The sequence below is a fragment of the Streptomyces sp. NPDC001220 genome (assembly GCF_053597895.1).
Window position 1 is genome coordinate 335,803 of record NZ_JBSFJE010000008.1, and the last position, 57,671, is coordinate 393,473.

A 57,671-nucleotide genomic window follows, 5' to 3' on the forward strand; every position below is an offset into this window, starting at 1 on the left:
ATCGGGCTGTGCACGTGGGCGGCGTCGCCGACGAGGAAGCAACGGCCGGAGCGCAGCGCGCCGGCCACCCGCTCGTCGCTGGCGAACAGGGTCACGGTGCGCACCTCGGTGAAGCGGAGCCCGCCGGGCCCGCGTTCGTCCAGCAGTGCCTGGGCCTGCTCGGCGGTGGCCTCGGTGCCGTCCGGGACCGCGCCGGAGATGCGGAACTCCCCGCCGGGCAGCGGGGCGATCAGCGCGACCCCGGTGTCGGCGAGGAAGTAGTGGATCTCCTCGGTGCTGATCCCGCCGCTGCCGTGTTCGCCGGCGATACGTCCTTCGGCGAGCAGGAAGGTGGCCGGGAACCGGGCCCCGGAGAAGTCGATGCCCAGCTGGGCGCGGACCTGGCTGTGCAGCCCGTCGGCGCCCACCACCCAGTCGGCCTCGATCTCGGTGGTGGTGCCGTCCGCGCGGCTCGCGGTGACGGTGACCGTGTGCGTGTCCGGGGCGACCTTGGTGACCCGGGTGCCCCACTCGACGTCGACGCCCCGGTCGGCCAGCGCCTGGGCGAGCAGCCGGCCGGTGCGCTCCTGGGGCAGCACCAGTGGGGCGTTGGCCTCGCTGAGCGGTACGCGCACGCTGCCGCCCGAGCCCAGGTGGTAGTGGAGTGCGGCGGGCTGGACGCTGTCGTGGACGGCCCGCTCGGCGAGCCCCAGTTCGCCGAGGACCTCCCGTACCGGCGGCCACAGCAGGATCGCCCGGGAGCCGGTGTGCGGGTGGTCGGCCGCGTCGACCACGGTGACCGCCACGCCGAGCCGGCTGAGCTGTGCGGCCATGGCCAGGCCGCACGGGCCCGCGCCGACGACCAGAACGGTGGTACGTCGTTGTGTCACTGTTTCTCCAGCCACTCGTGCACCGCCTGGGCAGTACGGTCGGCGTGCTCTTCGAGGACGGTGAAGTGGTCGCCGGCCAGCTCCACCACGTCGTGCGGGCAGGCCCAGGAGGCCGGCGGGCGGGCGAACCCGGTGAGCGGCTCGGTGGCGCGGGCCACCAGGACCGGCGTGCCGGAGTCGGCGGGTTCCCAGTCGGTGAGCAGCCGCAGGTAGCCGCCCATGGCGGTGAGCCGGGCGTCGGTGACCGCGCCGTTGTCGGCCAGCCGGGTGAGCATCTGCTCGAACAGGGCGGCGCCGTCGGTGGTGAGTTCGGGGCCGAAGACGAAGGTGTCGACGAGGACCAGGCCGGCGGCCGGCCGGCCCCGTGCGGCCAGCGCGGCGGCGACGCCGTCGGCCAGCAGTCCGCCCGAGGAGTAGCCGACCAGCACCACCGGCCGCTCCCCCGCCGCCGTCTCCACCTGCCGGGTGACGGCCGCGATGGCGGCGGGCCGGTCGGCGGGCAGCGGTTCGCCTTCGAGATAGCCGGGCAGGGCGAGTGCCGAGACCGCGCGCCGGCCGCGCAGTCCGGCGGCGAACCGGGCGTACTGGTGCGGGCCGGAGGTGGCCAGCACGGTGGGCAGGCAGACCAGGAGCGGGCCCTCGTCATGGGCGGTCAGCTCCACCGGTGCGGGCAGCGGGGCGGCCTCGTCGCCGGAGCCGAAGGTGGTACGCAACTTGGCGGCGGCGCCCAGCAGTTCGATGAACTCGCCGGTCTTCCCGGCCTCGGTCGCCGCGCGGTACAGGCCCGTGAACACCCCGGCCTCGGGGGTGGCGGCCGGGTCCGGGCCGAGTTCGCCCCCCAGGTACCGGGCGAGCGCCTCGGGGGTGTCGTGCTCGAACAGGGTGGCCGCGGTCAGTCGTAACCCGGTGGCCGCCGACAGCCGGTTGCGCAGCTCCAGGGTGGTCAGCGAGTCGAAGCCGTGTTCGAGGAAGCGGCGTCCTGGGTCGATCGCGGAGCCGTCGGCGAAGCCCAGGACGGCGGCGGCCTGCCCGGTGATCGCGGCCAGCAGCGCGCCGTACCGCTCGGCGGCGGGCAGGGCGGCCAGCCGGCCGGCGTCCGGGGTGTCCGGGCCGGTGGGCTCGCGGCGGCCGCGGCCGGGGGTGAAGTCGGCGATGAGCGGGCGCGGTCCGGTGAAGGTGTACGCGGCCCGGAACCGCGGCCAGTCCACGTCGGCGAGCAGCAGCCGGGTGTCCCCGGCGGTGAGCGCGGCGCCGAGCGCGGCCAGGGCACGGTGCTCGTCGAGGACCGCGATGCCCCGGCCGGCCAGCCGTTCCCGGCGGGTGGCCGCCACGCCGGTGGTGTCGGCCGGGTCGTCCCAGGGCGCCCAGGCCACCGAGAGGGCGGGCAGCCCGGCAGCGGCACGGTGTTCGGCCAGCGCGTCCAGTGCGGCGGCGGCCGCGGCGTAGCCGGCCTGGCCGACGCCGCCGAAGGTGCCGGACACGGAGGAGAACAGCACGAACGCCGTGAGCGGGGTGTCGCGGGTGAGGTCGTGCAGGTGCCGGGCGGCGGTGACCCCAGGGTGGGGCGCGGCGGTGCCGTCGAGGGCGGTCAGGGGCGCCTCGGTCAGCGGTACGGCGGTGTGCAGCACGGCGGTGACCGGCTGCCCGGCGAGCAGTTCGGCGACGGACTCACGGTCCGTCAGGTCGCAGGCCACGGTGTGGACTTCGGCGCCCAGGTCGCGCAGTCCGGTGACGACGTCGGCGGCCACGGTGGCGTCCGGGTCGGTGGCCAGCAGCAGCGCGGGGGCGCCGACTGCGGCCAGCCAGCGGGCCGTGGCCGCGCCGACGGCGGTGTCCGCGCCGGTGACCAGGGTGGTACCGGTGGGGCGCCAGACGGCGCCGGTCGGGGCGGTCAGTGGGCTGCGCACCAGGCGGCGGGCGAACAACCCGGCCGGGCGGACGGCGAGTTGTTCCTCGCCGGTCCGCCCGGACAGCGCCGCGCACCAGCGGGTCAGCGCCCGTTCGTCGGCCTGGGCGGGCAGGTCGACGATGCCGCCGGTGAGGGCGGGGTGTTCCAGGGACACGGTGGGGGCCAGGCCCCACAGGCCGGCCCGGTCCGGGTCGCCGTCCGGCTCGGCGTCCAGGGCCACCGCTCTTGTGGTGGTGAACCACAGCGGGGCCGCCACGCCCGCTTCGACGAGGGCACGGACCAGGGACACGGCGGCCGGCCAGGCCAACAGGGCGAGCACCCCGGCGGGTTGCGCGCCGGCCAGCGCGGTGCGCAGGGCTTCCGGGTCCGGCGGACCGGCGGCGACCTCGACCCGGATCACCCGGGCGCCGTGCCGGGCCAGCGCGTCGGGTTCCGGACCGGTGTGCCCCGGGGGTACGGCGACCAGCCAGTCCCCGGAGAGCCGGGCGCTCGCCGGGTCGGGCACCGGCCGCCAGTCCAGGGTGTGGCGCCAGGAGTCCACGACGGACTGCTCCCGCCGCTGCCGCCGCCACGCCGACAGCGCGGGCAGTACGGCGGCCAGCGGCGCGGTGTCCAGTTCCAGGGCGTCGCTGAGGCCGGCCAGGTCGGCGTTCTCGACCGCCTCCCAGAAACCGGACTCCATCGGATCGGAGGTCGCCGTCGCGGCGGTGGGGTCGGGCTCCGGCCAGTAGCGCTGCCGTTGGAAGGGGTAGGTGGGCAGGTCCACCCAGGCGGCGTCCCGGCCCGCCAGGGCGGCGCCGAGGTCGACCGGGGCGCCGCGGGTGTGGGCGTCGGCCACCGAGCGCAGGAAGCGGTCCAGGCCGCCCTGGTCCCGGCGCAGCGAACCGACCGCGGCGGCCTCGGCCCCGGCGTCCTCGGCGATCTCCTGGACGGCGGTGACCAGGACCGGGTGCGGACTGACCTCGACGAAGTGCCGGAACCCGGCGGCCAGCAGGGTGCGCACGGCCGGGTCGAAGGCCACCGGCCGGCGGGCGTTGTCGAACCAGTACTCCGCGCCCAGGGTGCCGGTGCCGGTGAAGGCGCCGGTGACGGTGGAGCAGAACGGCACCTCGGCGGCGGTGGGCCGTACGTCCGCGAACATGTCCACGATGCGGTCGTGCAGCGGGTCCACCTGGTCGCAGTGCGAGGCGACGGTGGAGGCGACCAGGCGGGCGCGCAGCCCGTCGGCGGTGGCCTCGGCGACGAACCGATCGAGGCCGGCCGGCTCGCCGACCACCGTGACCGCGTTCGGGCCGTTGACCCCGCCGATGTGCAGCGCGTCGCCCTGCGCGGCCAGCCGGGCGCGGACCTGCTCCTCGGGCGCGGCCACCGACACCACCGCGCCGTTGCCGCGCAGTTCGTCGGCGAACAACTGGCTGCGCAGCACCACGATCTTCAGCGCGTCGTGCAGGGACAGCGCCCCGGCCGTGTAGGCGGCGGCGATCTCGCCCTGGCTGCTGCCGACCACCGCGGCCGGGGTGAGGCCGTAGGAACGCCACAGTTCGGCCAGCGACACCATCACCGCGAACAGCACCGGTTGCAGGATCTCGATGCGCTCCATGTCGGGCGCGCCGGGCGCCCCGCGCAGCACGTCGGTGAGGGACCAGTCCACGAAGGCGCGGGCCGCGGTGTCGCACTCGGCGAGGTGCGCGGCGAACACCGGTGCGGAGTCGAGGAGTTCGGCGGCCATGCCGGTCCACTGGGAGCCCTGGCCGGGGAACACGAACACCACCCGGTCGTCCGGTGCGGCGGTGGCACCGACCAGGGTGTCGTGCGACCGGCCCGCGGCCAGGGCGGCCAGGCCCTCGGCGGCGGTGTCCGGGTCGGCGGCGACGACCACGGCACGGTGTTCGAGGGCGGCACGGGAGTGCAGCAGGGCCGCGGCGAGGTCGGGCAGCGGGGTAGCGCTCCGCACCAGGGGCAGCAGGCGCTCGGCCTGGGCCTGCAGGGCCTCGCGGGAGCGGGCGGAGACCACCAGGGGTACCGGCGCGGGCCTGCCGATCGCCTCGGCCGCCACGGCCGTTCCCGGCTCCGGCGCCTCGAACTCGTCGGCCTGTTCCAGCAGTACGTGTGCGTTGGTGCCGCTGATGCCGAACGCGGAGACGCCGGCGCGGCGCGGTCGGCCGGTCTCCGGCCAGGGCTGCTCCTCGGTGAGCAGCGCCACCGCGCCGGAGGTGAAGTCCGCCTCGGAGGTGGGCGCGTCCACGTGCAGGGTGCGCGGCAGCCGGTCGCCGCGCAGTGCCATCACCGTCTTGATGATGCCGCCGACCCCGGCCGCCGCGCCGGCGTGGCCCAGGTTGGACTTGAGCGAGCCCAGCCACAGCGGCCGGTCGGCGGGCCGGTTGCGGCCGTACGTGGCGAGCAGCGCGTTGGCCTCGATGGGGTCGCCCAGCGCGGTTCCGGTGCCGTGTGCCTCGACGGCGTCGATGTCGGCGGCGGCCAGGCCCGCGTCGGCGAGCGCGGCGCGGATGACCCGTTCCTGGGAGGGCCCGTTGGGTGCGGTCAGCCCGTTGGAGGCGCCGTCCTGGTTGACGGCCGAGCCGCGTACCACGGCGAGCACGCGGTGGCGGTTGCGGCGCGCGTCGGAGAGCCGTTCCAGCACCAGGATCCCGGCGCCCTCGGCCCAGGCGGTGCCGTCGGCGGCCTCGGCGAACGCCTTGGCGCGGCCGTCCGGGGCCAGGCCGCGCTGCCGGGACAGTTCCACGAACCCGGCCGGGGTGGACAGCACCGACGCCCCGCCGGCCAGCGCCAGCGAGCACTCACCGCGGGCCAGCGACTGGCGGGCCAGGTGCAGGGCGACCAGGGAGGCCGAGCAGGCGGTGTCCACGGACAGCGCGGGGCCCTCCAGGCCGAGGGTGTAGGACAGCCGTCCGGAGAGCACGCTGATCGCGTTGCCGGTCAGCAGGTACCCCTCCAGGTCCTCGGCGGCCTGCGCGGCGAGCATCCCGTAGTCCTGGGCGCCGCTGCCGACGAACACTCCGGTGCGGCTGCCGCGCAGCGACAGCGGGTCGATGCCGGCCCGCTCCAGCGCCTCCCAGGAGGTCTCCAGGAGCAGCCGCTGCTGCGGGTCCATGGCGAGGGCCTCGCGCGGTGAGATCCCGAAGAACGTGGCGTCGAAGTCGGCCACGTCGTACAGGAACCCGCCCTCCTTGACGTAGGTGGTGCCGGGCCGGTCCGGGTCGGGGTCGAAGAGGCGGTCCAGGGGCCAGCCCCGGTCGGTGGGGAAGGCCGACATCACGTCCCGTCCCGCGGCCACCACCTCCCACAGGTCCTCGGGCGAGGCGATGCCGCCGGGGAAGCGGCAGGCCATGCCGACGACTGCCACCGGCTCGGTGTCGCGCTGCTCGTAGTCCCGCAACCGCTGCCGGGTCTCGTGCAGGTCGACGGTGACCTTGCGCAGGTAGTCGCGGAGACGGTCGACATCACTCATGATCAGCTCAACTCCGAGTCGATGAACCGGAAGATCTCTTCGTCGCTGGCGGTCCCGAGCTGCTCGGTGACCGACTCGCGGCCGCCGTCGGCGCGCGGGGTCAGCCGCCCGACCAGTCCTTGCAGCCGGATCAGCGCCCGCCGCCGGTCGTCCTCGCCGGACACCTCGGCCAGCACTCCGGCCAGCCGGTCGAGTTCCTCGTCGAGGGAACCGACGGCGGTCGCGGCGGGCACCACCAGCTGCCGGCGCAGGTGGTCGGCGAGTCCGGCGGGGGTCGGATGGTCGAACACGGCGCTGGCCGACAGTCGTACGCCGGTGGCCGCGCCGAGTCGGTTGCGCAGGTTGACCGCGGCCAGCGAGTCGAAGCCGAGGTCGGTGAACGGCCGTCCGGTGGGCAGCGCGTCCGGGTCGCCGTGCCCGAGGACGACGGCCACCTCCCGTCGTACCACCTCGACGAGTTCGCGCTGCTGGTCGGCCTCGGGCAGCGCGGCCAGCCGGTCGGCGAGCCGGGACTCGGCGGCGTCCGGTTCACCGGTCACGGTGGTGAGCGCGTCCCGTACCTCGGGCAGGTCGCCCAGCAGCGGGCTGGGCCGGGCGGCGGTGAACGCGGGTGCGAAACCGGCCCAGTCCACGTCGGCGACGGTCACGGTGGTGTCGGCGTGCCGCACCGCGTCGGCCAGCGCGGCGAGCGCCTCCTGCGGGGGCAGCGCCAGCACGCCCCGGCGGCGCAGTTCCTCCCGGCGCCGGGCCTCGGTGCCGGCGTCCGCCGCCCCGAACCCGGCGCCTTCCCACGGGCCCCAGGCGATGGAGGTGGCGGGCAGCCCGCGGGCGTGCCGATGCTGCGCCAGCGCGTCGAGGTAGGCGTTGGCCGCGGCGAAGGCGCCCTGTTCGCTGCCGCCCCAGGTGGCCGCGACGGAGGAGAAGAGCACGAAGGCGTCCAAGTCACCGGTGAGCCGGTGCAGGTTGGCCGCGCCGCGCACCTTCGCGTCGAGGGTGGCGGCGACCTCGGCGAGGTCCGTGCCGGCCAGCGGGCCGGAGCGCAGGGTGCCCGCGGTGTGCACGACGGCGGTCAGCGGGGTGTCCGCCGGGACGGCGGCGAGCAGTCCGGCGAGCGCGGTCCCGTCGGCCGGGTCGCAGGTGCTGACGGTGACCGGGACGCCGAGGTCGTCCGGTGCGGTGACGGCCGGGTCGTCGGTGGTGAGGACCAGCGCCTGTGCGCCGTTGGCGGCCAGCCAGCGGGCCACCGGCAGCCCCATCGGGCCGAGGCCGTCGGTGACCAGCACGGTGCCGGTGGGCTGCCATGGCCGGGCCGGGGTGCGTCCGCCCAGCGGGGCGTGCGCGAGGCGCGGCACCAGCAGCCCGGTGTCGCGTACGGCGGCCTGGTCCTCGGTGCCGGCCAGCAGCGCGGCCAGCCGGTCGAGTCCCCGGCCCGGGTCCTCGGGCAGGTCGACGATGCCGCCGAACAGCTTCGGCTGCTCCAGCGCGAGGGTGCGGCCCAGGCCCCAGAGCATGGCCTGCTCGGGGTGGCGCAGCCGGTCGGCCGGGGTGGCGGCGACCGCGCCGGAGGTGACCAGCCACAGCGCGGTGCCGGTGTCGGCCAGGGCGTGCACCAGGTCGAGGGTGGTGGCCAGTCCGGCGGGTACGGCGGGGTGGTCCGGGTGCGGGCCTTCGGCCAGGCCGAGCAGCGAGACCACCCCGGTGGCCGTGCCGGCCTCGGCCGCGACGGTGTCCTGGTCGACCACGCGGGCCTCGGCCCCGGCACGGCCGAGTGCGGCGGCGCACTCCTCGGCCAGGGCCGGTGTGTCCGGGCCGAGGACCAGCCAGGTGCCGCTCAGTACCACGTCGGTGGCCTCGGCGGGCCGCCAGCCCACGGTGTAGCGCCGGCTGTCGGTGGTGGCGGTCGTCTCCTGGGTGGCGCGCCAGGCGGCCAGTGCGGGCAGGACCTCGGCGAGCGGTTCGGCCGGCACGCCGAGCAGGTCGGCCAGTGCCTTGGGGTCGGCCGGGTCGACGGCCGCCCAGAACGTGCCGTCCGCCGCGTCGGGGCCGGTGTGCTCCGGGGCGGCCAGCCAGTAGCGCTGTCGTTGGAAGGCGTAGGTGGGCAGGTCCGGCGGGGCGGGACGGGTGCCGTCGAAGGCGGCGGCCAGCCGTACCGGGAACCCCGCGACCTGTGCCTCGGCCACGGAGAGCAGGAACCGGTCGAGGCCGCCCTCGTCACGGCGCAGCGAGCCCACGACGGTCGCCTCGTCCAGCGTCTGGTCGATGCCGGGCGTCAGCACGGGGTGCGGGCCGACCTCGACGAAGCCACGGTGACCCTGCTCGGCCAAGGCGCGCACGGCTGCTTCGAAACGAACGGTCTGCCGGAGGTTGCGGTACCAGTACTCCGCGTCCAGCGTGGCCGGGTCGGCCCAGTCGCCGGTGACCGTGGAGAACATCGGCACGTCGGCCGCCCTCGGCCGCACCTCCGCTAGGGCCTCGACCAGTCGTGTCTCGATCCGCTCGACCTGCGGGGAGTGGGAGGCGTAGTCCACCGCGATACGACGGGCACGGGTGCCCCGCGCCTCGCAGTCGGCCAGCAGCCGGTCCAGGGCCGCCGGGTCGCCGGAGACCACCGTGGCGGCGGAGCCGTTGACCGCGGCGACCGTCACGCCCGCGGGCAGCAGGGCGGTCACCTCGTCGGCGGGCAGCGTCACGGAGGCCATCCCGCCGTGTCCGGCCAGTTCCCCGGCGATCAGCCCGCTCCGCACGCAGACCACCAGCGCGGCGTCGCGCAGGGACAGCGCCCCCGCCACACAGGCGGCGGCGATCTCCCCCTGGGAGTGCCCCACCACCGCGTCCGGTTCGACGCCGAACGACCGCCACAGCGCGGCGAGCGACACCATCACCGCGAACGACACCGGCTGTACGACGTCCACCCGCTCCAGGGACGGCTGACCGGCCTCCCCCCGCAGTACACCCGGCAGCGACCAGTCCACGAACTCACCGAGCGCCGAGGCGCATTCGGCCATCCGCTCCGCGAACACCGGTGAGGAGTCCAGCAGTTCCACCGCCATGCCCGCCCACTGCGCCCCCTGCCCCGGGAACACGAACACCGTGCGGCCGGTGGCCCCGGCGGTTCCGGTGGCGATGTGCGCTGCGGTGTCCCCGGCGGCCAGCGCGGTCAGTCCGGTGAGGAGTTCCTCGCGGTCGGCCGCGACCACCACGGCGCGGTGGGTCAGCGCGGAGCGCCCCGTGGTCAGTGCGGCGGCCGACTCGGCGACTCCGGCGTCCGGTTCGGCGGCCAGCCAGGTGCGCAGCCGGCCGGCCTGGGCGCGCAGTGCGGCCTCGGTGTCGCCGGACAGCGGCACCGGCACGGGCCGCCGGGGGGCCGGCTGCGGGGCCGGAACCTCCGGGCCCTGTTCGATGATCACGTGGGCGTTGGTGCCGCTGATCCCGAACGAGGACACCGCCGCCCGCCGCGGCCCCTCCCGTTCCGGCCAGGGCCGTGCCTCGGTGAGCAGCCGTACCGCGCCGGCCGACCAGTCCACGTGCGAGGTCGGTTCGCCGATGTGCAGGGTGCGCGGCAGCACCCCGTGGTGCATCGCCTGGACGACCTTGATCACACCGGCGACGCCGGCGGCGGCCTGGGTGTGCCCGATGTTCGACTTCACCGACCCGAGCCACAGGGGCTGTTCGCGGTCGGCTCCGTAGGTCTCCAGCAGCGCCTGGGCCTCGATGGGGTCGCCCAGGGCGGTGCCGGTACCGTGCGCCTCGACCAGGTCCACGTCCGCGGGGGACAGCCGGGCCGCGGCGAGCGCGGTGCGGATGACCCGTTCCTGGGAAGGGCCGTTGGGGGCGGTGAGCCCGTTGGACGCGCCGTCCTGGTTGACCGCCGAGCCGCGCAGCACACCGAGGACGCGGTGGCCGTTGCGGCGGGCGTCGGAGAGCCGTTCCACCACCAGCAGGCCGACGCCCTCGGACCAGACGGTGCCGTCCGCGTCGGCGGCGAACGCCTTCACCCGGCCGTCGGCGGCCAGTCCGCGCTGCCGGGAGAACTCGATGAAGGTGCCGGGGGTGGACATCACGGTCGCGCCGCCGGCCAGCGCCAGGGAACACTCCCCCGCACGCAGCGCCTGCGCCGCCAGGTGCAGGGTGACCAGCGAGGAGGAGCAGGCGGTGTCGACGGTGACCGCGGGGCCCTGCAGGCCGAAGGTGTAGGCGACCCGGCCGGAGGCGACGCTGCCCGCGGTGCCCGCGCCGAGGTAGCCCTCGACGTCCTGCGGGGTGCTGGGAAGCCGGGTGGCGTAGTCGTGGTACATCACGCCGACGAACACGCCGGTGTCGGTGTCCCGCAGGGACATCGGGTCGATGCCGGTGCGTTCCAGCGCCTCCCAGGAGGTCTCCAGGAGCAGCCGCTGCTGGGGGTCCATGGCGAGGGCCTCGCGCGGGGAGATCCCGAACAGGCCGGCGTCGAACTCGGCCGCGTCGTGCAGGAATCCGCCCTTGGTGAGATAGGTGCGCCCGGCGCGGTCGGGGTCGGGGTCGTAGAGCTGTTCGGTGTGCCAGCCGCGGTCGGTGGGGAACGGCGAGATGCCGTCGCCGTCCGCGGTCACCAGTCGCCACAGGTCCTCCGGGGAGCGCACTCCGCCGGGGTAGCGGCAGGCCATGCCGATGATGGCGATCGGTTCGTCGGCCGGCCCGGTGCGGCGGGGTGCGGTGGGCGCCGGGGCGGCGGCCGCGGTGAGCCTGTGCAGCAGGTAGGCGGCGGTGGCCGCGATGCTCGGGTGGTCGAAGGCGAGGGTGGCGGGCAGCGTGAGGCCGGTGCCGGTGGCCAGCCGGTTGCGCAGTTCCACCGAGGTCAGCGAGTCGAAGCCGAGGTCGGTGAAGGCGCGCCGGTCGCCCAGTTCGGCCGCGTTGGCGTGGCCGAGGGTGGCGGCGACCGCGCTGCGTACGGTGTCGTGCACCAGCCGGCCGCGGGCGGCCTCGTCGAGGCCGGCGAACGCCGCCCGGAGCGCGCCGGTGCCGGTGGCACGGCGGGCCGGGACCCGGACCAGGGCGCGCAGCACCGGGGCCGGCGGGACGGTGCGGGCCTGCTCGCGGAGTGCGGCCAGGTTCAGCCGGACGGGGACGGCCAGGGCGTTCGCGCCGGGTACTGCGGCGTCGAACAGCCGCATGCCCTCGGCCGGTTCGAGCGGCACCACCCCGAGGCGTTCGATGCGCTGCCGGGCGGTGCCGTCCGCCGTGTCGCCCATGCCTCCGGCCCACAGGCCCCAGGCCAGCGAGACGGCGGGCAGGCCGGCCGCGCGGCGGCGGGCGGCGAGGCCGTCCAGGACGGCGTTGGCGGCGGCGTAGTTGCTCTGCCCGGGGCTGCCCAGGATCCCGGCGGCCGAGGAGAACAGCACGAACGCGGCCAGGTCCAGGTCGCGGGTCAGCTCGTCCAGGTGCAGTGCGGCGGCCGCCTTGGGCCGCAGCACCCGGTCGATGCGCTCCGGGGTCTGCGCGGCGAGCATCCCGTCGTCCAGCACACCGGCGGCGTGCACCACGGCGGTCAGCGGGTGCGCGTCGGGGACACCGGCCAGCAGCGCGGCCAGCGCGTCCCGGTCGCCGACGTCGCAGGCCACCACCTGGGCGGTGGCGCCGAGCTCGGCGAGATCGGCGGCCAGTTCGGCGGCGCCCGGGGCGTCGGGGCCACGGCGGCCGGTGAGCAGCAGGTGCCGTACGCCGTGCTCGGCGGCCAGGTGCCGGGCCAGCACCGAGCCGAGGGCGCCGGTGCCGCCGGTGATCAGCACCGTGCCCTCCGGGTGCCATACGGCGGACTCGCCGGCGTCGGCGCGGACCAGCCGGGGCACCCGCAATGCGCCGTCCCGGACGGCCACTTGGGGCTCGCCGGTGGCCAGGGCGACGGGGTCGGGCAGGCTGCCGTCGCTGTCGAGGAGCACGATCCGGCCCGGGTTCTCCGACTGGGCGGAGCGGGCCAGGCCCCAGACGGCGGCGGCGCCCAGGTCGGTGCCGTCGACGGCTCCGGTGGTGCGCAGGGCGAGCGTGGTACCGGCGAACCGTTCCTCGGTCAGGAACGTGCGCAACAGGGCCAGGACGCGGTGGGTGGCGGTGGCGAGGCCGGCCGGGTCGTCCGTGGCGGCGGGCAGCGCGGCGAGCAGCCACTCTCCGGGCTCGGTCACCGCGGTGAGGTCGAGGTCCGCGCCGAGCCGGACGGGCGCGGGGTCCTCGGTGCCGGTGCTCGGTCCGGTCGGTGAGGGGTCCTCCGTGGGGATGGGCACGGGCGTCCAGTCGACCCTGTGCAGTGCCTCGGTCCCGCGGTCCGGGGCGGTCGGTCCCTCGGGTATCGGGCGCAGCGCGAGGCTGTCCACGGTGAGGACCGGGGCGCCGTGGCCGTCGTACGCGGCGATGGCGAAGCCGCCGTCGGCCGGGGTGAGCCGCACCCGCAGCGTGTCGGCGCCGGGCTGCCGCACGGTCACCCCGGTCCAGGCGAACGGCAGGGCGGCCGAGGACGCCTGCGGGTCGGTGGCCAGCGCGTGCAACGCGGCGTCCAGCAGCGCCGGGTGCACCCCGAAGCCGGCGGGCTCGGCCTGCGCGGGCAGGGCCACCTCGGCGTACAGCTCCTCGCCGTGCCGCCAGACCCGGCGCAGGCCCTGGAACACCGGTCCGTAGGCCAGGCCCCGGTCGGCCAGCAGCTCGTACAGCCCGCCGGGCTCGTCCCACTCGGACTCGGCCGGGGGCCACTCGCCCAACGGTGGCGCGCCGTCGTCCGCCGGTTCGACGGTGCCGGAGGCGTGTCGGGTCCACGGCTCGTCGGCGGTGCCGGCCTCGGCCCGCGAGTACAGGTTCACCGTACGGCGGCCCCGCTCGTCGGGCGTGCCGAGCACCAGCTGGAGTGCGACGCCGCCCCGCTCGGGCAGGACCAGTGGTGCCTCCAGGGTGAGTTCGGTGATCCGGCCGCAGCCGACTTCGTCCCCGGCACGGGCGACGAGGTCGACGTACGCGGTGCCGGGCAGCACGATCCGGCCGGCCACCACATGGTCGGCGAGCCAGGGCTGGGCGGTGGTGGAGAGCCGCCCGGTGAACAGCGTCCCGGCCCCGTCCGCGAGCGTGACGGCCGCGCCGAGCAGCGGGTGCCCGATCGTGCCGAGACCGGCCGCGCGGGCGTCGGCGGCCGTCTCACCGGTCATCCAGAACCGGCGGTGCTGGAACGGGTAGGTGGGCAGCGCAACCGGCGCCGGCGCGCGGTCCTCGGTGACCGCGGCCCAGTCGGCGGAGATGCCGTGCACGTGCAGCCGGGTCAACGCGTCCAGCAGCGCCGGGATCTCGTCCCGGCCGTCGCGCAGGGTGGGCAGCACGACCGTCCCGGCGGCGGGCTCGTCGGCAGACCCCGCGGCGCGCTCGTCGGTGGACCCGGCGTCGGACTCGTCGACGGACCCTGCGGCGGGCTCGGTCGCGGTCAGGCAGTCGCGGGTCATGGCGGTCAGCGCGGCGGCCGGGCCGATCTCCATGAACGCGGTGGCCCCCGCCTCGGCCAGGGCGCGTACCGCGGGCAGGAACCGCACGCTGTCCCGGACGTTGGCCACCCAGTGCTCCGGGTCGGTGATCTCCCGCTCGGACAGCGGTGCCCCGGTCACCGTGGACACGACCGGCAGCCGTGGCGCGCTGAACGGGATGCCGGCGACGATCTCCCGGTACTCGGCCAGGATGCCGTCCACGTGCGGTGAGTGCGGGGCCATGCCGACCCGCAACTGCCGGGTACGGCGGCCGCGTTCACGCCAGTGCGCGCCGATCCCGGCGACCGCGTCGGCGTCGCCGGACACCACCACCGCATGCGGGCCGTTGACGGCGGCCAGCCGTACCAGCCCGGCGTACCGGGCCAGCAGCGGGGCGAGTTCGGCCTCGGTGGCCTGGACGGCGACCATCGCGCCGCCCGTCGTGGCCGCCGCCATCAGCCTGCCGCGCGCGGTGACCAACCTGGCGGCGTCCGGGAGGGTGAGCGCCCCGGCGATGTGTGCGGCGACGATCTCACCGACGGAGTGGCCGGCCACCAGGTCCGGGCGCAGCCCCCAGCTCTCCGTGAGCCGGACCAGGGCGACCTCCACGGCGAACAGCGCGGCCTGGGTGAAGTCGGTGCGGTCGAGCAGGGCGGCCTCGGGACTGCCCTCGGCGGCGAACAGCACCTCGCGCAGCGGCCGGGGCAGGTGCCGGTCGAGTTCGGCGCACACCGCGTCGAACGCCTCGGCGTAGGCGGGGAACCCGGCGGCCAGTTCACGGCCGGCCCCGAGGCGCTGGGAGCCCTGGCCGGGGAACAGGAAGGCCAGTTTCCCGGCGTCCGCGGCGAAGCCGGTGACCACGTCGGCGTCGGGGGTGCCGTCGGCGAGGGCGGTCAGCCCGGGGCGGGGATCGGCCGGTCCCGGGTGCCGATCCCCGGCGTGGGGACCGGTCAGCACCGCCGCCCGGTACGGGTGCGCGGCGCGGGTGGTCAGCAGCGAGTGCGCCAACGCGGCCGGTTCGGCATCCGGGTGGTCGCGGAGGTGGGTCAGCAGCCCGGCCGCCTGTGCGCGCAGGGCCGCCCCGGTGCGGGCGGACAGCACGACCGGCAGCGGCAGCGGGGCGCGGGCCGGCGGCCGCGGCGGTGCCTCGGCCGGCGCCTGTTCGACGACGATGTGCGCGTTGGTGCCGCTGACGCCGAACGAGGAGACCGCGGCGCGGCGGGGCCGGCCGGTCTCCGGCCAGGGCCGTGCCTCGGTGAGCAGGGAGACCGCGCCGGAGGCCCAGTCCACGTGCGGACTGGGTGCGCCGACGTGCAGGGTGCGGGGCAGCAGCCCTTCCCGCAGGGCCAGGACCATCTTGATGATCCCGGCGACACCGGAGGCGGCCTGGGTGTGCCCGATGTTGGACTTGACCGACCCGAGCCACAGCGGCTCGCCGTCCCGGCCCTGGCCGTAGGTGGCCAGCAGGGCCTGCGCCTCGATGGGGTCGCCCAGGGTGGTGCCGGTGCCGTGCGCCTCCACCGCGTCGACGTCCCCGGTGGACAGTCCGGCCGTGGCCAGCGCGGCGTGGATCACCCGCTGCTGGGACGGGCCGTTGGGTGCGGTGAGCCCGTTGGAGGCGCCGTCGGAGTTGACCGCGGAGCCGCGCACCACGGCCAGCACCGGGTGCCCGGCGGCGCGGGCGTCGGAGAGCCGCTCCACGAGCAGCATCCCGGCGCCCTCCGACCACGAGGTGCCGTCGGCGTCGGCCGCGAACGACTTGCAGCGGCCGTCGGCGGCCAGGCCGCGCTGCCGGGAGAACTCCACGAACAGCCCGGGGGTGGCCATCACCGTGGCACCGCCGGCCAGCGCCAGGTCGCACTCGCCGCGGCGCAGCGCCTGGGCGGCCAGGTGCAGTGCCACCAGCGAGGACGAGCAGGCGGTGTCCACGGTCAGGGTGGGGCCTTCCAGACCGAACGCGTAGGCGAGCCGGCCGGAGGCGACACTGGCCGCGCTGCCGGTGAGCCGGTAGCCCTCCACGCCCTCGGCGGCGTGGTGCAGCATCGGGCCGTAGTCCTGGCGCATCACGCCCACGTACACCCCGGTCCGGCTGCCGCGCACGGCGGCCGGGTCGATCCCGGCGTGTTCGAAGGTCTCCCAGGAGGTCTCCAGGAGCAGCCGCTGCTGCGGGTCGGTGGCGAGCGCCTCGCGCGGGTTGATGCCGAAGAAGTCGGCGTCGAAGTCGGCGGCGGCGCGCAGGAATCCGCCGTGCCGGGTGTAGGAGGTGCCCGGCCGGTCGGGGTCGGCGTCGAACAGCGAGTCCAGGTCCCAGCCGCGGTCGGCCGGGAACTCGGTGATGCCGTCACCGCCGTCGAGCAGGAACCGCCACAGCTGTTCCGGGGACCGGATCTGCGACGGGAACCGGCAGGCCATGCCGACGATCGCGATGGGCTCGTCGGTGTCGACGCCAGCCCCGGCCGGAGGCGGCGCTGCCTTGTCCTCGGGCGCGTCCTGGCGCAGGTGGCCGGCGACCGCGGCGGGGGTCGGGTAATCGAACACCAGGGTCGCGGGCAGGGCGGTGCCGGTGGCCGCGGTGAGCCGGTTGCGCAGTTCCACCGCGGACAGCGAGTCCACGCCGAGTGCACGGAACTCCGCCTGCGGGTCGACGGAGCCGGCGTCGGCATGGCCGAGGACGGCGGCGGTCTCGGCGCGCACCAGGGTCAGCAGTTCCTCGGCGGTGAGCCGGTCGGACCCGCTGGCCGTAGCGGGCCCGGCCGCCGTGGCGGTACGACGTCGCGGGCCGCGTACCAGGCCGCGCAGCAGGGGTGGCAGCAGCGCCGGGTCGGCGGCGTGCAACCGGACCTTGGCCGGCAGCAGCACCGGTTCGTCGACGGCCAGCGCCGTGTCGAACAGCGCCAGCCCCTCCTCGGCGGAGAGCGCCTGCACTCCGGCGCGGGCCATCCGGGCCAGGCCCGCGGCCGAGAGTTCGCCGGTGATGCCGCTCGGCGGGGCCCAGAGCCCCCAGGCCAGCGACTGGGCGGGCCGGCCGGCAATGCGTCGCCGGCCGGCCAGTGCGTCCAGGCAGGCGTTGGCGGCCGCGTAGTTGGCCTGGCCGGGGCCGCCGAGGGTGCCGGTGGCCGAGGAGAACAGCACGAACGCGGCCAGGTCCAGGTCGCGGGTGAGCTCGTCCAGGTGCAGTGCGGCGGCCACCTTGGGCCGCAGCGTCGCGGCCAGCCGCGCCGGGGTGAGCGCGGTGAACAACCCGTCGTCGGAGACCCCGGACGCGTGCACCACGGCGGTCAGCGGATGTTCGGCCGGTATGCCGGCCAGCAAGGCGGCCAGCGCGTCCCGTTCGGCGGCATCGCAGGCCACCACGCGCACGTCGGCGCCGAGTTCGGTGAGTTCGGCCTCCAGTGCGGGGGCACTGCCACGGCGGCTGGTCAGCAGCAGGTGCCGTACCCCGTGCTCGCGCACCAGATGCCGGGCGACCAGGCCGCCGAGGGTACCGGTGCCGCCGGTGATCAGGACGGTGCCCCGCGGGTCGGGCCGGCGGGGCAGGGTGAGCACCAGTTTGCCGGTGTGCCGGGCCTGGCTGAGGTGCCGGAACGCGTCGACGGCCCGGGAGACCGGCCACACGGACGGCGGCGGTACGGTCAGCGCCCCCGCGGCGAACAGCTCCAGCACCGCGACCAGCAACCGCTGCATCTCCCGCGGCGGCAACTGCATCAGGTCGTACGGCAGATAGTCGATGTCCGGGAAGCCGGCCGGGTCACGCAGGTCGGTCTTGCCCATTTCCAGGAACCGGCCGCCGGGGCGCAGCAGTGCCGCCGAGGCGTCGACGAACTCACCGGACAGCGAGTTCAGTACGACGTCCACCGGCCCGAACCGCGTGGCGAAGCCGGTGTCCCGCGAGGAGGCGATGTGCGCGTCGTCCAGGCCGAGGTCGCGCAGCACCTGCCACTTGCCCTCGCTCGCGGTGCCGTAGACCTCGGCGCCGAGATGCCGTGCCAGTTGTACGGCGGCCATGCCGACACCGCCGGCCGCGGAGTGGATCAGCACCTTCTCCCCGGCCCGCAGCCTGGCGAGTTCGACCAGACCGAGCCGGGCGGTGAGGTGTGCGATCGGCATGGCGGCGGCCTGCTCGAACGTCCAGCCGTCCGGAATCGGGGCCACGGCCGCCCGCTCGGCCACCGCGACCGGGGCGAACGCGTCGCCGAACAGGCCGGTGACCCGAGTACCCGGGGCGAGGTCGGTGACGTCGTCGGCGACCTCGGTGACCACGCCGGCGCCCTCGCCGCCGAGGGCCGCCTCACCGGGGTACATGCCCAGAGCGATGAGCACATCCCGGAAGTTCAGCCCGGCGGCCCGCACGGCGATACGCACCTGGCCAGGCCGCAGGGGGGCCGCCGCGGCGGGGGCGGCCACCAGCGCGAGGTTCTCCAGGGTGCCCGGGCGGGTGACGGCCAGCCGCCAGTGCGGTTCCACGGGCGGCACCAGTTCGGGCCTTACCAGCCGGGGAGCGTGTAACAGGCCGCCGTGCAAAGCGAGTTGGGGCTGACCGGTGGCCGGTACGGCGGGCAGGGCGCGACGGGACCCGGCGGTGTCGTCGAGATCCGCCAGCAAGATCCGCTCGGGCTGTTCGGCCTGCGCGGCACGCAGCAGCCCCCACACCGCCGCACCTCCCGGATCGGCCGGGGCGCCGGCGGGTTCGGTGGCGACCGCGCCGGTGGTGACCACGAGCAGCCGGGCGGGCGCCGCGCTGTCGGCCAGCCAGTCCTGCACCTGCCGCAGCACGGTGGCGGTGACCGTCTCGACGGGCTCCCCCGCCGGGACGGCCAGCACGGTGAGGTCGGCGTCCCCGTCATCCGCGAGGTCGATCCCGGTGGCCCGCAGGTCGGCGGCCAGGGACTCGGGCAGCGCCCCCAGCGCCGACCACCGACCGCCGGCCGGTTCGGCGGGGGCCGGGACGGTGTCCCAGTCCAGCCGGAACAGCGAGTCCCGGGGCACCCGGCTCGCCCCCTCTCCGGCGGCGGCTCGCAGAGTCAGCGACTCCACGGAGGCAACCGGGGCTCCGGCGCCGTCGAACAGGTCCAGCGCGAAGGCGCCCGTACCGGTGGGTGCGAGCCGCGCCCGCGCGGCGGCCGCTCCGGCGGCGTGCAGCCGGACGCCGGACCAGGAGAACGGCAGTCGCGCGGTGCCCGTGTCGTCGGTGAGCGCGAGCGCGTGCAGGGCCGCGTCCAACAGCGCGGGGTGCAGCCCGAAACCCCGGGCCCGGTCGCGGAGTTCGTCGGGCAGGGCGATGTCGGCGAAGAGCACGTCACCGCGCCGCCAGGCCGCGCGCAGCCCTTGGAACGCCGGTCCGTAGCCGAGGCCCCGAGCGGCGAGATCGGCGTAGGCGGCGTCCACGGCCACCGGGGTGGCGTCCGTCGGTGGCCAGTTCTCCTCCGCGGCGAGGGGTTCGTGCGGGCCGACGGCGAGGGTCCCGGTGGCGTGCAGTGTCCACGGCTCGTCCTCGGACGCGTCCTCGGCCAGAGAGTAGATCTCCACGGCGCGACGGCCGGAGTCCTGGGCCTCGCGGACGGTCAGTTGAAGCCGGACCGCACCCGTGTCGGGCAGCACCAGCGGTGCCCTCAGCACGAGTTCCTCGACCCGGTCGCAACCGACACGGTCGGCGGCCTGCACCGCCAGCTCCACGAACGCCGCGCCGGCCAGCACGATCGCACCGTTGACACGGTGGTCGGCCAGCCAGGGCTGGGACACGACCGAGAGCCGGCCGGTGAGCAGATACGCGTCCGACCCGGCCAGCGCGGTGGCCGCACCGAGCAGCGGGTTACCGGCCGGGAGCAGTCCCGAGGCGGCGAGGTTGCCTCCGGGAGCCGACTCCAGCCAGTAGCGACGGCGTTGGAAGGCGTAGGTGGGCAGCTCGACCCGGGCCGCGGCCGGCAGGTACGACGCCCAGTCGACACCACCGCCATGCATGTGGAACCGGGCCAACCCGGTCGCCACCGAACGGACTTCGGGCTGGTCGCGACGCAGCAACGGCACGAACACCGCCGTCGCGTCCACCGGCAGACAATCCGGTCCTACGGCCGTCAACGCGGCATCGGGACCGACCTCCACGAACCTCGACACACCCTGCTCATGCAGGTGAGCAACCGCATCGGCGAACCGGACCGTGTCGCGGACATTACGCACCCAGTAATCGGCATCCACGGGAGCGGCCTGGAGATCCACCGTGGACACGAAAGGGATGCCCGGAGAGGCGAAGACGACCTCGGCGATCGCCTCACTGAACCGCTCCAACACCGGCTCCATCAACGGCGAATGAAACGCATGACTCACCCGCAGTCGCGTATTCCGCCAGCCCCGCTCCCCCGCCGCCTCCGCGACCGCCGCCACCGCCGACTCGACACCGGACACGACGACCGAGCGGACGCCATTGACCGCCGCGATACCGACCTGGCCGGACAGAACCTCCGCGACCTCCGCCTCCGTGGCATTGACCGCGAGCATCGCGCCACCGGACGGCAACTCCTGCATCAACCCGGCACGCGCACACACCAAAGTGACCGCATCATCCAGCGACAACACCCCCGCCACATGAGCAGCCGCCACCTCACCCACCGAATGCCCCACCACGAAGTCCGGCACCACACCGAACGACTCGAGAAGCCGGAACAACGCGACCTCGACCGCGAACAGACCACACTGCGCGAACAACGTCTCATCCAGCTCCGCGCCACCGTCGAGAATCACCTCCCGCACCGGCCGCCCCAACACCGACTCCAACCGCCCACAGACATCCGCGAACGACTCCGCGAACACCGGATAACGGTCGACGAGCTCCCGCCCCATACCCGACCACTGAGACCCCTGCCCCGAGAACAGGAACCCGGTGCCGCCCCCGTGTCCGGCGACACCGGAAACGGTCCCGTCGGCCAACTCCGTGAGCCCGGCGAGCAGTTCCTCTCGGTTCGCGGCCACCACCGCACCGCGATGCTCCAGAGCGGCCCGGGACAGCGCCGCCGCACGCGCCACCTCCGCGACACCGGCACCCGGCTCGGCGAGCAGGTACGCACGCAACCGAGCCGCCTGCCCCCGCAACGCCTCGGCACTCCGCCCGGACACCAGCACCGGCACCGGCAACACCGGTTCCGAAACAGCTGCCGGCTCGACGGCCGGCGCCTGCTCGATGATCACGTGCGCGTTGGTCCCGCTCACCCCGAACGCCGACACCGCCGCCCGACGGACCTCGGTCTCCGGCCAGGGCCGTGATGCGGCGAGGAGTTCCAGCGGGCCGCCGGCCCAGTCGACGTGCGGGGTCGGGGTGTCGACGTGCAGGGTGCGGGGCAGCACCCCGTGGCGTATCGCCTCGACCACCTTGATCACGCCGGCGACGCCCGCGGCGGCCTGCGTGTGCCCGATGTTCGACTTCACCGACCCCAGCCACAACGGCCGCTCTCGATCGGCGCCGTAGACGCCGTGCAGGGCCTGTGCCTCCACCGGGTCGCCCAGCGAGGTGCCGGTGCCGTGCGCCTCCACCGCGTCGACGTCCCCCGGGGACAGTGCCGCGTTGGTCAACGCCTCGACGATGACCCGGCGCTGTGCCTGGCCGTTGGGGGCGGTTAGCCCGTTGGACGCACCGTCCTGGTTGACGGCGGAGCCTCGGATGACGGCGAGGACCGGATGGTTGTTGCGCTGTGCGTCGGAAAGCCGCTCCAGCAGCAGCATGCCGGCGCCCTCGGACCAGCCGGTGCCGTCGGCGTCTGCGGAGAACGCCTTGCACCGGCCGTCACCGGCGAGTCCGCCGAGCCGGTCGAACTCCACGTAGGTGCCGGGGGTGGACATGATGGTCACGCCGCCGGCCAGGGCAAGGGTCGTCTCTCCCGAGCGCAGCGACTGCACCGCCAGGTGCAGGGTGACCAGGGAGGAGGAGCAGGCGGTGTCCACGGTGACGGCGGGGCCTTCGAATCCGAAGGTGTAGGCGACCCGGCCGGTGGCGATGCTGGCGGCGTTCCCGTTGCCGATGAAACCTTCCAGTTCCTCGGGCACGTTGTCCATCAGTGTCGCGTAGTCGTGGTACATCACGCCGGCGAAGACACCGGTGCGGCTGCCGCGTGCGGTGAGCGGGTCGATCCCGGCGCGTTCGAACGCCTCCCAGGAGGTCTCCAGGAGCAGCCGTTGCTGCGGGTCCATGGCGAGCGCCTCGCGCGGCGAGATCCCGAAGAACCCGGGGTCGAAGTCGCCGGCGTCGGCGACGAACCCGCCGAGCCCGACCGGCAGTCCGGCCAGGTCCCAGCCTCGGTCGGCGGGGAACCCGGAGATCCCGTCCCGCCCGGCGGCCAGCATCTCCCACAGCTGCTCGGGGGTGCCGACGCCACCGGGGTAGCGGCAGGCCATGCCGACGATCGCGATGGGCTCGCGCCGGGCCTGTTCGATCTCGGCGAGCCTGCGCTGCGCACTCTGCGCCTCGCTCAGCGCACGCCGGAGATAGTCCCGGAGCTTGTCCTCGTTAGCCACGCGGTTCCCTTCCTCACCCTTGGTCGGCGCCGAGGCCGTCGACGAGGCCGAACAGTTCGTCGTCGGAGGCCGACGACAGGTCGTGCTCCGGTGCGGCGCCGGACTGCTCCTCGCCGCCGTACTTGGCGAGCAGCGCGGTGAGCCGCATGCGCAGCCTCGCCTGGTCCACGGCGCCGGGATCGGCACCGGCCAGTGCTTCTTCGAGCTGGTCGAGTCCGGCGAGCGGCGAGCCGGTCTCTGCGCCGTCGGCCGCGGGCATGGAGGTGTGCAGGTGTGCGGCCAGTGCGACCGGGGTGGCGTACTCGAAGACCACCGCGGCGGGCAGCCGGATGCCGGTGGTCCCGGACAGCCGGTTGCGCAGTTCCACGGCGGCCAGCGAGTCGACGCCGAGTTCGGCGAAGGTGCGGTGCTCGGCCACGGCGGCCGGTGAGTCGTAGGCCAGCACCCTGGCCGCTTCGGCGCGGACCAGCTCCAGGAGCGCCTTCTCCCGGTCGGGTCCGGACAACGTGGCCAGCGCGGCGGCCGGTGCGGAGCGAGCGTCGGCGGCCGTTGCGGCGGTCGTGGTGGACGGCTCCCGGACCAGGCCGCGCAGGACCGCCGGGACCGGGCCGCCTGTCCGCAGGGCCGTGCGGTCCAGGCGCATCGGGGCGAGTACCGGTTCGTCGACGGCTCGCGCGAGGTCGAACAGTTCGAGCGCCTCGGCGCTGGTCAGCGGCCGCAGCCCGGCGCGGGCGATACGGGCCAGGTCGGCATCGGACAGTTCGCCGGTGATGCCGCTGCGCTGCTCCCACAGCCCCCAGGCCAGTGAGGTGGCCGGCAGCCCGGCGGTGTGCCTGGCCCTGGCCAGCGCGTCCAGTGCGGCGTTGGCCGCCGAGTAGGCGCTCTGCCCGGCGGCGCCGAGCACCCCGGCGGCGGAGGAGAACAGCACGAAGTCGGTCAGCTCACGGTCGCGGGTCAGCTCGTCGAGCCAGCGGGCGCCCAGCACCTTCGGCGCCAGCACCGCCGCCAGCCGCTCCTCGGTGAGCCCGGTGACCAGCCCGTCGTCCACCACCCCGGCGGCATGCACCACCGCCGTCACCGGATGCTCGGCCAGCAACGCGGCCACCGCCTCCCGCTCGGCCACGTCACAGGCCACCACCGCCACCTTCGCGCCCAGTTCCCGGAGTTCGGCGGCGAGTTCGGCCGCGCCCGGGGTGTCCGGTCCCCGGCGGCCGGTGAGCACCAGCTCACGCACTCCGCGGTCGCCGGCCAGATGACGGGCGAGGGCCGCACCGAGTGCGCCCAGCCCCCCGGTGATCAGGACCGGGCCGCGCGGATCCCATGAGGAGCCGTCCCGGTCGGTGATCCTGGACAGCGGGACATGGGACAGCCGTGGCACGAACACCGTGCCGCCGCGCACCACCAGTTGCCCGCCGGGCACGTTCCACGCGGCAGCGGGAATCCCGGCGCCGTCGGGGGCCGCGCTGACGTCGGGGGCCGCGCTGACGTCGGGGGCCGCACTGGCGTCGGGGGCCGCACTGCCGTCGGGGGCCGCGGTGACCGAGGAGCCGTCGGTGGCCACGCTGATATCGGTGCCCGCGGTGGCCGAAGAGCCGTCGGCGGCCACGCTGATATCGGTGCCCGCGGTGGCCGAAGAGCCGTCGGCGGCCGCGCTGATATCGGTGCCCGCGGTGGCCGAGGAGCTGTCGGTGGCCGCCCTCCCGTCGGTGCACGTGACGGCCGCGCCGCCGTCGGTGCCCGGCTTGGCCGCGCTGCGGTCTGCCCCGCCGGCGTCCTCGGAGTCGGCCAGCAGGAACCGGTCCGGGTGCTCCTGCTGCACCGACCGCAGCAGCCCCCAGACCGCGGCGGCGGCCGGATCGGTGCGGGCGTTCCGGGTCCGCAGCGCCAGCCGGCTGCCGGCGAATCGGTCCTCGGCCAGCCAGGTACGCACCGCGCCCAGCGCCCGGCCGGCCGCGGCCACCGGATCGGCCTCGGTCCCGACCGCGAGCACCACCACCTCGGGCGGTTCGCCGTCGGGCAGTTCGGCCAGCTCGGTGCAGTCCAGCACGGTCGGCTCCGGGCCGCCGAGCAGGGCGGCGGGCACCAGTTCCTCGGCGTACAGCGATTCATGGTGGCCGAGTTGTTCGGCCGAGATCGGCCGGACCGCGAGGGACTCGACGACCCCGACCGGGGCGCCCGACGCGTCGGCCAGTTCGATCCGGGCCGCCTCGGCGGCGACCGGGGAGATCCGCACCCGTAGCGCGGACGCTCCGGTGCGGCGCAGCGCGATCCCGTTCCAGGCGAAAGGCAGCAAGGTACGGTCGCCGTCGTCCTCGTGCAGGTAGCGCAAGGCGTGCAGCGATGCGTCCAGCAGAGCCGGGTGCAGCCCGTACCGGCCGGCGTCGGTCAGATCGGGCAGCTCGATTTCGGCGAGGATCTCGTCGCCGCTCCGCCAGGCCGCGCGCAGGCCCTGGAACGCCGGGCCGTACTCCAGCCCGGTGGCGGCGAACTCGGCGTAGGCCGAACCGACGTCCAGCGCGACGGCGTCCGGCGGCGGCCAGGCAGCCGGCGCCTCCTGAGGCTCTGCCGACACCGGGCCGAGTACGGCACGGGCGTAGCAGGTCCACGGGGTGCCGTCCTCGGCCGGGCGGGCGTGCACGGTCAGCGGCCGCTCTCCCGCCGCGTCCCGCGCACCGACCCTCATCTGCACCTCGACCCCACCGTCCTCGGGCAGCACCAGCGGTGCCTGGAGGGTGAGTTCGGCGACCTCGCCGGCGCCGGTCTCCGTGGCGGCGTGCAGGGCCAGTTCGGCGAACACACTGCCGGGCACGACGGTCGCCCCGAGCACGGTGTGCTCCCCCAGCCAGGGCTGTGCCCGGGTGGCCAGCCGCCCGGACAGCAGGAAGCCGTCCTCCTCGGCGAACTCCACGGCCGCGTCCAGCAGCGGATACCCGCTCCGGTGCGGCGGTTCGGCACTCTCCAGCCAGTAGCGGCGGTGCTGGAAGGCGTAGGTGGGCAGCTCGACCCGGGCCGCGGCCGGCAGGTAGGACGCCCAGTCGACACCACCGCCATGCATGTGGAACCGGGCCAACCCGGCCGCCACGGAACGGACTTCGGGCTGGTCGCGACGCAGCAACGGCACGAACACCGCCGTCGCGTCGGCCGGCAGACAGTCCGGTCCTACGGCCGTCAACGCGGCGTCCGGACCGACCTCCACGAACCTCGCCACACCCTGCCCATGCAGGTGAGCAACCGCATCGGCGAACCGGACCGTGTCGCGGACATTACGCACCCAGTAATCGGCATCCACGGGAGCGGCCTGGAGATCCACCGTGGACACGAAGGGGATACCCGGAGAGGTGAAGACGACCTCGGCGATCGCCTCACGGAACCGCTCCAACACCGGCTCCATCAAAGGTGAATGGAACGCATGACTCACCCGCAGTCGGGTGTGCCGCCAGCCCCGCTCCCCCGCCGCCTCCGCGACCGCCGCCACCGCCGACTCGACACCGGAAACCACCACAGAACGAACCCCGTTGACCGCCGCGATCCCGACCTCACCGGACAGAACCTCCGCGACCTCCGCCTCCGTGGCATTGACCGCAAGCATCGCCCCACCCGCCGGCAACTCCTGCATCAACCCGGCACGCGCACACACCAAAGTGACCGCATCATCCAGCGACAACACCCCCGCCACATGAGCAGCCGCCACCTCACCCACCGAATGCCCCACCACGAAGTCCGGCACCACACCGAACGACTCCAACAGCCGGAACAACGCGACCTCGACCGCGAACAGACCACACTGCGCGAACAACGTCCCATCCAGCTCCCCGCCACCGTCGAGAATCACCTCCCGCACCGGCCGCCCCAACACCGACTCCAACCGCCCACAGACATCCGCGAACGACTCCGCGAACACCGGATAACGGTCGACGAGCTCCCGCCCCATACCCGACCACTGCGACCCCTGCCCCGAGAACAAGAACCCCGTAAGCCCACCCCGGTCAGCCAAGGCACCACCATCACCCGCCAACTCGGCTAGTCCAGTGAGCAGTTCCTCTCGGTTCGCGGCCACCACCGCACCGCGATGCTCCAGAGCGGCCCGGGACAGCGCCGCCGCACGCGCCACCTCCGCGACACCGGCGTCCGGTTCGGCGAGCAGGTACGCACGCAACCGAGCCGCCTGCCCCCGCAACGCCTCAGCACTCCGCCCGGACACCAGCACCGGCACCGGCAACACCGGTGCCGGAACAGCTGCCGGCTCGACGGCCGGCGCCTGCTCGACGATCACGTGCGCGTTGGTCCCGCTCACCCCGAACGCCGACACCGCCGCCCGCCGGACCTCGGTCTCCGGCCAGGGCCGTGATGCGGCGAGGAGTTCCAGCGGGCCGCCGGCCCAGTCGACGTGCGGGGTCGGGGTGTCGATGTGCAGGGTGCGGGGCAGCCGCCCGTGTCGCATGGCCTGTACGACCTTGATCACGCCGGCGACGCCCGCGGCGGCCTGCGTGTGCCCGATGTTCGACTTCACCGACCCCAGCCACAACGGCCGCTCTCGATCGGCGCCGTACGTGCCCAGCAGGGCCTGTGCCTCGATCGGGTCGCCGAGCGTGGTGCCGGTGCCGTGCGCCTCCACCACGTCCACGTCCGAGGGGGACAGTCCCGCCGCCCCCAGCGCGGCGCGGATGACGCGCTCCTGCGAGGGGCCGTTGGGAGCGGTGAGCCCGTTGGACGCGCCGTCCTGGTTCACCGCCGAACCGCGCACCACCGCCAAAACCTCGTGACCGTTGGCCCGCGCGTCGGACAGCCGCTCCAGCACCAGCATGCCGACACCCTCGGACCAACCGGTGCCGTCGGCGTCGGCGGAGAAGGACTTGCACCGGCCGTCGGCGGCCAGGCCGCGCTGCCGGTCGAACTCACGGAACGGGGTCGGGCTGGACATCACCGTCACTCCGCCGGCGAGCGCCAGGGTGGACTCGCCGGAGCGCAGCGACTGGGCGGCCAGGTGCAGGGCCACCAGTGAGGACGAGCAGGCGGTGTCCACGGTGACCGCGGGGCCGGTGAACCCGAAGGAGTAGGCGACCCGGCCGGTGGCGATGCTGCCCAGATTGCCGTTGCCCAGGTAGCCCTCCAGTTCCTCGGGCACATGGGCCAGCCTGGTCGCGTAGTCCTGGTACATCAGCCCGGCGAACACCCCGGTACGGCTGCCCCGGACGCCCGTCGGGTCAATTCCGGCGCGTTCCAGCGCCTCCCAGGTCAGCTCCAGCAGCAACCGCTGCTGCGGGTCCATCGCCAGTGCCTCGCGCGGGGAGATGCCGAAGAGCCCGGGGTCGAAGTCGGCGACGCCGGTGAGGAATCCGCCCAGTCCGACCGGTAGTGCGCCGAGGTCCCAGCCGCGATCGGCGGGGAAGGAGGAGATGCCGTCCCGGCCCGCGGCGACCAGATCCCAGAGCTGCTCGGGCGTGCCGACCCCGCCGGGGTAGCGGCACGCCATGCCCACGATCGCGATCGGTTCGTCGGCGGCGGCCGCGACCGCGGGCGCGGCGGGTTCCGGTCCGGTCCGGAGGTCGCCGGCCTCGGCGAGGACGAATCCGGCCAGCGCGGCCGGGGTGGGATGGTCGAACACCAGGGTGGTGGGCAGCCGGAGTCCGGTGGCGGTGCCGAGGCGGTTGCGCAGTTCCAGCGCGGTCAGCGAGTCGACACCGAGGTCGGCGAAGGACTGCTCGGCGCCGACCTGTTCGGCCCCGGCCAGGTCCAGCACCCCGGCGGCCTGCGTGCGCACCAGGTCCAGGGCGGCACGACGGCGCTCCGGTACGGGCAGCGCCCGCAGCCGGTCGGCCCAGCCGGACTGCTGCCGGGTACGGCGACGGCCGCGGACCAGGCCGGCGAACACCTCCGGCAACGGGTCGAGCCGGTGGAGAGCCGTGGTGTCCAGCCGCATCGGCAGGACGGCCGCCTCGCCGAGCCCCACGGCGGCGTCCAGGAGTGCCAGGGCTTCCGCGGTGGGCAGGGCGGAGATGCCACTGCGGGCGATACGGGCCCGGTCGGCCTCGGAAAGCTCGCCGGTGATGCCACTGCGCTGTTCCCACAGTCCCCAGCCCAGCGAGGTGGCCGGCAGCCCGTCGGCGCGGCGCTGCCGGGCCAGCGCGTCCAGGTGGGCGTTGGCGGCCGAGTACGCTGCCTGTCCGGCGTTGCCGAGGGTCGCGGAGGCGGAGGAGAACAGTACGAACCGGGTGAGGTCCCGGTCGCGGGTCAGTTCGTCCAGCCACCGCGCGCCCAGGACCTTCGGCGCCAGGACCGCCCGCAGCCGCTCCTCGGTGAGCCCGGTGACCAGACCGTCATCCACCACCCCGGCCGCGTGCACCACGGCTGTCACCGGATGCTCGGCCAGCAACGCGGCCACCGCCTCCCGCTCGGCCACATCACACGCCACCACGGCGACCTCGGCGCCCAACTCACCGAGCTCGGCGGCCAGTTCCCGCATACCGGGCGCGTCGCCACCCCGCCGGGAAGCGAGCACCACACCCCGCACCCCGTGGCGCTCCACCACATGCCGTGCCACCAAGCCCCCGAGGGTCCCACTCGCCCCGGTGACCAACACGACGTCCTCCGCCGACCAGGGAAGAGCGTCCCCGGCCGTCTCCGTCACCCGCGCCAGCCGAGGCACGAACACCTGCCCCGCCCGCAGGGCCAGTTGGGGTTCGTCGGCGGCCAGTGCCGCGGTCAGCTCCGTGTCCGTGACAGTGGGGTCGTTCGTGTCCAGCAGCACGAACCGGTCGGGCCACTCGATCTGCGCCGAGCGCACCAGCCCCCACACCGCCGCGCCGGCCGGGTCCGGCACCTCGTCGGCGGTGACCGCGACGGCACCACGGGTGACCAGGACCAGCCGGGCGCCCGGCGCGGACTCCTCGCTCAGCCGGCCGCGCAGCTGGTCCAGTACGGCGGCGGTGCGCTCGGCCACGGGCATGTCCTCGACCCGGAACAGCACATCGGCGCCGGCAGGACGGGGGCGTCCGGTGCGGGCGGGCGTCCAGTCCAGCCGGTACACCGAGTCCCACCGCGCGGGCGCACGCAGTTCGCCGGTGAGGGCACGCAGCACCACGTGCTCGACGGTGCCGACCGGGGCGCCGCTGCCGTCGGCCAGGTCCAACCGGACCGTGTCCGCCCCGACGACGGTGAGCCGAACCCGCAGCGCCGTCGCGCCCGTGTCGTACCAGCGGACCCCTCGGAAGGCGAAGGGCAGCCGCAGGCCGTGGTCACCGCGCAGGGCGAGGGCGTGCAGTGCCGCGTCGAGCAGCGCCGGATGCAGCCCGAACTCGGCCGCTCGGACGTGCTGTTGGTCAGGAAGGGAGATCTCGGCGAAGATCTCGTCGCCGCGCCGCCAGGCCGCGCGCAGCCCCTGGAACGCCGGGCCGTAGCCGAGGCCGGTGGCGGCGAGCCGGGGATAGAACCCGTCCAGGTCGACCGGCTCGGCATCGGCCGGGGGCCACTGCACGAGATCCGCACCACCGCCGTCGTCGTCGCTCTCGGAGAGCACACCAGTGGCGTGCCGGGTCCAGGGCGCTGTGGAGCCCTCCGGCCGGGAGTGCACCTCGATGTTGCGGCTGCCGGCGTCGTCGGGTTCTCCGACGACGACCCGCAGGGCGACGCCGCCCTCGGCGGACAGGACGAGCGGCACCTCCAGGGTCAGCTCGTCCAACTGGTCGTCACCGAGCAGTTCGGCGGCGTGCCGGGCGAGTTCGACGAACGCGGTGCCGGGCAGCAGCACCGTACCGGTGACCTGGTGGCCGGCCAGCCAGGGCTGGGCCCGCACGCTCAACCGCCCGGTCAGGACGGTGTCGATGGCACCGGGCAGGGCGACCAGCGCGCCGAGCAGCGGATGCCCGGCGGGCAGCGCACCGAGCGCGGCCGGGTCTGCCGACTCGGCGTTCTCCAGCCAGTAGCGTCGGTGCTGGAAGGCGTAGGTGGGCAGGTCGACCCGGGCCGCGGTGGGCAGATAGCGGGTCCACTCGATTTCGCCGCCATGCGCGTGGAAGCGGGCCAGCCCGGTGGGCAGGGTCACCGATTCCGGCTGGTCGCGACGCAGCAACGGCACGAACACCGCCGTCGCGTCCGCCGGCAGACAATCCGGTCCTACGGCAGTCAACGCGGCGTCCGGACCGACCTCAACGAACCTCGCCACACCCTGCCCATGCAGGTGAGCAACCGCATCGGCGAACCGGACCGTGTCGCGGACATTACGCACCCAGTAATCGGCATCCACCGGTGCCGTACCGACATCCACCGTGGATACGAAAGGGATGCCCGGAGAGGCGAAGACGACCTCGGCGATCGCCTCACGGAACCGCTCCAACACCGGCTCCATCAACGGCGAATGAAACGCATGACTCACCCGCAGTCGCGTATTCCGCCAGCCCCGCTCCCCCGCCGCCTCCGCGACCGTCGCCACCGCCGACTCGACACCGGACACGACGACCGAGCGGACGCCATTGACCGCCGCGATACCGACCTCACCGGACAGAACCTCCGCGACCTCCGCCTCCGTGGCGTTGACCGCGAGCATCGCCCCACCCGCCGGCAACTCCTGCATCAACCCGGCACGCGCACACACCAGAGTGACCGCGTCGTCCAGCGACAACACCCCCGCCACATGAGCAGCCGCCACCTCACCCACCGAATGCCCCACCACGAAGTCCGGCACCACACCGAACGATTCGAGAAGCCGGAACAACGCGACCTCGACCGCGAACAGACCACACTGCGCGAACAACGTCCCATCCAGCTCCGCGCCACCGTCGAGAATCACCTCCCGCACCGGCCGCCCCAACACCGACTCCAACCGCCCACAGACATCCGCGAACGACTCCGCGAACACCGGATAACGGTCGACGAGCTCCCGCCCCATACCCGACCACTGAGACCCCTGCCCCGAGAACAGGAACCCCGTAAGCCCACCCCGGTCAGCCACCGCGCTGACCGCGCCCGGCTCGCCATCCGCCAACTCTGCGAGTCCGGCGAGCAGTTCCTCCCGGTCCGTGGCCACCACCGCACCGCGATGCTCCAGGGCGGCCCGGGTGGTGGCGGTGGCGAACGCCATTCGGGCGACGGTCAGTTCGGGGTCGGCCGCGACGAACTCGCGCAGTCGCGCGGCCTGGTCGGCCAGGCCGGTCGCGCCACGGCCGGAGAGCACCACCGGCACCGGGAGGGAGAGCACCGGCTGCGGGGCCGTCGCCTGCTCCGCGCCGTCCGGCTCGGGAGCCTCCTCCAGGATGACGTGGGCGTTGGTGCCGCTGATGCCGAAGGAGGACACCGCCGCGCGGCGCGGCCGTTCCCCGCGTGGCCAGGGCACCGCCTCGGTGGCCAGCGAGAGGGTGCCGGAGGACCAGTCGATGTGCCGGGACGGGGTGTCCGCGTGCAGGGTCTTCGGCACGCTCTCGTGGCGCAGTGCGAGCACGGACTTGATCACCCCGGCCACCCCGGCGGCGGCGAGGGTGTGCCCGATGTTGGACTTCACCGTGCCGAGGAGCAGCGGCCGTTCACGGTCGGCGCCGTAGGCGGCCTGCAGGGCCTGTGCCTCGATGGGGTCGCCCAGGGAGGTGCCGGTGCCGTGCGCCTCCACCACGTCGACGTCGGCGGGGTTCAGCCCGGCGGCGTCCAGGGCGGCTCGGATGACGCGCTGCTGCGAGGGACCGTTGGGTGCGGTGAGCCCGTTGGACGCGCCGTCCTGGTTCACCGCCGAACCGCGCAGTACCGCCAGCACCTCGTGGCCGTTGGCGCGCGCGTCGGACAGCCGCTCCAGGACCAGCATGCCGACGCCCTCGGCCATGCCCATGCCGTCGGCCGCGGCGGAGAACGCCTTGCAACGGCCGTCGGCGGCCAGCACCCGCTGGCGGCTGAACTCGATGAGCGGTCCCGGTCCGGCCAGTACGGTCACGCCGCCGGACAGGGCCAGCGTGGACTCTCCGTTGCGCAGCGACTGCACGGCCAGGTGCAGGGTGACCAGGGAGGTCGAGCAGGCGGTGTCGAGGGTGATGGCCGGGCCCTCGACGCCGAGAGTGTAGGAGATCCGGCCGGAGAGCACGCTGGGCACCACGCCGGTGACCAGGTGTCCCTCGACGCTCGCGGGGGCGTGGGCCAGGCCGGTGCCGTACTCCTGGTAGTTCTGGCCGACGAACACTCCGGTGCGGGTGCCGCGCAGCGCGGTGGGGTCGATGCCGGCCCGTTCCAGTGCCTCCCAGGAGGTCTCCAGGAGCAGCCGCTGCTGCGGGTCCATGGCCAGCGCCTCGCGCGGCGAGATCCCGAAGAAGCCCGCGTCGAACGCGCCGGGGTCGTCCAGGAAGCCGCCGCGCCGTACGTAGCTGTGGCCGGAGCGCTCCGGGTCGGGGTCGTAGAGGCCGTCGACGTCCCAGCCGCGGTCGGTGGGCAGTTCGCCGGTGACGTCCCGCCCCTCGGACAGCACCCGCCACAGGTCTTCCGGGGAGCGGACCCCGCCGGGGTAGCGGCAGGCCATGCCGACGACGGCGATGGGTTCGGTGCGGGACTGTTCGACGTCCTGCAGACGGCGGTTGGCCTTGCGCAGGTCGACCATGACCCGGTTCAGGTAGCCGCGCAGCTTCTCTTCCTCGGACATGTGCAACCCCCTTCAGTTCGCGCCGAGTTCACGGTCGATGAGGTCGTACATCTCCTCGTTCGACATCGGGTCGAAGTCCTCCTCGTCGTTGCCGAGGTCCCCGCTGAACTGCGCGAGCATCGCCCGCAGCCGCAGTTCGACAGCGGCCCGGTCGTCGTCGGCATCCGCCCGGGACAGCCGCTCGGCGAGCCGGTCCAGTTCGGTGAGGAGGGGTGGTTCGGGGGGCGCGAGCCGGGTGCGCAGGTATGCGGCGACCGCGGCTGGAGTGGGCTGGTCGAAGACGAGGGTGGCGGGCAGCGCCAGACCGGTGGCCTCGCCGAGCCGGTTGCGCAGTTCGATCCCGGTGAGCGAGTCGTATCCCAGGTCGCGGAAGGCGTGGTCGGCGCCGATGGCGGTCGCTCCGGAGTGGCCCAGTACGACGGCCGCCTGCTCGCGTACCAGCCGTAGCAGGGTACTGCGGCGTTCGGTGTCCGACAGTCCGGCCAGACGCTGCGCCCAGGGCGAGCCGGACGGCTGCGACTCCGGTGCGGACGGCCCGTCCAGCACGCGCCGGGCCTCGGGGATCTCGGCGAACAGCGGCCTGCTGCGGGCGGAGGCGAACAGCGGCATGAACCTGGCCCAGTCGACGTCGGCGACGGACACCCCGCTCTCGGCGCGTCCGAGGACGGTGCGCAGCGCGTCCAGCGCCGGTCCGGGAGCGATCAACGGCAGTCCCTGGCGCCGCAGTTGGTCGGCGTCGACCCCGTCGGGGAACCGGGCGCCGTCCCAGACGCCCCAGGCCACCGAGGTGACCGGCAGACCGTTGGCGCGGGCCTGCTCGGCGAGGGCGTCGAGTTCGGCGTTGGCGGCGGCGTAGGCGCCGTGGTCGCCGCTGCCCCACACCCCGGCGATGGAGGAGTAGAAGACCAGGGCGTCCAGTTCGGCCGGGTCGAGCAGTTCGACGAGGTGCCGGGCGCCCTGGACCTTGGCGGTGAGGACGTCGGCGTACTCGTCGAGGTCGGTGTCGGGGAGCGCGGCCAGCCGCATCAGCGCGGCGGCGTGCACCACCGTGCGCACCGCGTCGCCCTGCTCGCGCAGCCCGGCCAGCAGGGCGGCCACGGCGGCCCGGTCGCCGATGTCGCAGGCGCGCGCGGTCAGCCGGACGCCGAGGCCCTCGAGTTCGGCCGTCAGTTCGGCGATCCCCTCGGCGCGTGCGCCGGTGCGGCTGACCAGTACCACGTGCCGTACGCCCTGGGCGGCGAGCCAGCGGGCGACCTCCGGGCCGAGCGCGCCGGTGCCGCCGGTCACGAGCGCGGTGTCCCGGGCCTGCCAGTCGCCGGCCGCGCCGCCGTCGAGCGGGGCACGCACCAACCGCCGTAGCAGCGTGCCGGATCCGCGTACCGCGAGCTGGTCCTCCTCGCCCCAGCCGCCCGCGAGCACCGCGCGCAGCTGTTCCAGCGCGGTCTCGTCGAGGTCGGCGGGCAGGTCGAGGAGGCCGCCCCAGAACGCCGGGTGTTCCAGCATCGCCACCCGGCCCAGGCCCCACACCTGCGCCGCACTCGGTTCGCGCAGCGGATCGGCGTTGCCGGTGCTGACCGCGCCGGAGGTCACCAGCCACAGCGGGACGGCCGCCTCCAGATCACCGAGCGCCTGCACCAGCGCCAGGGTGGCGGCCACTCCGGCGGGCACCACCGGGTGGTCGGGGTGCGGGCGGCGGTCGGCGGCCAGCAGGGACAGCACCCCGCGCGGGGGGTGCTCGGCCAGCGCACGGCGCAGCCGGTCCGTGAGGCCCGTGCGGTCGGCATGCTCGGTGTCCACGGTGAGGGTCCGCACCGGAAGGCCGCCGGTGAGCGTCTTCAGCCAGTCCTGCTCCGTACCCGAGGCGGGCACCAGCGCCAGCCACTCGCCGTCCGCTTCGGTGCGCTCCGGCGGGCCCGCGGGACGCCACTCGACGCGGTAGCGCCAGGTGTCGGAGCGGGGTCCGGCCTGCTCGGCCAGCCAGTACCAGCGGTGCTGGAAGGCGTACGTGGGCAGGTCGACCCGTCGGGCACCGGTCCCCTCGAACACCTCGGCCAGCCGTACCCCGGCCCCGCGCACCTGCGCCTCGGCCAGCGACTGGGCGAAACGCGGCCAGCCGCCGTCGTCGCGCCGCAGCGTGGCCAGTACAGCCGCCCGCGCGCCGGCGGCGTCCACCGTCTCCTGCACGCCCGGGGCGACGACCGGATGCGGGCTGACCTCGATGAAGGTGCCGATCCCGGCGTCCAGCGCGGTGCGCACCGCGTCGGCGAACCGGACGGTCTGACGGAGGTTGGTGTACCAGTAGTCGCCGGTGAGCTCGCGGGTGTCCAGTCGCTGTCCGGTGACCGTGGAGTACAGCTCGGTGCGTGCCGCCTGCGGACTGATCCCCGCAAGCAGTTCGGCCAGGCTGTCCTTGACGGCGGTGACATGGGTGGAGTGCGAGGCGTAGTCCACCGCGATACGACGGGCCCGCACCCCACGCTCCTCGCAGGCGGCCCGCAGCTCTTCCAGGGCGTCCGGGTCGCCGGAGACGACGGTGGACGTGGGGCTGTTGACCGCGGCCACGCCCAGCCGGTCGTCGGTGAACAGGGCCCGCACCTCGTCGGCGGGCAGCGCCACCGACATCATGCCGCCCTTGCCGGACAGTTCGGTCAACGCGCGGCTGCGCAGGCACACCACCGCGGCGGCGTCGGCCAGTGACAGTGCCCCGGCCACGCAGGCGGCGGCGATCTCGCCCTGCGAGTGGCCGATCACCGCTTCCGGTTCCACACCGTACGAGCGCCACAGCGCGGCCAGCGACACGGTGACCGCGAAGGTCACCGGCTGCACCACGTCCACCCGCTCCAGCGTCGGCGCGCCCGGCAGCCCGCGCAGCACGTCCAGTACCGACCAGTCGACGTACGACTCGATCGCGGCGGCGCACTCGGCCAGCCGGGCCGCGAACACCGGCGCGGAGTCGAGCAGTTCCAGCGCCATCCCGGCCCACTGGGCGCCCTGCCCGGGGAACACGAACGCCACCCGCCGTGCCGCGTCGGCCGCGGTGCCACGCACCACACCCGGGAGGTCACGGCCCTCGGCCAGCGCGCCGAGCCGCTCGCCGAGTTGCTCCGGATCCGCGGCCAGGACGACCGCGCGGTGTTCCAGCGCGGCCCGGCCGGCCACGCTGGACCAGGCGATGTCCCGGACCCGCTCGCCGGGGTGCGCGGCGAGATGCGCCGCCAGCCGTGCGGCCTGCGCACGCAGGGCCTCGTCGGTCTGCCCCGACACCACGACCGGCATCAGCCGAGGCTCGGTGTACACCCGCGTCCCAGCGAACACGTCCCCCTGCCCGACCTCGACGAGCCCTTCGACCCGCCCGGCCTCGGCGAACACCTCGGCCTGCCCGACCTCGACGAGCCCTTCGACCCGCCCGGCCTCGGCGAACACCTCGGCCTGCCCAACCCCGACAAGCCCTTCAACCCGCCCGGCCTCGGCGAACACCTCGGCCTGCCCGGGCTCACCGGACCCGTCGGCTCGCCCGGCCTCGGCGTGCCCAACCCCGACAAGCCCTGCAACCCGCCCGGGCTCGGCGGACGCTTCCGGCTCCGCCTGCTCGATGACGACATGCGCGTTGGTGCCGCTGATGCCGAACGAGGACACCCCGGCCCGGCGTGGCCGGCCGCGCTCCGGCCACGGCCGCGCCTCCGTCAGCAGCCGCACCTCACCGGCCGACCAGTCCACGTGCGGTGAGGGCTCGTCGACGTGCAGGGTGCGGGGCAGCACCCCGTGCCGTATCGCCTGCACCATCTTGATCACGCCGGCCACTCCGGCCGCGGCCTGCGCGTGCCCGATGTTGGACTTGACCGACCCCAGCCACAGCGGATCGCCGGCCCGGTCCCGGCCGTAGGTGGCCAGCAGCGCCTGCGCCTCGATCGGGTCGCCCAGCGGTGTCCCGGTGCCGTGGCCCTCGACCGCGTCGACGTCCTGGGCCAGGACTCCGGCGGCGGCCAGCGCGGTGCGGATCACCCGTTCCTGCGAGGGGCCGTTGGGGGCGGTCAGGCCGTTGGAGGCACCGTCCTGGTTGACGGCCGAGCCGCGCAGCACGGCCAGCACGCGGTGGCCGTTGCGGCGCGCGGCGGAGAGCGGTTCGAGCAGCAGCAGGCCGGCGCCCTCGGACCAGCCGGTGCCGTCGGCGGCCCCGGCGTAGGGCTTGCACCGTCCGTCGGCGGCGAGTCCGCGCTGCCGGGAGAACGCGGTGAACGTGGTCGGCTCGGCCATCACCGTCACACCGCCCGCCAGGGCCAGCGAACATTCACCGGAGCGCAGCGCCTGGGCCGCGAGGTGCATGGCCACCAGCGAGGAGGAGCATGCCGTGTCCACGGTGACCGCGGGCCCCTGCAGGCCGAGCGTGTAGGCGACCCGGCCGGAGGCGACGCTTCCGGCGGTGCCGGTGAGCAGGTGCCCCTCGACGCCCTCGGGCAGCTCCCGCAGCGCGGTGGCGTAGTCGTGGTACATCACGCCGGTGAACACGCCGGTCTGGCTGCCGCGTACCGAGGACGGGTCGATCCCGGCGCGCTCCAGCGCCTCCCAGGCGGTCTCCAGGAGCAGCCGCTGCTGCGGGTCCATGGCGAGGGCCTCACGCGGCGAGATCCCGAACAGCCCGGCGTCGAACCGGCCGGCGTCGTAGAGGAACCCGCCGTGCCGGGTGTAGCTGGTGCCCGGGTGGTCCGGGTCGGGGTCGTACAGGCCGGTGACGTCCCAGCCCCGGTCGGTGGGGAACCCGCCGACGGCGTCGACGCCGTCGGCCACCAGGTCCCACAGGTCCTCCGGCGAGGCGACCCCGCCCGGGAAGCGGCAGGCCATGCCGATGATCGCGATGGGCTCGTCCGCGGCCACCACCGGGGCGGCGGCGGGCGCAACGCTTTCGGCAGCGGCGTCGCCGATGACTTCGCCGCGCAGGTATCCGGCGAGTGCGGCGGGGGTGGGGTGGTCGAACACCACGGTCGCGGGCAGTCGTAGGCCGGTCGCCCGGCCCAGCCGGTTGCGCAGTTCCACCGCGGTCAGCGAGTCGAAGCCGAAGTCCTTGAACGGCCGGTCCGGTGACAGCCCGCCCGGGTCGGAGTGGCCGAGCACCACCGCCGCCTGGGTGAGTACCAGGTCCTGCAGCACCCGCAGCGGCTCCCCCTCCGCCAGCCGCCGCAGCAGCCCGTCGCCGTCCGCCGGAGCCTCCGTGGCGGCGGCGCGACGCACCACCGGCACCAGTGCGCGCAGCACCGGCGACAGCACGCCCTCGGCCGCCCGCTCGCGCAGCGCCACCGGGTCCAGGCGGGCTGCGAGCAGCACCGGGTCGTCCAGGGCGGTTGCCGTGTCGAACAGGTCCAGTGCGGTGGCGGAGTCCAGCGGCACCACGCCGACGCGGGCCAGCCGGGCCCGGTCCGGGTCCGCCATGCCCTCGGTCATACCGCTGCTCTCGGCCCACAGTCCCCAGGCCACCGCGGTCGCGGGCAGCCCGGCGGCCCGGCGCTGGGCGGCGAGCCCGTCCAGCGCGGCGTTGGCCGCCGCGTAGGCGGCCTGCCCCGCGTTGCCCAGCGTCCCGGCCACCGAGGAGAAGAGCACGAACGCCGTGAGTTCCGGGCCGGTCAGCTCGGCCAGGTGGCGGGCGCCGTCCACCTTCGCCCGGAACACCTCGGTCACCCGCTCGGGGGTGAGCGCGGCCAGTACCCCGTCGTCGAGGATCCCGGCGGCGTGCACCACGGCCGTCACCGGGTGCTCGGCCAGCAACTCGGCCACCGCATCCCGCTCGGCCACATCACACGCCACGACCGCCACCTCGGCACCCAAATCCTGCAATGCGGCGACCAGTTCGGTCATGCCCGGCGCGTCGGCGCCCCGCCGGGAAGCCAGCACCACACCACGCACCCCGTGCCGCTCCACCAGGTGCCGTGCCACCAGACCTCCGAGGGTGCCGCTCGCCCCGGTGACCAGGACGACGTCCTCCGCCGTCCAAGGAGCGGACCCGGCCGCCTCCGTCACCCGGGCCAGTCGCGGTACCAGCAACCGTCTTGCGCGCAGGGCCAGTTGGGCTTCGCCGGTCGCGGCCGGCCGGGCCAGCGACGCCTCGGACGCGGGGTGGCCGTCCGTGTCGACCAGGACGAAGCGGTCCGGGTTCTCCGTCTGCGCGCTGCGCACCAGACCCCACACCGCCGCCGCGTCGGGATCGACCGGCTCGCCCGGGCCGGTGGCGACCGCGCCGCGCGTGAGCAGTACCAGCCTCGACGCGGCGCACCGCTCGTCGGCCAGCCAGCGCCGCGTCACCGCCAGGGCGTCGGTCACCCCGGCCACCGCGACACCCACCACCGCGGGCACCGGCCCGTCCGGATCCAGGTCCGACAGCCAGGCCCAGGTCCCGTCCTGCGCCGGGGGCGGCGACGGCACCCAGCCGGTGCGGTACAGGTGATCCCGGCGGCCGGCGGCGAGCTGTTCGGCGCTGACCGGGCGGAACGCCAGCGAGTCGATCACCGCGACGGGGTTGTCCTCGGCGTCGGTCACGGTGAGGGACACGGCCCCGCCGGCCGCGGGGCGCAGCCGTACCCGCGCCGCGGTGGCACCGGTCCGGTACAGCCGGACCCCGGTGAAGGCGAACGGCAGCCCGGTGGTGGCCGTGGCGTCGACCGGGACGGCCGCGTGCAGTGCCGCGTCCAGCAGGGCGGGGTGCAGCCCGTACGCTCCGGCGTCCGCCGTCGCCGGTTCGGGCAGGGCGACTTCGGCGAACAGGTCCGCGCCGTGCCGCCACAGCCGGCGCAGGCCCTGGAAGACCGGCCCGTAGCCGTAGCCGAGCCGGGCCAGTGCCGGGTAGTGGTCGGCGAGTTCGACCGGGGTGGCGCCGGCCGGCAGCCAGTCGCCGGTCGCGGGCGGGGAGACCTCCGTCGTGCCGAGCCTGCCGGTGGCGTGGTGCGTCCACTCGGGCCCGTCACCCGGGCGGGAGTACACGTCCACGGCCCGGCCGCCGTCCTCGCCGGGCGCGCCGAGCGCCACCTGTACGCGCACGCCGCCGCGCTCGGGCAGGGTCAGCGGCGCGTGCACGGTCAGCTCCTCCAGCACCCGGCAGCCCGCCTCGTCCCCGGCGCGCACGGCCATCTCCACGAAGGCCGTGCCGGGCAGTACGGCGGTGCCGAAGACGGCGTGGTCGGCCAGCCAGGGCTGCCGCTGCCGGGACAGCTCTCCGGTCAGCAGCAGTCCACCGGTGGAGGCCACCGGCGCGGCGGCGCCCAGGAGCGGGTGGGCGGTGGCGTCCAGCCCGAGCCCGGCGGGGTCCGTGCCGCCCACCGGGGTGGGCAGCCAGTAGCGCCGGCGCTGGAAGGCGTAGGTGGGCAGTGCCGTCCGGTGGCCCGGGGCGCCGAAGGCAGGGGTCCACTTCACGGGGACCCCGCGTACCTGTGCCTCGGCCAGCGACTGCAGGAAACGGCCGGGGCCGCCCTGGTCACGGCGCAATGAGCCGACCACCACGGCCGTGCTGCCCGCCGCCTCGACGGTGTCCTGGACGGCGGCGGTCAGGATGGGGTGCGGGCTGGTCTCGACGAACACGCGGTGCCCGGTGCGGTCCAGTTCGCGGATGGTCTCCTCGAAGCGGACGGTCCGGCGCAGGTTCCGGTACCAGTACTCGGCGTCCAGGGTTGCCGTGTCGAGCCGTTCGCCGGTGACCGTGGAGTAGAAGGGGACCTCGGCGCCGCGCGGCTCCAGTCCGGCGAGCCGGTCCAGGAGTTCGGCGCGGATGCGCTCCACCTGTGCGGAGTGCGAGGCGTAGTCCACCGCGACCAGCCGGGCCCGCGCGCCTTCGGCGGTCAGCTCGGCCTCGAGTTCCCGGAGGGCTCCGGGTTCCCCGGAAAGGACCACCGCCGCGGGCCCGTTGACCGCGGCGACCGACACCCGCCCGTCCCGGCGTGCCAGCCGTGGCTCCAGCTCGGCGACCGGGAGCGCCACCGACATCATCCCGCCGGCACCGGACAGCGCGCCGAGCGCGGCGCTGCGCAGCGCGCTCACCTTGGCGGCGTCGCGCAGGGACAGCGCGCCCGCCACACACGCGGCGGCGATCTCGCCCTGCGAGTGCCCCACCACCGCGTCCGGCTCCACCCCGAACGACCGCCACAGCGCGGCGAGCGACACCATCACCGCGAACGACACCGGCTGCACCACGTCCACCCGGTCCAGCCCCGGCTGCCCCGCCTCACCCCGCAGCACACCCGGCAGCGACCAGTCCACGAACTCGTCCAGTGCCGCGGCACACTCGGCGATCCGCTCCGCGAACACCGGTGAGGAATCGAGCAGTTCCACCGCCATCCCCGCCCACTGCGCCCCCTGTCCCGGGAACACGAAGACCGTGCGGCCGTCGACGTCGGCGACCCCGCGCACCAGGCCGGGCGTCTCCTCGTCGGCGGCGAGGGCGCGCAGCCCTCGTACCAGGTCCGTGCGGTCGGTCGCGGTGCACACGGCGCGGTGCGGGAGCGCGGCCCGGGTGGTGGCGGTGGCGCGGGCGACGTCCGCGAGAGCCGCCCCCGGCTCGCTCTCCAGGTGTGCGGCCAGCCGTGCCGCCTGCGCCCGTAACGCGGCCGCCGTCTGCCCGGACACCACCACCGGTACGGGAGCGGACGGCACCGCCTGATCCGGTGCCGGCGCGGGTTCCGCCGGCACCACCTCGGGCGCCTGCTCCACGATGACATGGGCGTTGGTGCCGCTGATCCCGAACGAGGACACCCCGGCCCGGCGCGGCCGGCCGCGCTCCGGCCACGGCCGCGCCTCCGTCAGCAGCCGCACCTCACCGGCCGACCAGTCCACGTACGGCGAGGGCTCGTCCACGTGCAGGGTGCGCGGCAGCAGCCCGTGCCGCAGCGCCTGTACGACCTTGATCACACCCGCGACACCGGCGGCGGCCTGGGTGTGCCCGATGTTGGACTTCAGCGAGCCCAGCCAGAGCGGGTCGCCGACGCGGCCCTGGCCGTAGGTGGCCAGCAGTGCGTGGGCCTCGATCGGATCGCCCAGGGTGGTGCCGGTGCCGTGTGCCTCCACCAGGTCCACGTCCGCGCCGGAGAGTCCGGCGGTGGCCAGCGCGGTGCGGATCACGCCTTCCTGCGCGGGGCCGTTGGGGGCGGTCAGGCCGTTGGAGGCGCCGTCCTGGTTCACCGCCGAGCCGCGCAGTACCGCGAGCACGGGGTGGCCGTTGCGGCGCGCGTCGGACAGCCGTTCCAGGACGAGCTGACCGGCGCCCTCCGCCCAGCCGGTGCCGTCGGCCGCCGCCGCGAACGACTTGCACCGCCCGTCCGCCGCGAGTCCCCGCTGCCGGGAGAACTCCACGAAGATGCCCGGGGTGGGCATCACCGTCACCCCGCCGGCCAGCGCCAGCGAGCACTCCCCCGACCGCAGCGCCTGGGCCGCGAGATGCACCGCCACCAGCGACGAGGAGCACGCGGTGTCCACGGTGACCGCGGGTCCGCGCAGTCCCAGGCTGTAGGCGACGCGGCCGGAGGCCACGCTGGCGGTGGTGCCGGTCAGCACGTAGCCGTCGAGGCCGTCGGCGCCCTCGTGCATCCGGGGGCCGTAGTCCTGTGCCATGACCCCGGAGAACACGCCGGTCGCGCTGTCCCGCAGGGAGAGCGGATCGATCCCGGCCCGCTCCAGTGCCTCCCAGGACGTCTCCAGGAGCAGCCGCTGCTGGGGGTCCATGGCGAGGGCCTCGCGCGGCGAGATGCCGAACAGGCCCGCGTCGAACTCGGCGGCCCCGTAAAGGAATCCGCCGGTGCGCGCATAGCTGCGGCCCGGCCGGTCCGGGTCCGCGTCGAAGAGCCCGTCCAGGTCCCAGCCGCGGTCGGTGGGGAAGCCGCCGATCGCGTCGGTGCCGGCGGCCACCAGGTCCCACAGGTCCTCGGGCGAGCCGACCCCACCGGGGAACCGGCAGGCCATCCCGACGATCGCGATCGGCTCGGTGGCGGGCGCGGGATCCGAAGGCGGCCTCTCGGGCGCGGCCTCCCGTGGTGTCCCGGCGGCCAGTTCGGCGGCCAGGTGCGCGGTGATCCGTTCCGGGGTGGGGTGGTCGAGTACGGCGGTGGCGGGCAGCCGTACCCCGGTCACCTCGGCCAGCCGCTGCCCCAGCTCCACCGTCATCAGCGAGCCGAAGCCGAGGTCCTTGAACGGGCGCCGCATGTCCAGCTGTTCGGCGGAGTCCAGCTCCAGCGCCGCGGCCACCTCGGCACGCACCAGCGCCCGCACCGCCTGCTCCCGCTCGGCCGCGGGCAGTCCGGCGAGTCCCGAGTCGGGCCGGGCCGGTGTCCCGGTCTCCGGTGCGGCTGACACGGCCGGTACGACGGGGGTCGCGCCGCCGGTGGCCGTCACCCCGGCGATCCAGTGCCGCCGGCGCTGGAAGGGGTAGGTGGGCAGCGGGATCCGCCGGGCGCCGGAGCCGTCGTAGAACCGCGCCCAGTCCACGGGGACGCCGCGGGTGTGCACCCGGGCCACCGCGGTGAGCAGGGAGCGCGGATCGGGGCGTTCGCCGCCGGTCAGCGCGGAGACGAACGCCACGTCCTCGGGCGCGCTGCCCGGGCCCATGGCGCACAGGGTGCCGTCCGGGCCGAGTTCCAGGAAGGTGCGGGCGCCGTCCGCGCAGGCGGTGGCGACGGCGTCGGCGAACCGTACCGTGCCCCGGGTGTGCCGGGCCCAGAACTCCGGCCAGTCGAGGCCGGTGACGTCCAGTTCGGCGCCGGTCAGCGAGGAGATGACCGGGACGGCCGGGGTGCGCCAGTCGACGCGGGCAGCGGCCGCGCGCATCCCGTCCAGGATGCCGTCCACGTACGGCGAATGGCTGGCGATCGGGACCTGGATGCGGCGGGTGCGCCGGCCCCGCGCGGACCAGCGGGCGGCGATCGCCAGGGTGGCGTCCGCGTCCCCGGACAGCACGGTGGCGGTGGGGCTGTTGAGGGCGGCGATCGACACCAGCCCGCCGCTCGCCTCGGCGTCCGGCAGCAGCTCCGCCTCGGACGCCTCGACCAGGACCATCGCCCCGCCGGGCGGGATGTCCTGCATCAGCCTGCCGCGGGCGGCGACCAGCGCGCAGGCGTCGGCCGACGACATCGCCCCGGCGACGTGCAGGGCGGCCAGCTCGCCGAAGGAGTGGCCGAGAACCGCGTCCGGGGTGATCCCCCAGCTCTCCACCAGCCGGTACAGCCCGACCTGGACGGCGAACAGCGCCGGCTGGGTGTAGGCCGGTTCGTCCAGCAGGGCCGCGTCCGCCGAGCCCGCCTCGGCGAAGACCACGTCGAGCAGCGGCCGGGGCAGGTGCGGGCGCAGTTCCGCGGCGACGGCGTCCACGGCGGTGGCGAACACGGGGTGGCGCCGGTAGATCTCCCGGCCCATGCCCGGCCGCTGGTTGCCCTGCCCGGCGAAGAGGAACACGGTCCGTCCCTCGACGGCCGTGCCGCGCACCACCCGGGCGTTCGCCGTGTCCCCGGCCAGCGCCGTCAGGAGGCCGGGCACGTCGTCGGCGGATTCCGCGACCAGTACCGCCCGCCGCTCCAACGGGCTGCGGGTGGTGGCCAGCGAGTAGGCCAGGTCCACCGGGGACGCGGTCGACTCGTCCAGCAGGCCGGCCAGTTCGGTCAGCGCCGCCGGGGCCCGTGCGGTCAGCGGAACCAGGACCGGGCCGTCGTACCCCCCGGTGTCGTGATCCGGCGCCGGGCGGACAGCGGGCGCCTCGGTGAGGACCAGGTGGCAGTTGGCGCCGCCCATGCCGAACGAGCTCACACCGGCGAGCAGCGGGCCCTGGGTGGCCGGCCACGGCCCGGTCTCGGTGACCACCCGCAGGCCCAGCTCCGTCAGCGGGATCCGTGGGTTGGGGGTCCGGAAGTTCAGGCTGGGCACCAGTTCGCGGCGTGACAGACAGAGCACCGTCTTGAGCAGCCCGGCGATCCCGGCCGCGCCCTCCAGGTGCCCGATGTTGGTCTTCACCGAGCCGACCAGCAGCGGCCGCCGCCGCCCGGGTCCGGCCACCGCGCCGAGGGAGGCGGCCTCCACGGGGTCGCCCAACGGCGTTCCGGTGCCGTGCAGTTCCACGTAGTCCAGCTCGGCCGGGGACACGCCGGCCGCCGCGCAGGCGAGGCGCAGCACGTCCTGCTGGGCCTCCTGGCGCGGGGCCGTCAGCGAGTCGCCGCCGCCGTCGTTGTTGACGGCGCTGCCGCGGATCACCGCGTGCACGGTGTCCCCGTCGGCCAGTGCCGCCGACAGCGGTTTGAGCACCAGGACCGCGCCGCCCTCGCCGCGCACGAATCCGTCGGCCCGCTCGTCGAAGGTGTGGCAGCGCCCGTCCGGTGAGATCGCGCCGAGCGCCTGGGTGACGTCGTAGCCGTCCTGGGCGATGTTCAGGTTGACGCCGCCGGCCAGCGCCGTCGTGCACTCCCCCGCCGCCAGGGCCCGGCAGGCCAGGTGGACGGCGAGCAGCGCGGAGGACTGGGCGCTGTCCACCACCAGGCTGGGGCCGCGCAGCCGCAGGGCGTAGGACACCCGGTTGGCGATCATCGCCCGGTTGCGTCCGGTGGCCGAGTGCGGGCTCAGCCGGGCGCCGCGCAGCGTCGCGTAGTCGTCGTAGGTGGCGCCCACGTACACCCCGGTGCCGCGTCGGCGGTCGCCGTCGCCGGGGACGATCCCGGCGTCCTCGAAGGCCTCCCAGCCCAGTTCGAGGACCAGCCGCTGCTGCGGGTCCAGCACGGCCGCCTCGCCCGGGGAGACGCCGAAGAACCCGGCGTCGAAGGAGTCGACCTGGTCGAGGAAGCCCGCCCGTACCGGTTCGCCGGAGGGCAGTACGGGCACCGCCGGGCCGTCCGGGTGGCAGCGCCGTGGACCGGGTTCGCCCAGCGCGTCCCGTCCGTCGTGCAGCAGCCGCCAGAACTCGGCGGGGTCTGCCGCCCCCGGCAGCCGGCATGCCAGGCCGACGACCGCCACCGGTTCCTGGTCGGCGGCGTTGCCCACTCGGTCACCCACGCCGGACTCCTCCTCCACGTCGTCTTATCGAGGACACGTCTGATCCGCCCGGCACCTGCTGTCCGGACGTCCACGGTCGCGCTGTGCCACGGGCAGGGCTGAGCGGCCCCTTGGCCGGAGCGGCCTCCTGAACACACCCCGCGAACACCCCCGGCGTTCGGCCGGCGGGCATGCCGCAGGTCCGGCCCGGGGCAGCACCGGGCCGATCGGATCGCGGGCGGGGCGCGGACCGGCGTCGGGCACCGGTCCGCTTCAGGCTGCCGCGGTCACCACGTCGTGACCGTCGTCCCCGGACCCGCCGCGCGGCGGCCGGGGTGAGGGCGTCCGCCGTACGCGGCAGGACGCGGGCCCGCTCAGGCGCGGACGAACTCCACGGGCACTCTCAGGGCCACCGTGTGCTTGCTGTTGTTGGCCCAGGGCACCGGACCGGTCAGCCGTACCTCGGCGACCCGGTCGAGCAGCACGCCGAAGAGCGTGCGCAGTTCGATACGGGCGAGGTCGACGGCGAGGCAGCTGTGCGGCCCCTGGCCGAAGGCCACGTGCGGGTTGGGGTTGCGGCGCACGTCGAAGGACATGGCGTCGTCGAACACGCTCTCGTCCCGGTTGGCCGAGGACCACCACAGAGTCACCTTGTCGCCGCGGCCGAACCGTACGCCGTTGAAGGTGAAGTCCTCGGTGGCGGTGCGCCGGTTGTAGGGCGTCGGCGTGGACCAGCGCATCATCTCCTCGACCGCGCTGTCCAGCAGCGAGCGGTCCGCGCGCAGGGCCTGCCACTGTTCCGGCCGTTCGGCCAGGGCGAGCAGGCCGACCGCGATCACGTTGCGGGTGGGCTCGCTGCCGGCCAGGGTCAGCAGGTTGACGAACACCTCGCGCTCGTAGTCACGCAGCGGCGGTTCGCCCTGGCCTTCCGGGAGGTCGCCGGCGGCGATCACGGACAGGAAGTCCCGGGCCGGGTCGGCGCGCTTCTCGGCGATCAGCTTGACGCCGTACTGGTACATGGCCAGCAGTGAGGCCTGGCTGCGGGAGGAGGCCTCGCCGGACTCGCGGTCCTCGTAGCCCATCACGACTTCGGTCCAGTCGACGAACTGCGGCCAGTCCGCGCGGGGTATGCCCATCAGCGCGGCCATGACCTCGACCGAGTACCGGCCGGCCACGTCGTTCTGGAAGTCGCAGGAGCCCTGCTCGACGACCTCGTCGATGATCGTCTCGGCGCGTTCGGTGATGGTCGGGGCGAGCGCCTCGAGGACCGGACCGGTGACCGAGGGGCTGACCAGGTCGCGCAGCAACCGGTGCCGTGGGTCGTCCATCATGTTGAGCATCGCGCCGGAGTAGGTGCCGGCGGGCAGGTCGTCGAGGTGGGTGCCACCGCCCTCACGGTCGCCGCCGCCCTGGGAGGACAGCAGCGGATGGGCCGCGGCTTCGACCACGTCGGCGTAGCGGGACAGGACCCAGAAGTTCTCGCCGTCGCGGGTGCGGCCCGGCGGGTGCAGCAGGATCGGTGCTTCCCGGCGGAGCCGGGCGAAGACCTCGTGCGGGAAACCGGCACCGAACCGGTCCTGGTCGCTGAGATCGAACCCGCCGAGAACGGCGGGTAACTCGCTGGCGGAAACCTCGGTGGCGCTTCGCGATAACGGGAGGGCGGGCTGTTCCAATGACATTAGCTCTCCATTTTTTGCACTGACGTATCGAGGAACGTCAAAAGCAACATCAGTGTCACCCGATCGTGGAATTGACGTCAAGCGGCCCTTGAAGAAGTTGGGCTGACGCTGGGATGTCCTTTAGACGGGACCGCCGAGGAACGTCCCTGGCCACGGCAGTTGAGGCCGCTCGCCACAAGGGGGGCGTCCGAACTGTTGCATGGTGCAGGCGTACCGCACGGCCGATGAGAGAACAAACCCCCCAAGGACAATCCGCCGTGCTACGACAAACGGCGTATCGACACCACGATCTGGGTAGGATGCGCGGTTCACTTGAGGCCGCTGAGCATCACACCACGGATGTAGTGCTTCTGCAGCAGCAGGAAGAGCACCAGGACCGGCAGGGTGCTCAGCACCAGGCCGGCCATGACGATCGGCGTCGTACGGGTCGGGTCGACGTAGTCCTGGAGGAGCTGGATGCCGACGGGCAGGGTCATCACGTCCGGGTTGGCGGTCGAGACGAGCAGCGCCCAGATGTACTCGTTCCAGGCGTCGACGAACGTCAGCAGTCCGAGGGTGACGAGGACCGGCTTGGTCTGCGGGACGACGATCCGCCACCACACGGTGAACTCGCCGGCCCCGTCGATGCGCGCGGCTTCCAGCACCTCGTCCGGGATGGAGACCATGAACTGGCGCATCAGGAAGATCCCGAAGCTGCTGACGAGGAACGGCATGGCGAGCGCCGCGATGCTGACGGTCAGCCCGGCGCCGCCGCGCCCGAACAGGTCGTTGCCGCCCGCCAGCGGCCAGTGCACCAGGATCAGGAAGTGCGGGACGAGGAAGAGGAACGGGGGGAACATCATCGTCGACAGCACCAGGCGGAAGACGAAGTCCCGGCCCCGGAAGCGGAGTTTGGCGAGCGCGTAGCCGGCGAGCGACGAGGTGACCAGCACCGATCCGCTGATCACGGCGGTGGCGACGACGCTGTTGCGGAAGAGCACCGGCAGGTCCAGCTGGTGGACGGCCGCCCGGTAGTTGGACAGGTCGAACGCCTCGGGCAGGAACCGGTAGGGCAGCCGGCCGGCCTCGTCGGGGCCCTTGAAGGACGTCATCACCATGTCGAGGAACGGCACCACCGTGAGGACGGCGCCGGTGACGACCAGCAGGTACGACAGCCAGGGGAAACGCCGGCGGATCACGCGTCCTCCCCCTTGCGCCGGAAGAGCCACAACTGGACCAGCGTGACCGCGAGGACCACCGCGAAGAGCACGAAGGCGGCGGCGCTCGCGGTGCCCCAGTCGCCGTAGGAGAAGGCCTGCCGGTACATCTCGAGGGCGGCCACGTCGGTGGCGTCCCCGGGTCCGCCCTTGGTCATCACGATGATCAGCGCGAACGACTGGAGGCCGGTGAGGAACTGGGTGACGCACACGAACAGCAGGGACGGCCGCAGCAGCGGCAGCGTGATCCGCCAGAAGACGGTGACGGGCCCGGCGCCGTCGAGCGCGGCGGCCTCGTAGTACGACTGGGGGACGGACTTCAGCCCGGCGGTCAGGACGAGGATCGCGGAGCCCACCGAGGCCCAGGCCTGGACGACGACGACCGCGGGCAGCGCGGTGTCCGGGTCCTGGAGGAAGGCCACCGAGCCGACGCCCAGGGCGTTGAGGACGCCGTTGACGAGGCCGCCGGGTTCGTACATGTACTTCCAGACGTTGCCGACGGCGACGACGGTCGTGACGATCGGCAGGAAGTACAGCGTGCGCCACAGCCCCTGGAACCGGAGTTTGTCGATACAGGTGGCGACGAGCACCGAGCCTGCCAGCGCGAGGGCCACGGTGCCGAGGGCGAACAGCAGGGTGTTGGTGAGGACCGGGGTCAGGAACGTCGCCCCGTCCGCGAAGAGGCGGGTGAAGTTTTCCGGTCCGACCGGGTCGATGTCACCGAGGTCGAAGCCCGCCCAGCGGGACATGGACAGCAGCAGCGCGAAGCCGAGCGGCAGGGCGAGGAAGACGGCGTAGAACAGCAGGGTCGGCGCCAGGAAGAGGTAGGCGACGACGGCCTGGCGGCGCCGCTGCCGGTCACGCCCGCTGACGCCGACGGCGGACGGCCGGCGGGCCGCCCGTTCGGCGGCCTCCGCCGTCAGGGTGGCGTTCACCATGAGCGCGACACCTCCTGGTCGACCTGGCGGCGGGTGGTGCGCAGGGCCTCGTCGACGGACTGCTGACCGGTCCACAGCGCCTCGATGTTCTTGCGCAGCAGCGACTTGGCCTGCTGCGCGCCGGGGCCGTTCGGCTCCGGCACCGCGTAGGCCAGCGCGTCCAGGAACGGCCGCAGGTTCGGGTCGCCGCCCGTGCCGAGAAGGGTCCGCATGTCGTCGGCGCGGCCGGTCAGGGAGCCGACCGACACCTGCAGGGCGCTCATCCGGGTGGCGCCACGCACCTTGTCGGCGTTGAGCCAGCGCAGGAACTCCCAGGCCTCAAGGGGATGTTCACTGGCGGTGTTGACGCCGAGCATGAAACCGGTGGAGAGCGTGGCGCGCCGGCCGTCCGCCTCGGGCAGCGGCACGGGCGCCACGCCGACGTCGCGGTAGGCCTCGCCCATCAGGGACTTGAGGTTCGCCGTCCACCAGCCGGCGCTGATCACCATGGCCACCTGTCCGGACGCGAACGCCTTGTAGACGTTGACGCCGGGGTCGCTCGCGCCCTTGGCGACGAGGCGGTGCTGGAGGTCGAGGACGGCCCGGCCGGCCGGTGAGTCGATGGCGGTGCTCCTGCCGTCCGCGGCGACGAACCGTCCGCCGGCGGCGCTGAGCAGCGCGAGGGTCTGCCCGACGGTCGTGGAGTCGTCGTAGGTCGACAGTCCGAACCCCTGGACCAGGGTGTTGCCGTAGCCGTCCCGCCGTGCGGTGCGGTACGCCGTCTCCTCCAACTCGCGCCAGGTGCGCGGGGGTCCGTCGACGCCGGCCGTACGCAGCAGCCGCTTGTTGTAGTAGAGGGCGTACGTCTGCGTCTCGGTGGGGTAGCCGTAGACCCGGCCCGCCACCGACGAGGAGCCGACCGCGGCGGCGCCGTAACCGCGCCTGATCTCCTCGGTGTGCCCGGCCGGGGCCGGCCGCAGGACACCGGCCTGGACGAGCTGGCCGTTCCACAGACAGTACGGCTGGAGGATGTCGGCGCCCTGGCCCGCGGCCTGGCGGACCATCAACGTGGTCAGCAGGTCGGTGAACTCCACGGCTTTCGTCGCCACCTTGACCCGGTCGTGGGTGGCGTTCCATTCGTCGACCGGGCCCTGCAGTGCCTGTTTGAGTTCCCCGCTCGCGTAGTGGGAGAGCAGGGTGAGGACGACCGGCTCCCCGGGCCGCCCGGTGCCCCGGTAGAGCGCGGCGCAGCCGGACGCGAGCAGCGCGGCGGGCAGGGCGAGCACGAGGTGACGGCGGCTGGGCCGCCCGGCCGGGGGAGTCATCCGGCGGCCGCCTCGCGGCGCAGCACGTGGAACACCCGGGTCGTGGTGAAGCCGGTCTTCCGGTAGAGGTGGCCGGCCGGCGACTGTGCGCCGGTCCACAGGAACCACGCGGAGTGCGCGCGCAGGGCCCGCATGCGTTCCAGGACCAGGTGGAGAAGGACTTCGCCCAGTCCGGTGCCGCGCATCTCCTCCAGCACCCCGATCGGGCCGAACCGTTCGTCCACCGAGTCGAACGCGCCGTGCATCGCCCAGCCGACCATCCGGCCGGCCGGGTCGCGGGCGACGACGATCCGGTCGAGCGGTGTGCCCGCGGCCAGACACGCCCGGATCGTGCACGCCCAGTCCGGGCCGAAGTGGCGCCCGGCGAGCGCGAGGAGATCCACCAGGTCGTCGTCGGCCGGGGTGGCGAACCGGTAGCCGCGTCCGGTCAGTTGGTCCAGGCGGCGGGTCACGTCGTCCGGACGGCGGTAGCCGACCAGGCCGCGGTCCATCGCGGCCGCCTCGTACAGCGGGCGAAAACCCAGGGACTCCAGGAGCCCGGCCGCCTCCGGGTAGGCCTCGGCGTCGAGGCCGGGGAACACGTAGTTCGGGGTGTACGACGAGAAGTCCACCCGGGTACGACCGTGGCCGTGCAGCCAGTCGAGGGCCTCGGTCAGCAGCCGGCGGCCGAGTCCGTGCCCGCGGGCGTCCGGGGCGACGAAGAAGAACGGGATCCAGCCCTGCTCCGGCTCCAGGTCGGTACCGGCCATGGGCGTCAGCCGCCGCACCGCGTAGGCGGCACCGACCACGCGGTCGCCGTCGACGGCGACCCGCAGCCCTTCGGGGTCGAAGTTGGGGTCGAGCAGTACCAGGGTGCGGAAGCGGTCCGGGGTGATGGGGTCGGCCGGCACGCTGTGGCGCCAGGCCTCCACCACCCGCGGGCCGTCGCCCGCGCGAAAGCCACGGATCCCGGCCCGGGTCGTCGTCGTGCGGTCGGTCATCGAGGGGATCGTCCTTCCGGGCAGGGTGCCAGGTCCGCGGGGTAGAGCAGCACGTCGTCGCCGGCCCAGCGGGCGGGTGGCGCCGGCGGGTCGCACAGCGGCAGCGGGTCGTCGCCCGCGTCGACGGCCCGCCGCAGTCGGTCGGACCCCCAGAGCAGGTCGATGAAGTGCCGGTGGCCGGTCCCCTCGGCGCCGTCCTCGACGGTGTGCCAGGCGAAGTCGTCCGGGTACAGGCGGCGGAGCACCGCGAGCATCGCGACGGCGGTGCGGACGGGCGCGAACACCCCGCGGTCGGTGACGTGCAGCTGGACTCCGCGCAGCGGCCGCCCCGCGTGCTTGTGGAAGGCCGGTACATAGCGCAGGTCGCGGAAGTGCACGCCGGGCAGGGCGAGTTCGGCGAGCGCGGGCGCGAACCGCCCGTCGAGGTAGGGGGCGCCGACGATCTCGAAAGGCTGCGTGGTGCCGCGGCCCTCGGAGAGGTTGGTCCCCTCGAAGAGGCAGGTGCCGGGGTAGACGAGGGCGGTGGCGGGTGTCGGGATGTTCGGCGAGGGGGCGATCCACGGCAGCCCGGTGGCCTCGGCGTCCAGGGCACGCCGCCAGCCGACGGCCTCGAGCACCGTCAACTCGACCGCGCGGCCCGCCATTCGGGGCACGGCGGAGGCGTTGAAGTGGCGGGCGAGTTCGCCGCAGGTGAGGCCGTGCCGGACGGGGATCGGGACGCGTCCGACGAAGCTGGTCCATGCCGGGTCCAGGAGCGGGCCCTCACTGACGAGTCCGCCGAGCGGATTCGGACGGTCGGCGACCACGAACCGGATGCCGGTGCGGGCCGCCGAGACCATCAGGTCGAACATGGTCCACGCGTAGGTGTAGAACCGGGCGCCGATGTCCTGGAGGTCGTACACCAGGGTGTCGATGCCGCTGTCGATCAGCAGCTTGTCGAGCCGTTCGCCTTCGCACCGGTAGGTGTCGTACACCGGCAGGCCGGTGTCGGGGTCGGACCTGACCGCATCGGACTCGCCGGCCTGGCCGGTCCCGTGCAGGCCGTGTTCGGGTCCGAACAGGGCGGCCAGCGGCACGCCGGCCGCGAGCAGCGAGGGCGCCACCGGGCGCAGATCGGGGAGGACTCCGGCGTGGTGGGTCACCAGTCCGAACCGGCCGGGCCCGGCGAGCCCTGGCGAGTCGTGCAGGCGCGCGATCCCGGTCGTCACCGCGACACCGTCGTCCGTGCTCATCCCTCGCCCTGTCTGCCGGTGACACCTTCCTCAAGCAATGGTCGGGAATTTACTCTTATGTCCCGCATTTAGCGGCAATGAATCGCCGACGGTTCCCGCGCCCGCCCCGTCGGACACGCACGGGTGACCGGTGTCGGCCAACCGCCTTGGCGGTTCGCGGACTTGCCCTCGGGACCGGCGTCCCGCCGGCCGGCCCGGAGCGTCACGGCACGTCTGCGGAGGTCCCCCGGACGTGGGACGTTTCCGTGTCGTCAGGGCGTCCGGACGCGGTGACGGTGTGTGATGGCGACGGGCCTCGGTCTCCCCGTCGATTCCGGCGTCGCCCTTTTTCACCGTCTCACCGCTCACGAAGGACATCACGATGCGCCTCAGCCGTCCGATCGCCGCCGTTCTCGGCGGGCTCGCCCTCGCCGTCATCACCATCGGTCCGGCCGCCGCCGCCGACGGGACGTTCGTCTGGGTGGGGCCCAAGGGCAAGGCGTACGCCATCCAGAACCCGCCGGACCGCAGGTGCCTGGACCTGGCGCAGGAGGCGCGCGGTCCGCAGAACGCCACGAAGAAGGCGCTCGTCGTCTACAGCAAGCAGAAGTGCAAGGGCACCGCGCTGCGGATCGCTCCCGGTCACTCGGCGCCCAGCAGCGTCCACTTCGCGAGCGTGGTCTTCAACCCTCGCTAGACGCTTCGCCGCAGGCGGCGTGAGGCGCCGTCGTCCGGCTGCGGCTCCGTCGCGGCGGGGCCGCGTCGTGGTGCGACCCCGTGCCCCTCGACGCACCGCCGAACGGCGGCCGACGCCGCCCGGGCTGCTTGGGCCGCCTGCCGTCCAGCCCCCGACCGGTGGCGCCGATCACGACACAGTGACCGGCGCCACCGGTCTTTTTCCGCGCAGAAGGCATCCGGGCGCAGCGGTGCGCGGGCCACCGCCACGACCGGGGCCCGCACCGCTTCAGAGCCCCGCGACCGACGTCACACCGGGACGGCCCACATCACACCGGGACCCCCTTGATCGATCATCGGCCGGCCGGTTTAGCATATGAGCGCCACCTAGCTCGATCGAGAGTAGATCTGTGACTGTCAACGACGACTCGTTCACCAACTGGAAGAACCGCGAGGAGATCGCGGAGTCGATGATCCCGATCATCGGGAAGCTGCACCGGGAGCGGGACGTGACCGTCCTCCTCCACAGCCGCTCCTTGGTGAACAAGTCGGTGGTCAGCATCCTCAAGACGCACCGGTTCGCCCGCCAGATAGCCGGCGCCGAGCTCTCCGTCACGGAGACGATGCCCTTCCTGCAGGCGCTCACCACGCTCGACCTCGGCCCCTCCCAGATCGACATCGGCATGCTCGCCGCGACCTACCGGGCCGACGACCGGGGCCTGGGTGTCGAGGCGTTCACCGCGGAGGCGGTCGCCGGGGCCACCGGTGCCAACAAGATCGAGCAGCGCGAGCCGCGGGACGTCGTCCTGTACGGCTTCGGCCGCATCGGCCGCCTGGTCGCCCGGCTGCTGATCGAGAAGGCGGGCTCCGGCAACGGACTGCGCCTGCGGGCCATCGTGGTGCGTGGCGCCGGCGGCGAGGACATCGTCAAGCGCGCCTCGCTGCTGCGCCGGGACTCGATCCACGGCCAGTTCCAGGGCACCATCACCGTCGACGAGGAGAACAGCACGATCCTCGCCAACGGCAACGAGATCAAGGTGATCTACGCCGACGACCCCTCGCAGGTCGACTACACGGCGTACGGCATCCGGGACGCCATCCTCATCGACAACACGGGCAAGTGGCGCGACCGCGAGGGCCTGTCCGAGCACCTGCGCCCGGGTATCGAGAAGGTCGTGCTGACCGCACCGGGCAAGGGCGACGTCCCGAACATCGTGCACGGCGTCAACCACGACACCATCAAGCCGGACGAGCAGATCCTGTCCTGCGCGTCCTGCACCACCAACGCGATCGTGCCGCCGCTCAAGGCGATGGCCGACGAGTACGGGGTGCTGCGCGGTCACGTGGAGACCGTCCACTCGTTCACCAACGACCAGAACCTGCTGGACAACTACCACAAGTCGGAGCGTCGCGGCCGGTCCGCGCCGCTCAACATGGTCATCACCGAGACGGGTGCCGCGTCCGCCGTCGCGAAGGCGCTGCCCGATCTCAAGGCGCGGATCACCGGCAGCTCGATCCGGGTCCCGGTGCCGGACGTGTCGATCGCGATCCTCAACCTCCAGCTGGCCCGCGAGGCGTCCCGCGAGGAGGTCCTGGACTACCTCCGCGAGGTGTCGCTGACCTCGCCGCTCAAGCGCCAGATCGACTTCATCACCGCCCCGGACGCGGTCTCCAGCGACTTCATCGGCTCCCGCCACGCGTCGATCGTCGACGCCGGCGCGCTGAAGGTGGAGGGCGACAACGCCATCCTCTACCTCTGGTACGACAACGAGTTCGGCTACTCCTGCCAGGTGGTCCGGGTCGTCCAGCACGTCTCCGGCGTCGAGTACCCGACGTTCCCGGCGACGGCGGTCTGACGCCGCTCTCCCCGAACGGCTCACCTTCCTCGCGCTCGCGAGGGAGGTGAGCCGTTCGTCCTTCCCGGGGCGGGACCGGAGTACGAGTGGAGTCCGGGGTCGTGAGCGACGGCTTCAAGCGCGTGGGATCGCGCGTGTCGGTCTCCGAGGCCGGCTGCGCGGACGACCGGAGTCGGGTGCACCGGGCACGGTCTCCGCTCGCGGGCCGCCGGCCCTGTCGGCTGCTCAGTCGGGTGGGACTGCCGGGTCGGTGATCCGGTACCCCACGCCGGGTGTGGTGGCGATGACCGGGGGGTCGCCGAGTTTACGGCGCAGGCGGCTGATGGTCACCGTGACGGTGTTGGTGAACGGGTCGGCGTGTTCGTCCCAGACCTGTTCGAGGAGGCCCTCCGTGCTGAGGAACGCGGGGCTCGCGTTCAGGAGGGCTTCGAGGACCGCGAACTCCTTGACGGAGAGGTCGAGTCGACGGCCGTCGCGGCTGGCGGTGCGGCGCATCGGGTCGAGTTCGATGCCCGCCGTGCGCAGGGTGCGGGATCGGGCGGCGGGGCGGCGGCGGGCCAGGGCGCGGATGCGCAGGACGAGTTCGGGAAAGTGGAAGGGCTTGGCGAGGTAGTCGTCGGCGCCCAGGGTCAGGCCGCTGACGCGGTCGCCGGGTGAGTCGGCGGCGGTCAGCATCAGGACCATCACGCGGCCGTCCCGCTCGGTGATCATATGGCAGAGGGTGTCACCGTGGATGCCCGGCAGGTCGCGGTCGAGCACGACGACGTCGTACGGGTTGACGTCCAGCTTGGCCGCGGCGTCGAGCCCGTCGTGGGCCACGTCCACGGCCATGCCCTGGTCGCGCAGTCCCTCGGCGATGACCTCGGCGAGGGGGCGGGCGTCCTCGACCACCAGGACTCTCACAGCGCCACGCCCGTCTCCGCGCCGGGGGCTTCGGCCGTCGCCCTGCCGTCCGTACGGGGGAGGGTGATGGTGACGCGCAGGCCGCCGTCGGGGCGGGCGCGCAGGTCCAGGGTGCCGTGGTGGGCCTGGGTGATGGCCGCGACGATGGAGAGGCCGAGGCCGCTGCCCTGGCCGCTGCCGGTCCGGTCGGCGCCAAGACGGCGGAACGGCCGCGCGAGGTCCGCCACCCGCTGCTGGTCGAGGACCGGTCCGCTGGACTCGACGACGAGGGACACCGCCCCTGCGTCGTCCTCGTCGGCCCGTACCGCGACACTGATCCAGCCCCCGGGGTCGTTGTGCGCGATCGCGTTGTCGACCACGTTGTCGGCCACGCGGCGCAGCAGCGTCCGGCTGCCCCACACCCACGCGGAGCCGTCGATCCGGTTTTCGCGCACGGTCAGGCCCCTGGCCGCGATGTCCGTTGCCCGTCCGGTGAGGGCGGTCAGCGCGAGTCGGCCGAGGGGGAGGCGCGCCCGGTCGGTGAACTCGCCGTGCTGGGTGCGCGCCAGGACGAGGAGACTCTCCAGCAGCCGGTCCACCTGGTCGAGTTCGGCGCGCATCCGGGCGGCCAGCGTGACCGTGGTCTCGGGTACCGGGCCCGGCTTGGCGAGTGCCACGTCCAGGGAGGCCCGCATCGTGGTCAGTGGGGTACGCAGTTCGTGGGAGGCGTTGGCGACGAAGAGGCGCTGGGCGTCGAAGGAGCCCTCCAGGCGGCCGAGGAGGTCGTCGATGGTGTCGGCGAGGTCCTTCACCTCGTCATCGGGCCCGCCGACGGCCAGGCGTTCGTGCAGGCTGTCGGCGGTGATCCGGCGGGTGGCCGCTGTCATCACGCGCAGCGGGCGCAGCACCCGGCCGGCGACGAACCAGCCGAGGCCGACGGAGATCACCGCCATGACGCCGAGGGCGATGGCGGAGCCGATCAGGATCTGCCGGCCCTGGGTGCCGTGCGCCTGAGCCAGCTGGCGCTCCAGATCGTCGATGCGGCCCTGGGCCTGTGCCGCCGTGGCGGGCTGAGCGCCGCCGTCGGGGGCGGTCTGGCTGGAGTTCGATCCGCCGGATGCCACCACGGCCGCGATGGCGAGCAGCGCCGT

The 57,671-nt window shown here is 74.3% G+C and carries 14 protein-coding genes and 1 pseudogene (2 of these 15 only partly in view); 2 read left to right on the plus strand and 13 right to left on the minus strand.

Annotation, left to right across the window (positions count from 1 at the left end; genetic code table 11):
- The 11 genes and pseudogenes from ACWDGI_RS21550 to ACWDGI_RS21600 all read right to left on the minus strand — a co-directional run.
- Positions 1–869 carry the 5' portion of an FAD-dependent oxidoreductase gene (locus tag ACWDGI_RS21550; protein ID WP_450761267.1) on the minus strand. Its footprint begins 628 nt before the window's first position, so 869 of the gene's 1,497 nt are visible here — the first part of the coding sequence; its start codon is at positions 867–869; its stop codon lies beyond the left edge, outside the window.
- A gap of 23 nt (positions 870–892) precedes the next feature.
- Positions 893–6,247: pseudogene (locus ACWDGI_RS21555) on the minus strand (type I polyketide synthase); the annotation flags it as partial.
- A 2-nt stretch (positions 6,248–6,249) separates the two neighbouring features.
- Positions 6,250–22,215: a type I polyketide synthase gene (locus ACWDGI_RS21560; RefSeq protein WP_450761269.1), complete on the minus strand. Its 15,966-nt coding sequence runs from the start codon at positions 22,213–22,215 to the stop codon at positions 6,250–6,252.
- Positions 22,216–22,228: 13 nt separating this feature from the next.
- Positions 22,229–32,830: an SDR family NAD(P)-dependent oxidoreductase gene (locus ACWDGI_RS21565; protein WP_450761271.1), complete on the minus strand. Its 10,602-nt coding sequence runs from the start codon at positions 32,828–32,830 to the stop codon at positions 22,229–22,231.
- A gap of 6 nt (positions 32,831–32,836) precedes the next feature.
- Positions 32,837–45,820, minus strand: coding sequence for a type I polyketide synthase (locus tag ACWDGI_RS21570; RefSeq protein ID WP_450761273.1), 12,984 nt, complete (start codon positions 45,818–45,820; stop codon positions 32,837–32,839).
- A gap of 353 nt (positions 45,821–46,173) precedes the next feature.
- The gene (locus tag ACWDGI_RS21575; RefSeq protein ID WP_450761275.1) at positions 46,174–47,478 is read right to left on the minus strand and encodes a cytochrome P450; all 1,305 of its coding nucleotides are present in this window, start codon (positions 47,476–47,478) and stop codon (positions 46,174–46,176) included.
- Between the two features lie 308 nt (positions 47,479–47,786).
- Positions 47,787–48,656 (minus strand): carbohydrate ABC transporter permease, encoded by an 870-nt coding sequence (locus tag ACWDGI_RS21580; RefSeq protein WP_450761276.1) that lies wholly within the window; start codon positions 48,654–48,656, stop codon positions 47,787–47,789.
- Complete coding sequence (locus ACWDGI_RS21585) at positions 48,653–49,612, minus strand: carbohydrate ABC transporter permease (RefSeq protein WP_450761278.1); 960 nt, start codon at positions 49,610–49,612, stop codon at positions 48,653–48,655. Before ACWDGI_RS21585 ends, ACWDGI_RS21580 begins: the two co-directional genes overlap by 4 nt.
- On the minus strand, positions 49,606–50,916 hold the full coding sequence (locus ACWDGI_RS21590; RefSeq protein ID WP_450761280.1) for an ABC transporter substrate-binding protein: 1,311 nt from the start codon (positions 50,914–50,916) through the stop codon (positions 49,606–49,608). Before ACWDGI_RS21590 ends, ACWDGI_RS21585 begins: the two co-directional genes overlap by 7 nt.
- Positions 50,913–51,896 carry a GNAT family N-acetyltransferase gene (locus ACWDGI_RS21595; protein ID WP_450761282.1) on the minus strand — a complete coding sequence of 328 codons (984 nt, stop codon included), beginning with the start codon at positions 51,894–51,896 and terminating at the stop codon, positions 50,913–50,915. Before ACWDGI_RS21595 ends, ACWDGI_RS21590 begins: the two co-directional genes overlap by 4 nt.
- The gene (locus ACWDGI_RS21600; RefSeq protein ID WP_450761284.1) at positions 51,893–53,128 is read right to left on the minus strand and encodes an exo-beta-N-acetylmuramidase NamZ family protein; all 1,236 of its coding nucleotides are present in this window, start codon (positions 53,126–53,128) and stop codon (positions 51,893–51,895) included. Before ACWDGI_RS21600 ends, ACWDGI_RS21595 begins: the two co-directional genes overlap by 4 nt.
- A gap of 361 nt (positions 53,129–53,489) precedes the next feature.
- On the opposite strand from ACWDGI_RS21600, the gene ACWDGI_RS21605 reads away from it, so the two are divergent.
- Positions 53,490–53,804 carry a hypothetical protein gene (locus ACWDGI_RS21605; RefSeq protein ID WP_450761286.1) on the plus strand — a complete coding sequence of 105 codons (315 nt, stop codon included), beginning with the start codon at positions 53,490–53,492 and terminating at the stop codon, positions 53,802–53,804.
- A 388-nt stretch (positions 53,805–54,192) separates the two neighbouring features.
- Positions 54,193–55,638 (plus strand): glyceraldehyde-3-phosphate dehydrogenase, encoded by a 1,446-nt coding sequence (locus tag ACWDGI_RS21610; protein WP_450761288.1) that lies wholly within the window; start codon positions 54,193–54,195, stop codon positions 55,636–55,638.
- A gap of 225 nt (positions 55,639–55,863) precedes the next feature.
- On the opposite strand, the gene ACWDGI_RS21615 is transcribed toward ACWDGI_RS21610, so the two are convergent.
- Positions 55,864–56,541, minus strand: coding sequence for a response regulator transcription factor (locus tag ACWDGI_RS21615; RefSeq protein ID WP_450761290.1), 678 nt, complete (start codon positions 56,539–56,541; stop codon positions 55,864–55,866).
- Positions 56,538–57,671: the 3' portion of a HAMP domain-containing sensor histidine kinase gene (locus tag ACWDGI_RS21620; protein WP_450761292.1), read on the minus strand. It continues 117 nt past the right edge of the window; only the last 1,134 of its 1,251 coding nucleotides appear in the window; its start codon lies beyond the right edge, outside the window; it ends in the stop codon at positions 56,538–56,540. Before ACWDGI_RS21620 ends, ACWDGI_RS21615 begins: the two co-directional genes overlap by 4 nt.

Bases quoted from the DNA above. Each gene is read 5' to 3' on its own strand.
- ACWDGI_RS21605 (WP_450761286.1), top strand. From the start codon at position 53,490: ATGCGCCTCAGCCGTCCGATCGCCGCCGTTCTCGGCGGGCTCGCCCTC.
- ACWDGI_RS21595 (WP_450761282.1), bottom strand. From the start codon at position 51,896: ATGACCGACCGCACGACGACGACCCGGGCCGGGATCCGTGGCTTTCGC.
- ACWDGI_RS21585 (WP_450761278.1), bottom strand. From the start codon at position 49,612: ATGGTGAACGCCACCCTGACGGCGGAGGCCGCCGAACGGGCGGCCCGC.
- ACWDGI_RS21575 (WP_450761275.1), bottom strand. From the start codon at position 47,478: ATGTCATTGGAACAGCCCGCCCTCCCGTTATCGCGAAGCGCCACCGAG.
- ACWDGI_RS21600 (WP_450761284.1), bottom strand. From the start codon at position 53,128: ATGAGCACGGACGACGGTGTCGCGGTGACGACCGGGATCGCGCGCCTG.
- ACWDGI_RS21590 (WP_450761280.1), bottom strand. From the start codon at position 50,916: ATGACTCCCCCGGCCGGGCGGCCCAGCCGCCGTCACCTCGTGCTCGCC.